Source organism: Halobacillus sp. B23F22_5, assembly GCF_043497085.1.
GTDB lineage: Bacteria > Bacillota > Bacilli > Bacillales > Halobacillaceae > Thalassobacillus.
Genome location: NZ_JBIEKI010000003.1, coordinates 57,672 through 115,342 on the forward strand (window position 1 = coordinate 57,672; position 57,671 = coordinate 115,342).

Here is a 57,671-nt window from a genome sequence, read left to right on the forward strand (position 1 = left end):
TAAAATTTTCTTCATGATAGGTAAGTTTCAGCGTCATCTTCTCTGAGTTCGGATAATAGCCGGCTGAATCTGTCGCCTTGATGGTGATACTCTTATGAGGAAGGTTCATCTGTTCTGCTTCTGTTTCGGAAATTCCAGTCCTACCCAAAGTCAAATCACAAAATTTAATAATAGATGAACCGACTACGCCTTTAAAAGCTTTTGGACGTTCAGCCATATTCAATCCGGCTATGCCACCTTGTTTGTTGGCATGGGTTCCTAACGGAATATAGTCATCTATTTTCTTGATACGGTTGTATTGTGTGGCACAATCACCAGCTGCGTATATATCCTTTATGTTTGTCTCCATATAAGCATTGACCTGGATCGCATCTTTAATTGTCAAGTAGATGCCCGTCCCGCGTAGAAAAGAAGTATTAGGAGCTACACCTACAGCAACCAGGACAAGATCGGTATCATAAGTTCCTTTATCTGTAACTACTTTTTCTACCCTTTCTTTTCCTTCAAAGCCTTCAACATTTTCTTCTAGATTCAAGGCGATGCCTTGTTTTTCTGCTTCTTCATGAATTAAAGCTGCCATATCTTCATCAAAGATCTTAGCAAGCTGGCTGCCTCGTTCGATAATTCTTACTTTTTTATCAAGCTGTACAAAGCTTTCTGCCATTTCCAGTCCGATATACCCTCCGCCAATGATCGTCACATTATTGATTTCTTTGTTCATATAATCCATAATCCGATGTGCATCTGGAATTGTTTTCAACTGAAACACCCCCGGAAGTTCCACACCTTCCCACGGCGGACACACCGGGCTTGCACCAGTAGCTACTAATAAACGATCGTAGTTTTCCTGGAATGAACCACCCGTTTCCAGATTGGTTCCATAGACCACTTTTTGTTCACAGTCGACTCGCGTAACTTCATGTCTGGTCCGTGCATCGATTCCATATTTCTCCCGGAAAGCTTCTGGTGTCCTGGCAATCAAATTGTCTGTTGATTCTACCTCGCCGCTTATCGCATATGGTAAACCACACTGTCCGTACGAATAAATATCGCCCTGCTCAAGCGTGACAATTTCATGGTTTTCACTATTACGGACAATCTGCATTGCTGCACTCATTCCGGCCGCATCCCCGCCTATGATGACGTATTTCATTATGCAAGCCCTCCTTTTTACGATTAAAAATTAGCTAGTTTAATTAGTTCCTGCTGAAAAATTTCTGGTACACGATCACTGGAAGCTGCTGATACTGAGATCCTTTCCTCTGTTATCGGGTGGAGAAAAGAAATCTTCGCTGCATGCAGCGCCTGTCGCTCATATCCATCATTATTCTTTCCGTATAGTTTATCGCCCACTACTGGGTGACCTTGATGATTCATATGTACACGAATCTGGTGCGTTCTTCCCGTTTGAAGCTTCAGCTTGACAACACTGACATGGTGCTTTTTATCGTATCTGACCACCTGATACTCGGTCACTGCCTTTTGACCACCTGGTGAAACTCGCCTTCTGCTGGGGTGATGACGGTCTTTTCCAATTGGCAAATCGATGATCCCCTGTTCCTTTTTAATCTGCCCATGTACCATGGCAAGATACGTACGGCTGATTTTTCTTTGTTCCAAATGCCGATCTAAAACCGCACCTGCCAACGCATGTTTAGCAAACAGAACAGCTCCTGAAGTTTCTCTATCCAGGCGGTGAATATGTCTTACTTTAGTCTCTACCCCATTTTCCTGAAAATAAAAAGCTACCCCATTGGCAAGCGTACCAGTCTGTCCCGCTTCATTGGGATGGGTATCGACACCAGCAGGTTTATTGACCACAAGCAGATGATCATCTTCATATACTATTTGCATGTCTAATTTGTCGGGAATAATCCCAAACTCCTCTCTTTGGAATAGACGAACCTGAAGACGATCTTGAACTTTTAACTGAGTAGACCAGGGAAGCTGCTCTCCGTTTACCGTGGCATCCTTATTCATACGAAACTGATGCAACAGTTTTTTTGGTGTCTTCCAGACATGCTTCAATAGAGACTCGATCGTTTCCCCTTGCCATTTTTTAGGAATTACGATTTCCAACCATTCTCCTTGCTTTTTCATCTCCATATCGCACCAACTTTCTAAGAAATTATTTTTCGGACTATTTTCCCAATTAATGCTAATTTGGTTTATTTGCTTTTTTTATTGGAAAAGTAACTTATGTAAAATAAAATTAGGAGGTATTTGTGATGAGTCATGAAAAGTATTCAAGTGTCATCGAAGTCTTACATGAATGTATGGAAGCTTGTAACCATTGCTACACATCCTGTCTTCAGGAAGACAATGTAAAAGCAATGGCAGAATGTATTCGCTTAGATCGTGAATGTGCTGATATTTGTGCATTATTCGAACAGGCTCTGACCCGTGATACGCCTTATGTGCAGGAGTTTGCCCAACTTTGTGCAAAAGCATGCCGTGACTGCGGTGACGAATGCGCTAAACATGACCATGATCATTGCCAGAAATGCGCAGAAGCTTGCCGTAAATGTGCAGACGAATGTGAAAAGTTAGTTTCATAATACATGAAAAAAGCTGTCACGGAAAAGGTTAACGAGCTTTTCCAGTGACAGCTTTTTTTATTCATTTAGAAGAAAAGAGACTGGCGAACCATTGGAAAATGGCATCTTTCCAGGAAGAGTTCTCTTCTTCTCCATCCTCATCCTTTCTTTCATCAACCGGTTCCCCGCTTGCTTTAGTTACTTGTTTTAACTCTTCTGTTGTCAGAATTCCATTGTCTGCTTCAATCAGTAAATATCCTTTTCTAGTCACTTTTTCTGTAATTTCCGTTCCCTTTTTCTTTGTATAAGAAAGGGATTCTTCCAGTTCATACTCTATCCCATTTTTTTCATAAGTAGTTCCCGCCGGGATCTTTGCTGACTCATAATTTTCAAATCCATAATCAAATAGGGCACCAGCTTCCGTGTAAGATTGTTCTGCATTCTTTGCCCTCAGTACGACAGCAATCAATTCCATACCCCCACGTTCAGCTGTACCAACCAGTGTATGTCCGGACTTCGTAACCCAGCCGGTCTTTACCCCGGTGGCATCGTCGTATCGCCACAGCAGGCGATTGTGGTTGATGATGGTGGTCTCCCATTCTTCCCCTTTCCATTCTAATTCTTTTGTTCCCACGATTTCTTTAAAAGTTTCATTTTGCATGGCGTATTGGGTGATTTTTGCCATATCTCTTGCCGTTACATAATGATCTTCATCAAATAACCCATGCGGATTTTTAAAATTGGAATTTTCTGTACCTGCTTTTTCTTCAGCAAAAGTATTCATTACCTGGGCAAAGTTCTCGACACTTCCGCCCAAATGTTCAGCAATTGCAATTCCCGCATCATTACCTGAGTTCATCAGCAAGCCTTGGACCAATTTCTTAAGTGGGACTTCCTCCCCTTCCTTTAAGTATACTCTGGTGCCATCCACATTCCTTGCTCTCTCACTGACGAGGACTTTCTCGTCCAATTCCCCCTGTTCGATGGCGATGATGCCGGTGAGAATCTTTGTTATGCTTGCAGGATACATTTTATTATCACTATTCTTATCGAATAATACTTGGCCGCTTTTTCCATCCATTAAAATAGCAGCTTCACTTTCTGTTGCAGGCTCTTTATCCTCTGCTGCTAATCCCTCCTGCAAGGGCAAGGTAAACAATAGCACAAAAATCATGACAGGAATCCATATCCGGTTCATTATCATTTCCTCCAGCTTTCGTCATATTCTGACACTTCTCTTTCCTGATTATATACGATGAAGGTTGAGTTGAAAAAGGAAGATGCAGGAAGCGAGGTTCAACGTAAAACAAAATCATATTTTCTGCATAAAATCTCCACAAAAATTAAATATAATTTCTCTATGTGATTTTTTTAAAAAGGAGATGCTTATGATTAAAAAACTATTACTTATAACGAGCCTCAGTATAGGCCTAATCCTTACTGGCTGTAACCAAACTGAGGAAGGAAGCCAAACAGAAGAAAATACACAGATCGACAAGACAGAACAAACAGATACACAAAAAAGTAAGTCTAACACACAATCTAATGATGATATGGCTGAATTTCTCCAGCCTTTTGATGGTTCTGTCAATCATGTCCATGGTATCGGCTATATGAATCCTGAAACTGGGGTAGCATTTGCCTCCCATACTGGACTCAAATTTTATAAAGATGGGAAATGGCAGGAAACAAAAGGCCAATATAATGATTACATGGGATTCACTGCGGTTGAGGGTGGTTTTTATACTTCCGGACATCCAGGTAAAGATTCGGACTTGCCCAATCCTTTAGGGCTCAAGAAAAGCTTTGATGGTGGCCAAAGTATGGAGAATTTAGGATTCGAAGGAGAAAGCGATTTTCATACGATGGGAGTCGGTTATAAAAATCATGCCATCTACCTTATGAACATGGAGCCGAATTCCAAGCTTGAGGCAGGGTTCTATCGCAGTTTAGATGATGGAGAAACGTGGGAGTCCGTAGCTGCTGACGGATTAAGCACCAGCCCTTTCGCTATTGCTGTCCATCCAACGGATGAAAATATTATTGCTGCTTCCACCCAGAACGGTGTTTATCTAAGTGAAAATGGCGGGAAGTCTTTTGAGCCGTTGAAAGAAAACACCCAGGGCACAGCACTATATTTTGAAGAAGATACGTTATATTACGCCACTTATTCCAATGAACCAACTATGGAAGCCGTAAGTTTAGAGGATCGTTCCACGGAAACGATCTCCTTGCCTGATATCGGACAGCAAGCAATCTTGTACATTGCGAAAAACCCGGCTTCTGATGAGGAGTTCACGATTCTTTCCAGCAATGGGGAGACAGACAATGCCTATAGAACTACCGATAAAGGTTCAAATTGGCAGCAAATCATCGACAAGGGAAAGCCGCTTTCCAAGTAATAAAATTGTTATAAAAAAATACGTTTCTCCTTATACCTGTAGAGGTAAAGCTATTATATAGCAAATCATAAGGAGGTATTTTAGATGGCAACAAAAATCAACCCAGAGGTAGCAGACGAGAAACGCAACCAGGCTGATGTCGAAGTACTCGATGTACGGACCGATGAGGAAGTCGAAGCAGGCATGATTCCAGATGCCATTCACATTCCTCTCGACCAAATTGAAAATAAAACGGACGAGCTAGATGAAGATAAAGAATATATTACTGTCTGTGCTTCTGGAAGACGCAGTGACCAAGCCGCAGATATTTTGAATGAACAAGGCTACCAGGCTCAAACGCTGGATGGCGGCATGCACGAATGGAACGGAGAAGTCACGCAATAAAGAGATTGTAAAAGCTGGCGATTAGCCAGCTTTTGCTGTTTCTGACGGAGTAAAGGGATACATAAGCTTGCCTTTTTTGAAAATTTGGGATTCATCTGTAAGCATCGCTCACTCATATAATCCCAATTGTCTAGTTACTTCAACTACAATCGGTATACTCAAAATAAAAGGGGGATAATAGTTGCATGAATAATAAACAAACAGAAACTATTAAACGAAGGTATAACCGTATTTCCAGCGTATTCGATGTAATGGACCGGATGATACGTGACAAATGGCGGGAAGAACTGCTCCAGCACGCACATGGCAAAGTGCTTGAAGTTGGTGTTGGTACAGGTTCTAATCTGAAATTTTATCCCGAACATGTAGAAGTTACTGGTATTGATTTCAGTCCAGACATGCTGGAAAAAGCTAGAAACAAAGCAAGAAAGTTGCCCCAATCTTTTGATTTGATCGAAATGGATGCGCAACAAATGGAGTTTCCGGACAATACGTTTGATACAGTTGTGTCTACATGCGTTTTTTGTTCAGTCCCTGATCCGGTTCAAGGCTTAAAAGAAATTCGCCGGGTCACCAAAAATGAGGGTAAAGTTATTATGCTTGAACATATGCGGAGTGATAATGAAATCGTCGGGAAAGCAATGGATATCTTAAACCCGATTGGCCTGAATATCGTGGGAGCAAACATCAACCGTAAAACGATGGAAAATATTGAACAGGCAGGCATGAAAGTAGAAAACGAGGAATTCCTGATGTCTTCTATTATGAGAAGACTAATTCTCTCTCCTAATAAACAATAAAAGTGGAGTAACTGGAGTACAGGCACACAGTGACAGCGTAGAAACAAAAGTCAACAGTGAACAGCACATGGAAATGATGAAAGAAATGCGAGATATGATGCAGGAAACTAATGCTCAAGTCAATTATGGCCAAGTAAAGAAAGCGATAGAAGAAGTAAACTCGGACATGACAAACAAAGAAATCAAGAAAATGATGGCGTCTATGCATGGTACGCATGCAGCCAAACCAAGCGCCAACTTTGAGCCAATGAAATAGAAGAAACAACCTCTTTAGAATATAAAATTTCTTTAGGGGTTGATTATTTTTCAGGTCTTATATTTACCATTAATAAAGGTTATTAAAAAGACTGTCCCATCAAAATTTGTGGGACAGTCTTTTATCCTTTATTCAGTTCTCATAGTTATTGTGGATGATTTTCATACTTTCCACCGAGTTCAAAAGGAGAATAAACTCCCTGGTAATCAACGATCGTTACCATACCGCGCTCCGCATGATTGTTATCATGACAATGAAACAGCCATTCCCCTTTGTTATTCGCTTTAAAATAAACCGTATATTCTTCACCAGGCTTTACATGGATCAGGTCTTTGACGATAGGGTTGTCTAAAGCCGTTCCATTTTTAGATACGACCTGGAACCGGTGGCCATGTAAGTGCATAGGGTGGTTCATTCTGCCAGAATTCGTAATGTTCACTTTTACGATATCACCATCTTTAACTTTGAGGGGAGGGGTTTCCGGGAACACTTCATTATTGATTTGGAAGGCCATTCCCTGGCCCATATTCATTCCCATACTTAAATCCATATTGTACGTGACATCAGGATCAGGTGTCTCTTCAAATATCAATTCTTCACTTCCATAGGTAACACCAGTTGCTATTTCAGAGCTTGAAGCAATGTTTATCTGGTTAGATGGATGATCAGCATTTTCTTTTGTCACCACGGGTATTCTCATATCTTCTGCATTTTCAACATTTGTTTTTTGTGCAATGACTTCTGATTCACTATTTTGTTTCGTATATTCGACATCTATTCGCTCTCCTGGCGCAATTTCCAATACATTTGAAGAACCTTTCTTTCCATTTACCTTTTCTGCATCATTGGCGATTACCTTCATCGAACCCTTTGGAAAAACTAACTGGTGCTGTTGGAAACCTGCATTCACGAAACGGAGCCGCGCTGTCTCTCCTTTTTTCATCACAAGTGGCTCAATGCCTTTTCCAGATTTTCCATTAACGGTGAAAGTATCATACATTTGCTGTGTATCAGCTTCTCCATTGCCGGACATGGCCCCCATCATCATACCGCCCATATTGGACATATCTCGCTTTTCTTGATTAACCGCCCATTCATCAAGGATGTAAAATTCATCGCGATCATATTCTTTTTCTTTTTTCTCAACCACCAGGGAGCCATACAACCCTTTATCTACCTGGGTGGAACTGTGCTGGTGGGAGTGATACCAATAAGTGCCTGCGTCATCAGCAATATATTCATAGGTAAAGGTTTGCCTGGCTGGACAGCATTCTGAGTAAGACCCGGAACACCATCCATTTTATTTGGCAGCAGGACGCCATGCCAGTGAATAGTAACCGGGACATCCAGTTCATTTTTCAGATTGATGCGTACGAAGTCTCCCTCCGTCACACGTAAAGGTTCCCCGGGCACTGTTCCATTATATGTCCATGCGCTCACTGTTTCACCATTTCCTAACTCCCATTCTGTCTCCTGAGCTGTCAGGTCGAAAGATTTTACGGCTCGATCTCCAGCCTCCTGGTTGCCTACATCTAAAATACTAATCCCTTCCTCTTCCAAAACACCTTCAGGTAAAGACTGGCTGCTGTTGTTTTTATAATAAGGGGAATTAAAAAATAGAACGACCCCGATGCCTAATAATATAAGAATACTGACCGATCCAATAATTTTCCTGTTCATTTTGCTTCACCTCATCATATTTTTCTGACTGTACAATTAGTACCCGAAAACATTGCAGATATCGTGCAGACTATGTAAATAAAATATGAAAGGCTGTGCAAGAATATCTCTCACACAGCCTCTCTTATTAAGCTTTTAATAGTTTTGCATTGATTGCCACAATAACGGTGCTGAGACTCATCAGTATCGCTCCAACTGCGGGGCTCAACAATAAGCCCATGAACGCCAGTGCACCCGCCGCAAGTGGTATGGCAATAATGTTATAACCAGCTGCCCACCATAAATTCTGTACCATTTTCCGGTACGTCTTCTTCGATAGGTCCATAATACTTACCACGTCTTGTGGGTTGCTTTTTACTAATACCACATCAGCTGTTTCCATTGCCACATCAGTACCGCTCCCGATAGCAATTCCTAAATCAGCTGTAGCAAGAGCAGGAGCATCGTTGACGCCATCTCCTGTCATGGCAACCTTCCATCCTTTCTGCTGAATTTCTTTGACCTGGTCAGATTTGTTATGCGGAAGTACTTCTGCATAGACTTCTTCAATTCCTACCTGTTCTGCCACCCAATCTGCGACCTTTTGATTATCACCTGTCAGCATAATCGGGTGGATATTCATTGCTTTCAATTCAGATATGGCGTCTTTGGCAGAATCCCGGACCATATCTGCTAACGCAATCATACCTATCAATTCATCTTCGACCACTACGAATACTACCGTTTTTCCCTTTTCAGAAAGGGAATTGAATTGTTCCTTATCATAGTCAAACGAACGCTCATTAACGTAAGCGGGACTGACGACAAGGACTTCTTTTCCTTCTACCGTTCCTTTCAACCCTTTCCCTGTCATCGATTCAAAGTCAGATACTTGTTTCAACTTCAATTCTTTTTCTTGGGCTTTGTGAATAACTCCCTCTGCAAGTGGATGCTCGGAGTTCTGTTCTGCACTGGCAGCCCATAGCAGCACATCATCTTCGCTATGAGAACCTTCAGGAATAATGTCCGTAACCCCGAACTCCCCTTTTGTCAGGGTACCGGTTTTATCAAAGACAACAGCATTCAAATTACGGGCACCTTCAAAGTTAGTACGATTTCTTATTAATAGACCTTTTCTTGCAGAAATAGAAGTGGATACGGCTACCACCAATGGAGCTGCTAAACCAAGCGCGTGCGGGCAAGTAATAACCATAACCGTTACCATCCGCTCTAACGCCACATCGAATGCGTAGCCCAATGCCATCCAGATGAACAAGGTACCGAACCCTGAAGCTAATGCGATATAAAATAACCACTTAGCTGCACGGTTAGCAAGATCCTGGGCTTTGGACTTCGATTCCTGGGCTTCTTTTACTAAGGTAATGACCTGAGAAAGATAGGTGTCATCTCCTGTCTTCTGCACTTCGATTTTCAGGGAACCTTCCTGGTTGACTGCCCCTCCGATAACCTCTTCATCGACATTTTTTTCAACAGGCATAGATTCTCCGGTCAGCATCGATTCATCAATAGCTGATTTCCCTTCGGTAATGACACCATCTACCGGGATTTTTTCACCTGGTTTTACTAAAACGATATCACCAGTGCTCAACTCAGAAACAGCCACATCTTCAGTTTCACCATTTTCTTTGATACGGTGCGCTTCATTCGGCATCAGCTTGACCAATTCTTCCAAAGCATTGGAAGCTCCCATGATGGACCGCATTTCGATCCAATGGCCTAACAGCATGATATCGATTAACGTGGCAAGCTCCCAGAAGAAATTCTTTCCGCTCCATCCGAATACGACGAGTGAACTGTAGCCATAAGCGACGAATATCGCTAACCCGATCAAAGTCATCATACCAGGGTTTTTCTGCTTCAGTTCACTGATACCACCGGTAAGGAATGGCCAGCCACCATAGAAAAATACAATAGTAGAAAGACCGAATAAGATCCATTGATCAAATGGAAATCTCCAATCTACTCCAAGGAAGCTTTGAATCATTGGAGATAATATTAATATCGGCACGGTCAATAATAACGAAATGTAAAATCGTTTCTTAAAATCGGCTACCATGTCTCCGTGGTCGTGATCGTGATGATCATGGCCACCACCATGTCCTTCATGGTCCTCATGTTGATCATGTTCTTCTTGGCCATCATGATGCTCCTGGCCATCGTGATGTTCATGATTAACATGCTCTTCGTGATGCTGATGAGGCTCCTGATTTTTTTCTTGCTGCTTTTCTTTATCAGCCATCATGATGCTCCTTTCACTTGGATTATTGTTCTAATTTACGCTTCAAGCGGTCGTATTCTTCTTCAGAAATTTCTCCTCTTGCTAATCTTTCTTTCAACGTATCGAGAGACTTATTACTCGAGGTATGGTCCTGTTTATTATTGGAACCTGGTTTCATCATCCAGACCACTATGGCAATAATAGCAATGATGATCAGAATCCAAATAAATCCGAAACCAAAAAAACCTCCCATCCCTCCGTTCATTCCGCCGCCATTCATCATAAATATCTCCACTCCTTTTTTCATGTTCACATTATACCCATTCCACGGTAGGTATTATCCTAATCATAAATATATATGAAAACAGACAGTCGAATAAATTCAACTGTCTGCCATTTTGAATAAAGAAAGAAGAGGAATTACCCTTCCTTCTTATTTAAAAATTATTCATCATACCTCTACCGGCATTACCCGGTCCGTTCGGGCCGTTTTGGCCATGGCAATCCTGGTACATGTCTTCTAATTGTGAATCATTGAAGTCTGGATGCATTTTTTTCATAAAAGGAAGCATTTCTTCAAAGCTTCCCTGCCAGAATCCTTGCCCTGGTCCTTGTCCTGGTCCATCCCCATGAGCCAAAACGACATTTCCAAGCCCTAGTACTAAAGCTATAGCTGTTATCCCTGCCAACAATTTCCGCTTCACAACCATCCCTCCTTTCTTACGTTCACTTTATCCTGTAATTATGGAGAAATCATTGAGAAGACGTGACAAATTTATTAACTTTTCGAGGGGTGTATCCATTTATAGCCGACACCCCATACCGTTTGGAAATAATCATCGATCGGAAACCCTGACTGTCTTATTTTTTCCCGCATATTCCGTACGTGGGAATCGATGGTTCTTCCTTCCGTATCAGAGTCAAATCCCCATATCAGTTCAATCAACTGATGACGGTCATAAACACGGTTCGGATGTTTCATCATATAACCAATGATCGCAAATTCTTTCGGCGTCAATTTGATAGGCTTTCCCTGATAAGTAAGTTGATGATTGTCTCCATCCCATTTTAGCCCATTAATGTCTACACTGTTTTCTTTCCCGGTTCTCCTTAATAAGGCTTCCATTCTGGCAGTCAGTTCATCTGCATCAAACGGCTTGGTAATATAGTCATCTGCCCCAAGCTTCAATCCTTTGACGATATCCTCCTTTTGCTCCCGTGCTGTCACCATAATGATGGGCACTTCAGAGATTTCCCTGATTGATTGGCAAACTTCCCAGCCGCTCATTCCGGGCATCATGATATCCAATAGGATGATATCAAACGAAGTTTTCCTCACCTTTTCCACCGCTTCTTCTCCAGAGACAGCCTGTTCACATTGAAAGCCTTCAGGTGCCAGATACAGCCGGAGCAGATCAAGCATCCGTTGTTCATCGTCTACTAATAATGCCTTAGCCATTATTTTTCCCTCCTGGCAGTTCCATCATAAAAGTCGTTCCTTCCCCAAGGCTGCTCTTTACATTTATCTTACCGTCATGCAGCCGGATGATTTCTTTTACAATCGCCAAACCTAATCCAGATCCACCACTTGCTCTGGAACGAGATTTGTCTACACGGTACAGCCTGTCAAAGATAAATGGTAATTCCTCAGCAGGAATGCCGCTCCCTTCATCACTTACATTCACCACGGCTGCCCCCTGTTGCATTTCAGATGATATGCGTATTGTTGCTCCAGCTGGCGAATGTTTTAAAGCATTATCCAACAAGTTGAGCATGATTTGTTGAAAACGTTCCGGATCCACGAATGCTTCAACATTCATGGGGCAGTTCAAGTCAAGCTTCACCTTTTTTTCTTCAAAGACTGGATGCAGCCGTTTCACTACCTTTTCTAAAGACTCACACAATTTCACTTGCTCTGGTACGATAGAAAATTGATTTTGATCCATTTTAGCTAAAGCAAATAGATTTTTGACCAGTAATGTCAATTGTTCAGACTCTTCCTTTAAAATATCCAAGTAATGTCCACGTTCTTCCGTGGATAAACTGCTACGGCCGGCAATATCTGCGTATCCTTTGATATAAGTAAGCGGAGTCCGCAATTCATGGGCAATATTCGCTAAAAAATCATTACGATCCCGTTTCAAATGCTCTAATTCGCTGGCTAATGTCTGGATAGCGTTGGCAAGCTCACCTAGTTCATCTTTACGGCTGGTTGCTTCAAGTGAAATGTCAGTTTGGCCTGTACTCATCCTCTCGGTTACTTGTTTCATATGGATCAAAGGCAAGGTTAGGAAGCGTGTTAAAATAAATATTGTAATAATTGTCAACAAAACCGTAAGCAAGCCGATGATGACGAATTGTCTGGTAAGCTCATTTACAACGCTTTGAACAGCGTCAGAAGGAGAAAACATATAAACGTGACCTACTAATTCTCCCTCTATGACTATAGGAGACACCGTTGCAATATAAGGAGCAGTTCTCCATCTATCTTCAATGACCTTGCCAGCATGGCTGATATTTATAGAGTTTTCATGATCAATCAGTTGAATGATTTCATTTGTAGCTTCCGTTGATTTAGAAAGGACTTCTCCATTTTTTCCTGTAATGATGACATCAGTGGCAGCTTCTGTTTCCATTAAAGCTACATGATTCAGGGTGATGTCATCGAAACTTTTTTCCAGCACGTCTCTATGGCTGCTGCCTCGGGCAAGCAACCCATCTAATACCTCATCCACCTGGTTGGAAACGAGGTTAGTATAAAGTACAGAAAAAAGCAGCACCTCTACAATCATAATGAACACAAAAAATATCAATGCTACTTTTAATGAGAGTTTATTCAACATAATAACAGCCTCTATTCTTTATTCTACCAATACGTAAGCGTATCAAAAATTCCTACAATTATTAGTAGTATACCAGCAATACGCTGTACTATTGTACCGACACGACGGCCTTTTCTTAACAGGTTACCACTTAAACCGAAATAGGCAATCACCCCGATGAAAATCAACAGAGGTATGGATGTGCCGACACCGAAAACGGTCGGCATAATGGCACCATAAGGTGTGGCTACTACAATCGGCATCAATGTAAAGAAAAACAACACGAACATGGTCGGACAAAAAGCCAATGTAAAGCCGGCACCCAGAAAGAAGCTGCCCCATGGTGACTGCTGATTCGTTAAACGCTGTGGTATTTTAAATAAGGTCACCGTCTTATTGAATTTTATCCAACCTAATAAATAAATGCCGATCATCACTAATAAAGGGCCTATCGCTTTTCTCATCCATGGAAACATCGCCTGCAAGTCCTGGAATATATCCCTTCCGAGCCACCAGAAGATAAATCCCAGCCCAGAGAAAACGATGATTTTCCCAATTATGAACATTCCAATAGAACCCCATGGTATTTTTTCACGGAGTGATTGATTACCATATATGGTCATTGCACCTATATTGCTTGTCAATTGGCATGGAGCAGCTGCACCTACAAGTCCAAGCACTAACGCATATAATAACGGCCACTCCTTTACACTGTATGACAATTGGATAACCGGTTCCATCACTACCCTGCTGATCCAGTTCAATATCTCATACATTACCGGCACCCCCTTATTATGACATTTTCAGCTTAGTAGTTAAATTTGCAGAAACCATGCATTTTCCTATAAAAGTTTTATGAAGATAGTTGCAAAAAAAAGATGCCCAGTAAATGATAAGGACATCATTGAAAACCTATATTCAATTATAGGGCCGAAAAGTCGAAGACTTGATTTTGAGATACTTCGGGTCCGTTGCCGAGTCAGGAGTAAGGGCGGCTGGGAAACGATTCGCTTTCCAGCTTCATCGCCTAGACACTCGCGACATAAGCAGTCCATCAACGGGAAGAAAGACCCCTTCCCTTTTGCTGTTCTGCTTATGCGTGTCGTGTCTCCCAAGGCGATTACGCATTCATTTCTTTCCTGTGGGGGAGCTGGCAAGCCTCCTCGGTCGTTTCACGACCTGTGGGGTCTCGCCTAGCCCCTTCTCCCACGGGAGTCTCACCGTTTCCCCGCCACCCTATCCTTTTTTGTGATGAACGAACCCTACTTTGTAAGAACATCTTCCACATTCACTGCATGACAAAGCTCAATGAATCAGGAAGCAAGCCCTCTTTGTAGCTGTTACTATGGTTGAATGATTCTACCTACCCATGTTTCCGTTCTTTTATAAACGCAAGGAGGTCCGGGAAATTGCGAGACTCCTCGAAAATGCTACGCATTTCCTTCGTGCGGTGTTTATTCAAGAAGCTTATTCAAAGTCCTATGGGATGAACATGATCGGTGAGATCCCGCAAGGCGAAGCCTGAGGAAGCTCACCACATGCCCACGGAAAGCGATCCGTTTTCCAAGCCACCATAATTTGCTACCTAAAGTCTCGAAACTGAGTCTTCAAGTAAAGGGAGCTTTAACTGTAAAATTAACACTGAGATTTAAAAGTTCTGTAAATTAAAATTGACACCATTCTTTTACACTCTGATTGCTGGAGCCAGTTTTCTATTAATTTTAATGTGAGGCTGCTTTTCTTCTGACATTTTCTTTTACAAATAACAAGCCTAACTCATGAGGATCGTTCTCATACATAGCACGTTGGGTAAATCGGATTTCTCCTCTTCTATCCCGGACTTCAATTTTACATAGTGCCCGATTCACCTGCAGAGCGTAATAAAACTCCTCTTCATTGGTCACTTTTCTTTGGTTTATGCGCTCAATCTGATCTCCTACCTCTACCCCCATCTGGGCGGCCGGGCTATTTTTAATCACCCCAAGCACCTTCAAGCCATCATCATTGGCAGAAAAGTAAGTACGCTTATTATCACTGAAATGATGGAGCATATGGACAAACGCTTTACCGGCTACTGCAACTCCAACTGCCACGAAAGTCAGCCACTCCCACCAATAACTTGCAAGAATAAGACCGGATACCATTAAGGCTACTAAAAACAAACCACCACCTAACTTCTTAGCAGCTGCTACAGGGTGCTGGCCTTTAGTCTTTACTTCAAAGCCTGTCATCAATGGTACCAGCATCAATCCATAACCATTTCCAGCTATGTCAAGTAACGGCCACCATGGCATAAACGATGTGATAGCCCCACCTGGAATCAATACAAAAAAGGGAATCAAGCCAAGCTTTTTCAAGCGATGTTGGCCTATCCATTTCCCTCGTGAGCCTGCTACTAATTCAGGAAAGGTCTCTTTATGACTTAACCAGAGCATCCAAAAAGCTTCTACAAATAAAAGCACTGCCAGAATCACACCGACACCGGTGAGTGAAACAGCCCCAAACATCTCTTGCCATCTATCAGGCATGATAGTAAGAGATAAGCTTGGTAATAAAAAAAGAAGACCATAACTGACAGCAAGCGTATAAGCTGCAGATAATAAACTCAAGCGCATCGTTAAGCTCACCAGCAAAATCACCGTGCTAATTAATAGAATTACTGGATAAGGTATGACGATTCCAGCCCCGACCATTACAACCGACAAGATTCCTCCAGCCACAAAACCAATCTTCCAGGTGCCCTTCAGCTCGGAAAATATATCAAAGACACGGATACCGAACATGCTTCTTTCTTTCGTTATTCTCTTCATAGAAATGATAATTCCGAATATAAAAAACCAGTAGAGGAGCGGTTGCATTAATAATCTTCCTAATACATTCGTTAACTCTTGCAGCCAGACTTCCACGTTCCATACCTCCTTATGTACATTAGAAAAACTTGGCTTATCGCCAAGTACTAATGGCGAAAGCCTTAGTATTTTCTTATACTTTAACCATTTATCAAAGTTAAACTTTCTTAAAGTGCAAAAAAATATCCGCAGTCAGTGACTACGGATATAATTCGCTATCCATTTGTTAAATCCTGCTTTTCTACTGGAATAAAACATCCAGAGCTTTCTCCATCTGTTTATCATTCTTGCCGTCACGGATCAGTTCCACAATTTTAGCTTCAATCGAACCGCCTGTTTCCTGATCGATGACACCTGTTGCTTCAAGACCTTCCTCTTTTTGGAAATTCTTTACCGCTTTCTCTGTACTCTTATCAAAATAACCATCCGTACGTTCCAGTTCATAGCCGAGCCCTTTAAGCATCAATTGGACATTCTTTATTTTTTCACTATTTTGATCGTATTTCAGTGGCTTCTCTATTTCAACTGGATTCGTATAGAAGTATGCAGGCTGCTTTACTTCAATGGTCGGTTTAACGCCTTTATCGTGAATCCAATTTCCATCAGGGGTCAGCCATTTATACAAGGTGATTTTGATCGTACTGCCATCCCCCATTGGGATCGCCTGTTGCACCGTGCCTTTACCAAAAGTAGTTTCACCGACGAGTTCATACCCGCCTGCTTCTTTCATAGCAGCAGCCAATATTTCCGATGCTGACGCGCTGCCTTCATCCATAAGTACTGTCACTGGATAATTTTTCTTTTTATCTGTTTTGGAGAAATAACGTTCTTTTTCCCCATTCTTATCTTCGACTTGTACATATGGCACATCGTCCGGGATAAAGTTCTTCAAAATTTCCTGTACATCCGTAAATAAACCGCCAGGGTTTCCTCGAACATCGATGATTAAACCTTCCATCCCTTTATCTTCTAACTCATTCAAAGCTTTTTTGAACTCATCAGAGGTCTTCTCTGAAAAAGAAGTGATTTCAATTACTCCTGCCTTTTTTCCATCTACTTCTTTTATTTCGGAATGCACTGTTTCTAAAGGAATATCGTCACGTACGATTTCTATCGTAAGCGGATCGGAGACACCTGGTCGATCAATTTTCAGACTTACCTCTGTGCCTTTTTCTCCTCTGATTTTCAAAACAGTTTCATATAAGTCCAGTCCTTCAACACTTTCTCCATCTACAGCAAGAATCTGGTCATTCGGTTTCAAGCCGGCTTCTTCAGCTGGTGAGCCTTTTATAGGCCCCACGATCGTCACTTTGCCATCAACCATGCTGACTTCCGCCCCAATTCCTTCAAAAGAAGATTCAATGGATTGATCGAACTGCTTCATTGTTTCTTTATCCATATATACACTATATGGATCATCCAGGGTTTCGAGCATACCTTGAATCGCACCTTCAATAAGCTGCTGTTTTTCCACATCCTGCACATAATTTTCCTGGATGATATTGTAGGCCTGCTCCACTTTCTTCATGTCTGCTGAAGCGTTGCTATTCTTTCCATTAGAAGCCGCAAATTTTTCTAATATACTTTGCCGTTCGCTTTCGCTTAAGTCAGCAAAGCTTTCTGCTTTTTGATCTGTTTGCTCACTATTGTTCGTGGGCTCGCCCGGTTCTGATTGAGCGAGTTTGATTCCAAAATATGAACCGGCAGCTCCAAGCAGCAAAGCTGCCACCAGCAGAATGACGACATGACTTTTTTTCAAATTCATCATTTTCACCCTCTATCGTTAGGATTCCATGGGGTTGCTCGTAATTGCAGAAAAAGGCATCACACCGAATTGTGCGATGCCTTTTCTATTATAGTTTATGAACTGCATGTCCTGGTAATACCAATTACTTACTTCAGGTATGGCATTGGGTTTATGCCACCTTTATGGCTCCACTGACCATTGTGTACTTCAAAGTGTAAATGGCTTCCGAAGGACTGACCAGTATTACCCATGGCACCAATATTCTGACCAGCACCTACAGATTGGCCAAGAGAGACAGCACGGCTGGACATATGCGCATACAAGGTAGTCTTATTATACTGCGGATGGTAGATATATACAACATTACCGTAACTGCTAGAGTAGGAAGAACGGGTAACTGTGCCAGCCGCAGCTGCACTGATTGGTGTGCCTGTACCATTTGCAATATCAATTCCTAAATGGTTGCCTAAGCTGCGCATCCCATAACCGGAGCTTAAACGGCCTGATGCCGGCCAGCTGAAGATTCCGCTGCCACCTGAGCTATTGCTTGAACTGGTAGAAGCCTGTTTTGGCTGACTCTTTTCCTGCTGGGCTTGCAACGCCTCCAAACGCTCACGCTCTTTACGTGCGGCAGCTTCTTTTTCACGCTGCTTCTTCAGTCGTGCCTGACGCTCTATTTCTTTTTGACGGGCAATTTCTTTTTCAATTTGGCTTTTCTTTTGGCCTGCTTGCTGCATGGCTTTTTCAATTGCAGCAGCCTGATCTCTTAATACCTTTTCTTCTTCTTCCAGTGACATTTTATGTTCATGAAGTGATTCATGCTGCTTTTCCAGTTTCTTTAATAGCTCTTTCTTTTCTTTCTTCTGACTATCAAGTTGGGCTTTCAAATCTTCCAGTTGCTTTTTCTGTGCTTGAAGCTGCTTCATCTTTTCTTCTACTTGTTTTTTCTTCTCTTCCAGTTCCTTCTTTTCAGCAATATGGGTATCCATGATGTTTTTATCCTGGTCCATGATAGTAGTTACTGCAGTAGCCCTGTCCAGGAAATCACCGAAGTCCTGCGCACCTAGAAGCACCTCTAAGTAACTTACATTACCTCCGTTGCTTTGAAGGGATTTCAGACGGTCCGTCAATACTTCTTCACGCTTTGCAATACGTTCCTTCAACGCTTTGATTTCTTCTTTTAATTGAGCGATTTCTTCTTCTGTCTTTTTGATTTCAGCTTGCTTGGCGTCCAACTTTTCTTGGGTATCATCAAGTTTCCGATCCAAAGCAGCAATCTTCTCCTCTGTGTCTGCCTGCTTTGAAAGGTTTTTTTCTATCTTACTTTCTGTCTCACTTTTTTCACTTCTGACAGAATCTTTATCGGAGTTAATATCTCCCTTTTCCTGTTCTAATTGGTTCAGCTCTTTCTTGATTTCTTCCAGTTCACTGTTGGCAAATACTTCCCCTGTAGAGAAAAAGGTAGTTGCTGTCACCATTACTGTAGTCAAGACAGTGAAAAACTTCTTCATCTCGTAGTTCCTCCCCATATTTCAACTCTCCGTATTACGTTTTTCTATCTATTACAACGGGTAAATGATTATTGTTATACTTTCAAGAACTTACGTACACTCATGACACTTCCCCAGATTCCAATGAAGACTCCGATGCCCAGGATCAATAGAGAAAGCTGCCATGCAAATGGATCGAAAGGAAGCAGCTGGATAAACTCGAATTGGATTTTATCTCTCAGGTTGTAATATAAGTAATAATAACCTGATACCACTGCCGCGATCGGGATGATTGCCCCGAGAACTCCCAGAAGCATGCCTTCAATGAAAAATGGCCAGCGAATGAACCCGTTTGTCGCTCCTACGAGCTTCATAATGCCTATTTCCTTTTTACGGGCAATAATAGTAATTTTAATCGTATTAGAAATCAGGAATATTGCCGTCAATACGAGAGCAATAATCAAAGCAAAACCGATTGTCCGTGCATATTCATTGAACTGAAGAAGTCTTTGGACGATTTCTTCACCATAGTTGACTTCCGAAACACCTTCGATGCTTCTGATTTTATCCGCTACCGCCATGGTATTGGCAGGATCTGATGGTTTCACCACAAAAGCGTCTTTCAATGGGTTGCTTTGGTCAAACAGTTCAAAGGCTTTACCTTCATCGCCCATACTTTCAATAAGACGTTCCAATTCTTGCTCTTTAGAAGAAAACTTGACACTTCCCACGTCCGAAATCGAATTTAACTCTTTTTCGACGCGGCTGATATCTTTATCTTCCTGAAGTGTCCGATCGAGCAATACTTTAATTTCTACATCTTTTTCAACTTCCTGTGTGATTTGATGTAAATTCAACATCAGTGCAAGGAATACACCGACAAGTAGCAGGGTAGTAGTTACTGCTCCCACTGAAGAAACAGTCATCCAGCCATTACGCCAAACACTCTTGCTGCCTTCACGAAAATGTCTGCCCATTGTTCTAAGCTTCATAGCCGTAATCACCTCGATGTTCGTCACGCGCTACCAATCCATCTTCAATGGCTATGACACGTTTTCTCATTTTATCGACGATATCTTTACTATGAGTTGCCATCACAACGGTAGTCCCGGATGCATTAATTTCTTCTAAGATGCTCATGATTTCCCAAGAGGTTTCAGGATCGAGATTTCCTGTCGGTTCATCTGCGATCAGCAGCTTCGGATGATTGACGATGGCACGGGCAATCGAGACCCGCTGCTGTTCCCCACCCGACAACTCGTCCGGAATAAAGCGTGCCTTGTTTTTCAGTCGAACCTGGTCTAATACATCCATGACTCGCTTTCGAATATTCTTTGGCGACTCTTCAATCACCTCAAGAGCGAAAGCGATGTTTTCATAGACTGATAGTCTTGGAAGCAGACGGAAATCCTGATAAACCACGCCGATTTGACGGCGAAGTTTAGGAATTTTCCTTTCTTTTAGTTTAGAAAGATTTATATCGTTCACTAATACGGTTCCTTTAGTCGGTTTCTCTTCACGGAACATCAATCGTGTAAATGTCGATTTCCCAGCCCCGCTTGGACCTACAACATATACAAACTCGCCTTGAGCTATATGTACATCTATGCCATTTAAAGCCGTAACCCCATTTGGATACGTCTTATAAACAGACTGCATTTCTATCATATAAAAATCACCTTTATTTTCCTTTGTTGTAATTTTCATGGTGCTTAAACAATAATTTACCAAATCTGAACTCTGCTGGATAACCATAAATATTATAACATCAACATTCGCCTTTTTATGACACAAAATTATTACATTTTCATTTCAATATGACTTTTTATTTAACAAAATTGCAATATAAATCAAGATTCGACAAATAAATCAAGAGGAATTTCCTGTTAAAAAACATAAAAAAGCTTGAGCAACATGCTCAAGCTTTTTGCTAAGTATTACCTTTTCTTATTACTTTTGGGTTGCCAACCATCCGGCAATCATATCGGCATCTTCACCAGTAGCTTGCTCGGCAGGCATAGAGCCTTTACCATTCTTGATGATATCACGGATTTCATCTTCAGAATACTTGGATCCAATCTCTTTAAGAGAAGGTCCTGCACCACCGGATAGATCACCGCCATGGCAGCTTGCACAGCTTTCCTTGTAAGCTTGTTCAGCAGCTGCAGTATCAACTTCACCGCCACCACCGTTTTCTTCCGTGCCGGCATCGCCGCCGCCATTTTCTTCAGCACCTTCATCTCCGCCGCCACCACATGCTCCGAGAACTAGCGCTGAACCGAAAAGTACAGCCATTAACGCTTTCTTCATTATTACTCCCCCAATCGAAGTAGTTTATGATAGCGAATACACCATCAAGGATATTATAACCAATTCAGGAAGTTTTAAAACCCTTCCCTAGCACCTCTGTGGCATTCATTGCCACAACAAATGCCTCTGGGTCAATCATTTTAACAGTTTGTGTCAATTTGATGAATTCGTTCTGTTGGACCACACACATGATAACTTTTCGGTTTTGGTCTGTATATCCGCCAGAACCTTCAAGCACTGTGACTCCACGATCAATTTCATTCAAAATCGCTGCTCGTACTTCTTCGACATTCTCAGATATAATCATGACATTTTTAGAAGTATTCAAGCCAACTTGTACAAAGTCGATGGTCCTGCTGGTAGCAAACAAACCAATCAATGCATATAAACCCTCTTCGACAGAGAAAACAATGGCTGAAGTAGTAACAATCATACCATCAAGCATTGCTAAGCTTATTCCCAACGGCAGGTGAGTATATTTATGAATAATTTGAGCTGCTAAATCAATTCCTCCGGTCGAGGCTCTTCCACGAAAAACGATGCCAAGACCCAGCCCCACGCCCATGCCTCCGAAGATAGCTCCCAATAAAGGATTTGGCGTAGCTGGTGACAAGCCGCTTGTCAGGTAAACGAAAAACGGTAGAATAAGTGTTCCGACAAAAGATTTCAGTCCAAAGTTTTTACCAAGTATAATTACCCCTGTAATGAATAACGGTACGTTCAATAACCCTTGCACCAGGCCTGGCTCCCAGCCGAAGACCCCCTTTGTGATCGTACTAATACCGGCGACTCCGCCGGATGCAATATTATTAGGAAGTAAAAAGACGTTAAAAGCTAAAGCCACGAAAAAAGACCCGAGTATTACAAAGCTATATTCCAAAAAATGCCGCAGCATTTCCGGCATAGGTTCCCTGCGGTATCGTTTTGCCATCATCATCATTACTCTCCACCTCATGTATGTTCATTCTGCGCAGTAATAATCCTTCTATTCTCTATTATCTATCGCTCACGAGATAGGAGTATAACACTGGAATCAAAAGCTGTAAACGACAGCAAAATAACGTATTAACACGGTAAAGCGCATAAAAGCAACTGGACAAAAAACAAAGCTGGAGGGCATCCCTCCAGCAAGATTGATTTTACATTTTTAGTGATTCTTCATCTACGATTTTTTTCAATAGTTCCATGACATCCTCGTGCATATCTTCCCTGTTCAAGGCCATTTCGATAGTCGTTCGGATAAAACCGAATTGATCACCCACGTCAAAACGCTTGCCTTCAAATTCATATGCGTAAACACCTTGGAAGCTGTTCAAGCGCCCAATCGCATCTGTCAATTGTATTTCACCGCCAGCTCCTTCCCCCTGGTCTGCCAGCAAATCCAGTATTTCCGGAGTAAGGATATATCGCCCCATAATAGCAAGGTTAGAGGGCGCCTCTCCAGCTGGAGGCTTTTCAATAAAACTCTCCACTTCGTAGCTCCTGCCATCCTGTGATTTCGGTGAAATGATACCATAACGGGAAGTTTCTTCTTCTGGTACTTGTTTAACGCCGATAATAGATGATTCTTTTTGTTCGTATTGTTCGATCAACTGCTTCAAACAAGGGGTTTCTCCTTGGACAATATCATCGCCAAGGAGCACCGCAAACGGTTCATTGCTGATGAATTTTCTGGCACACCAAACCGCGTGACCGAGTCCCTTCGGTTCTTTTTGCCTGATATAATGGATATCCACCGCTCCCGGCTCTTTCACTTTCTCGAGGAGATCCATTTTTCCCCGTTTATAAAGACTTTCTTCCAGCTCAAAGGCATGATCAAAATGATCTTCGATTGCCCGCTTACCTTTTCCAGTCACAATGATGATATCTTCAATACCTGATGCAATGGCTTCTTCGACAATATATTGAATGGTTGGTTTATCTACTATCGGAAGCATTTCTTTAGGCATCGCTTTCGTGGCCGGTAAAAAACGGGTACCAAGGCCCGCAGCTGGTATAATCGCTTTTTTCACCTTCATAAAATATCGCCTCATCCCAACAAATGATTTCTTTCAGCATAGCAAATGACCGTACATTTAACTACTGATTAACTTTGTACCAACGACTCTTTCCCGCTCTTAGTGGTAATAAGACTAACGACCACATAACCAGCCAGTGAAAGAATGATTGGCATGACAACCGTGTGTAATCCAAATAGGTTTGGAAGGTAAAGATGAAATAATATATAGGAAAGAATTCCGATTAACATCGAAGCCAAAGCGCCGTGTTTATTCCCTTTTTTCCAGTAAAGTCCCATAATAACTGGCCAGATGAATGCTGCCTCCAAACCTCCGAAAGCGAATAAGTTCAACCATATCAATAAATCCGGAGGATCAAGTGCCATTAAAAATACGAGTATTCCAAGCACAGCAGTAATAGTAAAACTAAGCTTCTTCACCTTTTTATGTGTAGCTTTCGGTTCGACATAATTCAGATAAACATCTTTGACCACCGCTGAACTGACGACCAGCAGCAACGAATCCACCGTGGACATGATTGCCGCCATCGGAGCAGCAAGCACCACACCTGCAAGCCAGGCTGGCAGGACTTCAAGGGCAATCAACGGCATGACCTTATCTCCAACCTCAATACCCGGCAGAATAGGACGTGCAAATACCCCGATTAGATGCATATTGAGCATGATGAAACCTACCACGATGGTACCAATGATCAAAGCCCGGTGCATAGCTCTGGAATTTTTATAGGACATCGCACGAACGGTAACATGGGGAAGACCGACCACTCCCACACCTACTAATATCCAAAAAGACGATACATAACTTGCTGAAAGGTTCCCCTCAGCGCCAAATGGGGTAATCAAATTGTGGTTTTCCGCTTGAAGATCCGTCATGATACTATCGATACCGCCCCCTGCTATGATGGTAGCAATCAACAGGACAAGCGTACCGACCAGCATGACAATTCCCTGGACAGTATCGGTCAATGCTACTGCTCGAAACCCACCGAGAATGACATAAATCAATACAGAAACCGCAAAAATGAATAATGCCGATATATAGCTCAAACCAGTTAAAGATTCAATCAACCTGGCACCACCAACCCACTGTGCGGCCATAGCTGAGAACAAAAAGAGAATGATACTGAAAGCTGAAACCAGGACCACCCATTTACTCTGGTACCGTCCTTTCAAAAAATCAATCAAGGTTACAGCGTGATACCTGCGGCTCATAATTGCAAATTTTTTACCAAGAACCATCAATACAAAATAGCCTGTTACTACTTGGGACATGGCCAGCAGTACCCAGCCAAGTCCTTCTGTATAGGCCACTCCAGGACCACCGATGAAGCTGCTGGCACTTCCGTATGTCGCAATCATGGTCATCGCAAGAATTAAACCACCCAGCTGCCGTCCCCCAAGAAAATATTCCGCTAAAAACGAAGAATCGGTCGTCCTTACATATTTACTTGCCCAAAAACCAATCACAAAAATCAGTATAAGAAAAAATACAAGAGGGATCATCACCGACCAATTCATGATTCCTCTCCCTCCTCTTCCTCAAACGGGACTTCGACAAACCATAGTTTAACCACAACCGTAACAAGTACTACCATTACGACAAAACCTAATACGCAACTATAGAAAAACCAGGCTGGAAGCCCAAATATGTACTGGTATGAAGATGGGGATTTACCTCCTAAGCCATATGCAAACCCGAACCACCAGATGAAATTGAAAACTGCAAGCGCAACACCAATCCATGCTTCCCGGTGGGCTATCCGAAAGTGTTCTTTATCTTTTGACATCATAAGTCCCTCCTCTCTTTCAAAATACTTCCTATATTGTAAGTGGAAATGATAGATTTTTCATCATTAACACGCTAAAAACTTTCTTAAACGCTATTAAATATGCGAGTAATTTCCCAACTACCCCTAAACAAAACCAATAGAAAGACCTCGCTCTTATAATTTGAGCGAGGTCTTAGGTGATTAATTCATTTGCGAGCGAAGGTACGCGTTGATGAATGGGTCAAGATCGCCGTCCATCACACCTTGCGTATTACCGATATCAAGGTTGGTCCGATGGTCTTTGACCATAGAATACGGGTGGAAGACATAGGAGCGGATTTGGCTTCCCCAGCCGATTTCTTTCTGCTCCCCGCGGATTTCATCCAGTTCTTGCTGCTGCTTTTCAATTTCAAGCTGATAAAGCTTCGCCTTCAGCATTTTCATTGCCTGTTCCCTGTTTTTAATCTGAGAACGCTCCGACTGACAGGTCACGACTGTGTTGGTCGGTGTATGCGTGATACGAACCGCCGAGTCCGTCGTATTAACGTGCTGACCGCCGGCACCACTGGAACGGTAGGTATCGATTTTCAAGTCTTCTGTCCGGACATCGATTTCCACCTGATCATCGAATTCCGGCATTACTTCACAAGATACAAAGGAAGTATGGCGGCGCCCTGAGGAATCAAAGGGGGAAATACGCACGAGACGGTGTACTCCCTTTTCCGCTTTCAAATAGCCATATGCATTATGACCTTTGATCATCAAAGTGACACTCTTTACACCGGCTTCGTCGCCAGGTAAATAGTCCATCGTTTCCACTTTGAAGCCTTTTCGTTCTGCCCAGCGGGTATACATGCGTAAAAGCATGCTTGCCCAGTCCTGAGATTCTGTACCGCCAGCACCAGGGTGCAATTCTAAAATGGCATTATTTTTGTCGTAGGGTTCACTTAACAGCATGTTGAGTTCAAACTGGTTCAAGTCTTTATTAAGCTGCTTGACCTCTGCTTCCAGCTCTACTGCAAGCTCTTCATCATTTTCCTCTTTAACCAGCTCATAGGAGACTTCCAGGTTTTCATGCGTTTCTTCATGATCCTCAAGTGTATGGACCATTTCTTTCAGGCCGTTGACCTCATTAATTACTTTTTGGGCATTGTTCTGGTCATCCCAAAAATTCGGAGCAGTCATTTCTTCTTCAAGTTCTGCAATACGTGCCTTCTTTTGATCGGCGTCAAAGAGACCCCCTGAAGTCCGCTAATCGCTTAGCCATATTGTCCAATTCATGACGAATTTCCGCCATATCCATAACAATCACCTCTTATTAAAATTCTTACTTGGAACAATGGAAGACACTCTCCCTGATGAGAGAGTGTCCGTTCATTATCTGCCGTGGCAGTTCTTATATTTCTTGCCGCTACCGCACGGGCACGGATCGTTTCGCCCGACATCTTCTTTTTTCACGTAAGGCTTGCGTGTTTTCTTTTCTTCACTTTGCTCGCTGCCAGATACCGCCTTTGCCCCCTGGGCGACCTCCTGACGTTGGAGGTTGTTGCGGACCTCGGCCTTCATGACGTAGCGGGAGACTTCTTCTTCAATGTTTTGTACCATTTGTTCAAACATAGAAAAGCCTTCCATCTGATACTCACGAAGTGGATCTGTTTGTCCATAAGCACGTAAATGGATACCCTGACGAAGCTGGTCCATCTGATCGATGTGGTCCATCCACTTCTGGTCGACGGTACGAAGTAAAATGACACGCTCAAACTCGCGCATTTGGCCTTCTTCCATTTCCGTTTCCTTCTCATCGTATCGCCGCTTCACTTTTTCCATCAGGAGTTCAACCATTTCTTCCGGTTCTTTTCCTTTCAGTTCACTTTCGGTGACATCTCCCTCATGGACCAGATTCGCACGCATATAAGAAACGATGGAATCAAGTTCCCAATTTTCATCCAGTTCATCAGTTGTATAAGCCTGGACGGTCCGTTCAAGGGTGGAATGAATCATTTCTTCGATAATGCTGCGGAGGTTTTCAGAATCAAGCACTTCAAAACGCTGCTTGTAAATAACCTCACGCTGCTGTCGTAATACATCATCATAAGAAAGTACGGTTTTACGTGCATCAAAGTTATTTCCTTCCACGCGTTTTTGAGCTGATTCAACCGCACGGGATACCATCTTGCTTTCAATCGGCTGGCTATCATCCATGCCTAAACGATCCATCATGTTACGCATGTTATCTGATCCGAAACGGCGCATCAGTTCATCTTCCATGGAAAGATAGAATAATGACATACCAGGATCTCCCTGACGTCCGGAACGTCCACGGAGCTGGTTATCAATACGGCGGGATTCATGTCGCTCGGTACCAATGACCGCTAAGCCCCCTCGCTCAACTACACCCTCCCCGAGCTTGATGTCAGTTCCGCGGCCCGCCATGTTGGTTGCAATTGTAACGGCGCCTTTCTGACCGGCATTTTCAATGATTTCCGCTTCCCGGAAATGGTTTTTTGCATTCAAAACATTATGAGGTACGCCTGCTTTCTTCAAGTAACGGGAAATCAACTCTGACGTTTCAACAGCAACCGTACCGACAAGGACTGGCTGCCCTTTATCATAGCGCTGTTTGATTTCTTCCACGACTGCCTTGAACTTTCCTTCCATCGTTTTATAAACGAGATCCGCTTTATCGTCACGAATGATCGGCTTGTTCGTTGGAATAGCAATGACTCGCATATTATAAATGTTCAGGAATTCCTCTTCTTCTGTTTTCGCTGTACCAGTCATACCTGCCAATTTATCGTACATACGGAAGAAGTTCTGGAATGTGATGGAAGCGAGCGTCATACTTTCATTCTGGATTTCCAATCCTTCTTTCGCTTCTATCGCCTGATGGAGTCCATCGCTGTAGCGACGCCCCTTCATCAGACGCCCGGTGAACTGATCGACGATAACCACATCTCCATCCTCCACGACATAATCCGTATCCCGGTGCATTGCCGCATGAGCTTTCAAGGCCTGGTTGATATGGTGGATCAGTGACACATTGGAAAGATCGAACAAGTTCTCAATCGCAAAATACCGCTCTGCTTTATTGATCCCTTCCTCTGTCAGTTGTACGCCTTTTGTTTTTTCTTCATACGTATAGTCTTCCTCTTTTTCAAGCAGGCGGACAAAGGCATTCGCTTTCACATAAAGATCGGCAGACTTTTGAGCGGTACCTGAAATAATCAATGGTGTACGGGCTTCATCAATTAAAATCGAGTCGACCTCGTCAATGATAGCAAATGGCAGGGAACGCTGGACCATTTGTTCCTTGTACAGGACCATGTTGTCCCTCAGATAATCAAAACCGAATTCGTTATTTGTTCCGTAAGTGATGTCGGCATCATAGGCCTCGCGCTTTTCTTCTTTCATCATTCCGTTCAAGTTCAAGCCAACTGTCAATCCCAGGAATTCATAAAGCTTGCCCATTTCACCCGCATCACGGCTGGCCAAATAATCGTTGACCGTGATGATATGAACGCCCTTGCCACTCAATGCATTTAAGTAAGCTGGCATTGTCGAAGCAAGCGTTTTACCTTCCCCGGTTTTCATCTCGGCGATATTCCCTTCATGCAGGGCAATCGCACCAAGCAGCTGGACGTTGAAAGGGCGCATCCCAAGTACACGCTTGGCCCCTTCACGGACGACTGCATACGCTTCAGGCAATAGCTTGTCCAGACTCTCGCCATCCTGATAGCGTTGTTTGAATTCATCTGTTTTATTTCGCAGACCATCGTCTGATAGTTTTTCCATCTCAGGCTCCAACGCTTCAATTTCCTCGGCTTGCTTTTGCAGCCGGTTGATTTGGCGCTGGTTGCCGTCACCAAATATTTTCTTTAAGGTTCCAAGCATTGCAACCGCTCCTCTATTAAATTGGTAGTTATCCGGTTGTATAGTTTAATCACACTTTATAATAACACTTCCATGAGTTGCCTGACAACAAACTCCCTTGTTTAGCTGACTGCAAACGAACAAGAGCAACTCGGGGATGAGCTGCTCTTGTTATGGAGACGTAGGAGGACTTTCGAGGAAACATGCGTGGCAGTCATTCAGCATCTGGTGTCGAACGGAATGTTGTGCTTGTCATTGACAATGAATGTTCTCGTACAAGCAGTCGATGTTCGAACCCCAGCTGTCTTCGATCCAAATCATAGATTCGCTTATTCGCAGCCGCAATAATCTCCACAAGCTGGGCAATTGTCTTCTCTTGCTGCTTGAGTTTATGGTATAGCTCCTGGTACTCCTGATTCACATAAGTAGTCAATATGGGTACGCCTCCCTGGAAGGTAATTATTGCTGCCTACTTTGTTATACCACGTGATAATTTTTATCGCTAATTTCACTTTTGCCAAAACGGACGGCGGTTTTTGTAAAAAACGCCTATTTTCCCAGTGAAAATTCTCCTTTCTAGCCAAATCGGCACTAGATTATGCGAAAACACATCTATTTTAAAAAACTTACACTTTTTTAAAAGGCATGTTAAACGTTGTTGTGATTTTCCATAAATAAACTTTTTCAATTGGGCCGAAAAGTCGAAGACTTGATTTCGAGATATTGTGTGGGAGGGGGGGCTTTGGGGAACGACTCGCTTTCCATGGGAGTACGGTGAGCTTCCTCGGGCTAAAGCCCTGCGGGATCTCACCATGTACTTTAATCCCATAGGAGTCTCGCCGTTCCCCTATGCCCCTTGCCTAGAAAGTTCTCGAAATCATACTTGTGGGGAAAAACATCTTTGAAAAGACTTCTGCCACTTCTTTATATCATTTATAAATGCTTAAGGATAAAGTTTTTAGTTGTACATTCTTTCTCTTTTTAAAGGGCCCGTTTGGTACAAAACTGGCTGGATGGGAAGGGAAACGGCGAGAATCCCGCGGGAGAAGGGGCTAGGCGAGATCCCACAGGCGCAGCCCGAGGAAGCTTGCCAGGTCCCCCGCAGGAAAGAAATGAATGCGTAATCGCCTTGGGAGACACGACACGCATAAGCAGAACAGCAAAAGGGAAGTGGTTCTTCTTCCCGTTGATGAACTGCTTATGTCGCGAGTGTCTAGGCGATGAAGCTGGAAAGCGAGTCGTTTTACGAACCATCCCATTACTCTTATGGTAACGGGCCCCACTATCTCGAAACTGATTCTTCAGCAAAAGAGCTATAATATCGACACTGAGAGTTAAAAGAGTCTTTTAAAAAAGCAATTGAAAAGGCGACCCTTCACAGGGCCGCCTTAGTTTGTTGATTTCGTAATCAGCTAGGTTCGATCAATCCATATTTACCGTCACGACGACGATAAACTACGTTTGTTTCATTCGTTTCCGCATTAGTGTAAACGTAAAAGTTATGACCTAACATATCCATTTGCAGTACTGCTTCTTCGGAGTCCATCGGCTTCAGATCAAAACGTTTTTGTTTTACGATTTCGATATCTTCATCCTCACTGGCTCCATTTTGATACTCCTGTGCTTCTTTTTCCAGTTCCGCAAATACGTATTTCGGAGCACCTTCCTGGCGGAACTTACGGTTCACTTTTGTTTTATGCTTTCTGATTTGTCGTTCCAGTTTATCAACCACAAGGTCGATGGCAGCGTACAGATCAGTGTGTCTTTCCTCTGCACGTAGAAGCAGATCCTTCATTGGAATCGTTACCTCGATTTCCTGCTCATCATTATAGACACTTAAATTTACATGGACCTCGGAAGTTACCGGTTCATCGAAGTAGCGCTCTAGCTTTCCTACTTTCTTCTCCACGTAATCTTTAATAGCCTCGGTCACTTCTAGGTTTTCACCACGAATGTTGTATTTCATATAGAAGTGTCCTCCTTTCATCCTTATGTGATTATTATTCTATCATACCCTGGCATATTCCTGCACAAACTTTCGAAATTTTCCGAATTAATTGTGTCGGAATTTGTTGGAAATTGCAGAAATATAAGTGAGGGTCTACTTATATCATACCCGATTTTAACTATGATTAAGGTAGATAAATTGTGAACATCTTCAAAGAAAGCCGTTTATTCCAAGTGCTTTTCCGTTGACTTTTCTATTTGGTTGTATATACAAGAAAACCTGCTTCTGTACATGAAGCAGGTGATTCCACTATTTTTTTTGGTCTAAGAACATACCGTCATAGCCTTTTACGCTCTGATAAGGATTGGAGTATTTCCTGGTAGATGTCTCCTGTTTCTTATGAAGGCGCATATCCGTCTTCAAATGTTCGAATTTTTTTTCCAAGCGCTCTTGTATATGCACTTCCATCAACAAAATTTCCTGCAATAATCTCTTCTCTTCTTCATTGACCGGGTCTTTTAATAGATGAATGATATCCCCACGCCTATTAATCAAGTTGGTCACTTCGTCTAATATTTGCTGGCGGTCAGTGGAAGAAAAAGGTGTCTGTAATCGTTCATTCAGACTTACTGTCATTTGATGAAATTCAGTGATATGCCCCACTATGCATTGCCGCCTTTACCAAACTGGTCCTGCCTTGTCTTGCGGATGACCTCTTTCCACGTATCACGCAATTCACCTACCAATTCACTTGCTTCTCCTAATATGGTTGTATCATTTTTCAGATTAGCATCCAGCAGACGGCGATTGATATAGTCATATAGGGGCATGATCTCTTTTGAAATAGACACTTCAGGGTCAAGGGTCACCATCAGTTCCTGAATGATTTTCTGAGCCTTTTGGATATTGATATTCTTCTGTTCAAAGTCTTTACTGTCCATCGCTTTTCCTGCTAACTTGATGAATTTCAAGCATCCATTGTAGAGCATTAATGTCAGTTCCCCAGGGGAAGCTGTTTCAACTGAATTCGTCTGGTAAGCTTGTATCGACATAATTACACTCCTTCATTAAAATCCTCCACCAAATTGTTGCATCAAATAATTAGATTGGGAATTCATTTTCTGAATTGCTTTTTCCATCTGGGTAAATTGGGACCAGTAGCGATCTTCTATTTGAATCAACCGGTCCTGAAAAGCATTCATCCGTTCGTTGATATTCTTCAACTGTCTCCCAAGTACAAAATTATTATCCAGACTGGTAGACTTTCCTGCTTTCTTTTCAATAGCTTCCACAGTGCGATCCAAAGTATCCTCCAGTCTCCGGACAATACCTTTTCCAGTTCCTTCCTCATCAGCCGCGAACAGCTGATGGACTGAATCAGGATTTTCCCTCAGCGCAGCTCGCAGCTTGTCTTCATCGATCAGCAGATTACCGCCATCACGGTAATTAGGGGAAGTAGTGATGCCAATTTGAGCCAGGTGATTATACTCGCCCGCTCCTTCCACCGTGTTATACCAGTTGTTACGCATTTCAGACAATGCACCACGTATAGCGGCATCACCACTAAGCATCCCTTTCTTCGCTTTTTCTTCCCATAATTCGATTTCTTTCTCTTCCATGCTTTCCCGCTGTTGTTCGGTCAATGGTTTAAAGTCACGGTTTCTTCGTTCCCCGACTTTTTCATTCAAACTTTCGATAATGCCATTATATTTATCAACGAACTTCGTGATTTTCTCTAATGATGCCTCAGTATTACTGGTTACATTGATTTTAGCTTGGCCGTGTGTGATGTTATTGAAATTAAACGTAACCCCATTTAAGGTGTAACTATTTTCGAATGATTCGATTCCCAAAGCACCGTTATAGGTGAATACAGCGTTATCTCCTCCGCGTTCTGCTTTATCCCAAGTCCCATCAGCTTGTTGAATACCATTTTTAATATCTAATAGGTCAACAAAGAAACTACTATTGGTAGAGGAATCAAACCCAATTTCAGCTCCTAAATAAACAGAGGGGTCTTGATTGAAATCACCTGTTTCCGTGCGCTCGAGTACTACTTTGTCCGCCTGTGAATCATAGAAAGCCCGGACGCCATTATCAGCTTCAGTTATTTTCTTTAAAATATCATTCAATGATTCGTTCCCTGAAACCGTAAAAGTTTGCTGTACAGGAGTTCCGTCCTCTTTAAAAGTAAAAAACTCATACTCTGTTTCCACGGTCGGATCGGTACTGAAATCAAACCCTGCACTATTCTTCAAATTAGGCGCAGCAGTTTTTAGCGGGGCGTCAGGGTCGAATGTCGTTCCCACAGAGGTTATTCCATTTTGGCTGATGTTGATAGCCGACGATGCCAGTTGTTCCACTTCTACATTATAACTTCCTGATGAAGCACTCGCCGTAGCCGTCGCGGAGACCGCTCCTTCCTGTGAAGAAGTAGTAGTTTTCGAGTTGAATGTACGCTGAAGCTTCATATCCAGTGTCAGATTATCAAGCTCTAGTAACTGTTTGTTAACATCCCGATAGGCATCCCGCTGCCATGTCAGCCACGTTTTATCCTGTTCCATTTTATCAAGCGGCATCCGTTCCGCTTTCATGAGATCTTTGACAATGCCGTCGATGTCCATTCCGGAAGCTAAACCACCTATACGCATATCCATTGCACCACCTTATATTTTATGATCGACGATGAAGCCAAGGGATTCAGCCATTGCCGCGTAAATATCAAGCAGACGTTTGGGTGGCATTTCCTTCACTACTTCTTTCGTCTTCGTATCAATCAAGGTTACATAGTATTCATCCAGTTTATCGTGGAACTCGAATTTCAAAGATGTATTTGCCGGTTCAAGAAATTCATTAAGCCCCTCGACTATTTCTTCTGTTTTATGTTTATCTAAATTCTTATGAGGTTCTTCATGAATTACTTTTGTAGCTTTCGTATTTTCTTCTACAGTTATATCATCCTGAACTGAAGTTGAACGTGAATGATGACTGGACTGTTGCAGGAGTTGAGAACTTGAAAAGACTTTTTCCACGTTCACAACCATCCCACTCCTTTATTCAATTTATATTTTATATCGGTTGAAACCAAAAGGAGTTGAAGTTATTCAATTAGAAAAAGGCTTGTCGCCAAGTAATAATGGTGAAAGCCGTAGTATTTTCTTATACTTTAATCTTTTAACAAAGTAAAACTTTCTTAAAGTGCAACAAAAAAGAACCTCCCCCCTGTACACTCCATTTACTGGAGGTGCTGGGGCAGAGGTTTCTCTTTAAAAATCTGGGAGATAGCTATGCCTGAAAGTATGAAAATAGAGCCTAGAATGATGGTAGGGGTCAGTTGTTCATTTAATAATACTGCTCCAAAAAACATGCCAAAGACCGGGACTAACAAAGTTGATAGAGTTGCCGTCACCATATCAATGTTGTTCAATATAATAAACCAGAGTGTAAAGCATAGGGCTGATGCCAGTACACCAGTAAATAATACATAATAGATACTTTTCGGAGTGAGATGAAGCGGTTCTCCCCATTCCATGATGAAGGCAGCGAGCGACAGACCGATAGAACCGAATAACATCTGATAGGCGGAAACCTGGAGGTTGGTGATATTTTTCAACTTTTTTCTATAGTAGACATTGGAGGCTCCCCATGAAATCGCGGCAAGGATAATCAATACTTCCCCTGTTAAAACTGTCATGTTCTGATCGATAAGTACGTCCCACCCCAATATAGTTATAAGACCGATCATTCCTAAAGTAAGTCCTGCCGCTTTCATTTTCTGTATTTTTTCACCTAAAAATTTGGCAGCGAGCAAACTGCTCCATATCGGCATGGAATAAAGCAGAACGGATGATTTGCCAGCATCTACAAACCGGAGTCCATACATCACCAGTAAAAACACCACCGTCGTTTGCAACAGACCAATGATAGCCAAATGGCGCCATTGATCTTTTGGCGGTGGCCCCACTTTGAATATCAATAACACTAAAAACATCGTCATTGTCCCTGTACCGAAACGAAGCGCAGAAAAAGTAAAAGGCCCCATGAAATCAAGTGATGCTTTCATGAGTGCCCAGGCATAGCCCCATATGATTGTAATCGACAGAATTAAGAATCCCAAAAACCCCTTTTTCTTATGTAAGGAAGATATTTCTGAGGCCAATATATTCCCCCCTTAACCTATTCCTTTGTTTTACCACCGTTCTTAAGGAAATCCATCCAGTCTGCCGGAGCTTGCATGGCTTCCTGATTCTCTTCAGTAATCTTCTCATAGACTTCCTGCCGGTGAATATCAATATGCTTCGGTGCAGCTATACCAATTTTCACTTGATCGCCTTCTACGGCGATCACTTTCACTTCAATTTCATCACCAATTTTCAGCGATTCATTTATTTTTCGATTCAGCACCAGCATGCTGTACGGCCTCCTTTCTAAAAGAAGCGAGCAAATGTTTCGTGTGGTAGGAGGTATCATTCAATATCACTTGTTTTCCTATATTTTTATTATAGTTCACTACTAGTGGAGCCTGAAGGTTCACCGTAGTTTTCGAGAATGGATCTCTTAAGGTAACCACTGATAGAATTATAACATCTTCAGGAGATACTATCTTCAATAGCTTTTGTGTCTGTAATTCAATTTCAAACTCATAATTGGGTAAGAACAAGTATGGATTCGTGACAATCAAGGCAACTTCTGGACGATGAACTGATTGCAGGACTTGATAGACCCCTTCATCTTCCATTTTCAAGAGCACAAACGCTTTTTCCTGTTCAAAACCGGGCAGTCCGGCCGGAAAGTCAATAATTTCTTTTCTTCCTATAGTCAATTCCCCAAAAAACTTCGTTACTATCTTCATATGTATTCACCCTTATATTTCAGTTTCAAATCGATAACCTTTATAAGTTAAATTCTCAAAGTCAATGTTCAATGAAGCATATTTATCCATCGAAACATCCACCTTACCAGGCTTGTAATCGTGTCGTACTTTTTGCGGTACTGCTTCAATCACCGGCGTGTTACGCGTTATATTAATTTCAGGACGCTGAGCTTGATAATTCAATTCAACCAGATCATAAGCCGGCATCCCCCCAGGCTGATAATCAAAGTTCCAAACCGCATTACGGGCTGCCTGATCGGGTATGGGATTGCCTCCCTGTTCTATCCGCATCAGTTCATCCCCTTCCCGCGATGTTGTTGCAATACCTTCCAACAATGTTTTCCTGGCGTGCTCAGCGGTCTCCCTTGTTCTGACCTGTGAACTTTTCAAACCAAGGTTATGCCAGGCATTGGACTGGTCAATCGTCAGTTTCCCTGGGCGCTGCCTGATCGACATATCTGCTTTTGGCTGCTGGATACTCTGCTGGGCTTTCGGCTGCCCGATGGACTGTCTGGCCGGCTGGATTTCTATGTTGATTGCTGCACGTTGACTGGAAAGTCTGATTTGAGGAAAATTCACCTTCTCACCTCTTATTAGAAAAACTCGGCTTGTCGCCAAGTACTTATGGCGAAAGCCTTAGTATTTTCTTATCCTTTAATCCTTTAACAAAGTTAAACTTTCCTATAGTATAAAAAAAGCTACCTGAAGTCAGATAGCTTATCGTAGAAAGTCCATCAATGTTGGCTGGATGATACGAGCACCTACTCCAAGGGCAGCACGGTGCACACTTTCCTGCGTTTTGAGCTCTGTAATAACCTTTTCGATATCAGCGTCCTCATTTTCAGAAAGAATCCTGGTAGCCGTAATTTCCTGCTGCGACAGACGATCTTCTACCAGCTCCACGCGATTCATCCTTGCTCCTAAATCCGCGCGTTCATCCACAATGTTATTAATATGGCCATCAATAGTATCCAAGTACCCATTTAACTTGCTTTCATCGTTCCCGTTCAAAGCATTTTCGAGCCCTTGAAGATCTGCAAACAATTGACCGGAAAAGACCTTGGTTGGATCGATATTGGCTTTTAAGGAGTTGCCTTTGGAAATTTCTATCATCACTTCTCCGGAATTATTACTTACCTTAAAGGGGCTGGGAGCTGCTCCAGGCGGATTCTCTTCTGACACATTAACCGGAGCATTCAGGGTATCATTGCCATTGAAAATATATTTATTGTTTACTTTTGTATTGGCAATATCAATCATATGGTCCTTCAGCTGGCCAATTTCTTTAGCGATATTTTCCCTTTGGCCCTGGTCGTAAGTACCATTGCTCGCCTGGACGGTCAATTCGCGTACACGCTGCATTGCTTGGGTCGCCTTATCCATCGCACTGTCCGAGTTTTCCATCCAATTATGCATCTCACCGAGATTACGCTGAAACTGTTGGACTTCGTTCAACTGCGTACGATAATTCATTCCCTTCATCGCAACAACCGGGTCATCGGAAGGCCGATTGATTTTTTTCCCCGTTGAAAGCTGCTCCTGGTATTTACCCATCCGTTCGTAACTGTTGCTAAGATGCCTTAGCATATTGTTGCTTAACATTCCTTGTGTCACCCGCATCAATCATTCACCTACCTTCCTACTAATCCCATCTGATTGATGACCCTATCCAGCATCTCATCCACTGCTGTCATATTTCTGGCAGAAGCATTATAGGCGTGCTGAAACTTGATCATATTGGTCATTTCTTCGTCAAGGGAGACTGCACTGACAGACTGTCGGCGCTGTTCCACAGATTCTTTGAGGGTGCTTGCATTATTTTGGAGACGCTGGTATTCCTGGGATTCGACGCCCATTTTTCCGATGACTCCCTCGTAGTAACTTTTCAAACTTGTCGCTTCGCCAAGGTCAGCCAATTCAGCATCCTTCACACCGGCTAAAGCAAGAGCGTTCGAGCCATCTCCAGCATATGGCTGTCCCTTTGCCGCAGCAGCAATATTGTCTGTGTCCTCTTTAATATCAGTATGAATATCCAATCGGCCAGCCAGTCCTGCATTCATCGTACCTTCTTCTGGAAGCTGGGAGCTCCCATCTGTGAAGAACGGTTGAGAACTGACTAAAGGGTTTTCATCATTTGTATTATTCTCAATATCTTTTAATGTGGCTCCATCCTGGTGGACTTGGTTAAATTCTGTCGCAAAAGCGTAAGCCATTTTATCTAAATCCGCCAGCATATCAAGATACATACCGCGCGATTCTCCCTTACTATTCTGATAACCATGAGCCTCTTTAAGTGCGAGTAATTTTCCCTGGGAATGATATGTATCCAGATTTTTCGTATCCCCACCGCCATCCTTAGGAGACAATGAAAAACCTGTACCCACACTTCTACCCTCAACATCTTTAATCTCAGCATTCAAGTGGTAGACCCGTGACTCCCCTTGCCCCGGCTTGCCATTCACGAGCATATCTTTTTCCGTTCCGTTCACTAATTGAATAGTCGCTTGACCCATCGCCATTGCATCCGGCTTGCCATTACTCATTTCATAATTAACCTCAATGTCCACCAATTGTGATAAATCATCAATTAAGCGGTCGCGTTCGTCATACAAATCATTTGGCAGATAACCGTGGGGTTCGACATTCCCTATCTGCTGGTTGAGCTGGTCGATTTGAGTAAGCAGTGAATTGGCATCTTTGACTGTTACATCTATTTCGTTTTCTAAATCCTTTTGAATACCTTCTAAGGAGCGAGACAAATAATTGAAAGTTTCCGTGACGGCTATCCCGCGCTGGCGTACGACAGATCTTGCCCCCGCATCTTCCGGGTTGGTCGCTAAGTCTTGTAATGATTGCCAAAAACGGTCCATCGTTTTAGAAAGCCCCTGTTCACTCGGCTCATTCATGACTTCTTCCATCTTGCTAATAGAGTCAGCCTTTGACTCCCAGTATCCAGCCTTATTTGCCTCTCCTCGAAACTGAATATCTAAAAATTGTTCACGCACACGCTCGATGGAGCCCGCCTGCACACCGCTTCCAACTTGTCCCGGGATTTCCGGACGGTTTCTCGAAGCTGGCGGATATGGCGCAGTCTGTTCAAAGTTGACTCGCTGGCGTGTGTAGCCAGGTGTATTAGCATTTGCAATGTTGTGCCCGGTCGTATGTAAAGCGGACTGCTGGGTGAACAATCCGCGTTTAGCTACCTCTAAGCCATGGAATGTCGACATGTAAAATAGACTCCTCTCTTACGCTTTCGAATCAAAAACAGACCTTTTTTCTTTGGTAGAAACTCCGGTTTGTTTGTTGTAATTCATATTGTTAAGGCTTGGCTGCAGCATATCCAGCGATAAATGAATAAATTGCAGTGATTGCTTCGTCAATTCAGCGTTGAGCTGTTCCTGCTGTTTCAATTCGGAGACAAGAAAGACCAGCTCTTCAAATAACGATTGCAACAAGTTTTTTTCTTTACTGTCCTCCAGAAACCCAAGCAGTTCTGATAAGGTTGGAGCCTCTAATACTATACCTTGCTTGCGACACCAGTCTGTAACAGTATCCATGCGTTCGTTCTCTATTTTAGTAATCGCCTGGATATGTTTCCGCTCTTTGGTCAATAATTGCTGAAGACTCCCTGTCTCCCCTTGTTTTAACAGCTCTGTTTTTTCGCGGGACAAATATAATAGACTTTCATGCAATTGCTTCAACTTTTTCATTTGTTCATTGACTTTAGTGATGGACACCATTGGTCCCCCTTACTTACGGCTGTTCCAGAATTGGATCATTTTTTGTGCAGTTTTCTCCGCGTTTATTTTATATTCACCTTGATCAACCGCTTGTTTGATTTCCGCTACTTTTTTCTCACGTGCTGCATCAGGCCTGGCATTTTCCTGCAGGTTCTTTGCCTGATGGGATATTTCTACCTTATCTTCCTGCTGTAAAGCTTTCTTGATTTCTGTCTGTTTGTTCAACTGCTTTTGATAAGGGTTCAAATTGGTATGATTCGGACCATTGATTTTCATTCCCATTCACCTCACTCATTATTGCTTCCGACACTCATTCTACTCTATTTATCGGTTAATCAAAGCCATTATTTAATATTACTTTTTACCCCTTTTCAAACTGTAATAGGTCCTGGATTCAGGAGGGGATTCCGGAACAGCTTTCTCGTCAGCCCGCTGCCACACCTCATACAACGAGGTTCTGCAGTCTTCACACAGCCTCCCCTGCTGCAAAGGTACCCCACACCTGTCACAGTTATAGTGCAGGTTCGGGAAATGGGCCGTCAGCAATCTTTTTTCTTTCACAAACTGCATGATACGCTCATTTGCTACCCCAGTAGCTTCCACCACTGCCGTCACAGTCGCCTGGCGGTTCTCGCGTTTGCGAATGTAATCATAAACCATTTGAAAGTCTTTTTCTTCTTCCTGGAAACAATCGGAACAAATGGAACGAAACGATTTAACAAAAACCGCTCCGCATCTTGGACAATTCCTCAACTCCCCAGTCATAACACTTTCCCCCCAAAAAATCTTCTACTTATTATATCGTCACCTCCCGTCTAATTGATAACTTTCAACCACTTCTAATTAAAGTCAAGGAGAAAACTTTCGGTGTCCCGTTTGCTTTTAACAATTTAGCTGCATGCCTCAAGGTCATTCCAGTCGTATATATATCATCCACTAAAAGAACAGCCTGGTGGACTGGCTTTGCCAGCAGAAATGGATTGACCGTTTCCATCCGCTCCTGCCGTGATTTTTTCGATTGCTTTTCACCATGAAGGCGGGTCAGTGCCAGTTCCCTGGGAGCCTGAATGAATCCTGCTAACGCGTCTGCCTGGTTGAACCCTCTTTCTTCCATCCTCTCGTCGCTTAACGGGATCGGGACAACAACCACATCTTCTCCCATGAAGTGCTCTTGAAATTCATCTTGAATAGCTTCACGAAACAAATCTGCCAAAATATAATCGCCACGGTACTTCCAACGTGCCATAATATCTTTCATTTGCTCATTATAGTGGAAGATAGAAATGTTTTGATCAAGGACACCGCTCCACATATCGTCTTCCTCCCACCGTGTACAATCAGGACAGAGTCCGGACTTCCCCATGGGACGAGAACAGGATAAACACTTCGCTCCGGTAATTTTTTCCCACTGCACCTCGCAGGCGTTACACACAACATGTTTCTTGGGGAGCGAAAATAGATTGGACCAAGTCACTTGATGTAATATCACACAGGAACAATTCAGGCAACGCACATCACTTCCCCCTTCCTAACCGGTTCATCTTAAGGATGGTTTCCACTGCCTTTACCATGGCATCGGTTTTACCCTGATGAAAAAAGATGACTTCACCGTCGGGGTCTCTCGAGCTTCGCCCTGCCCGCCCCGCTATCTGGATTAAGGCAGCCTGGTCGAATACCACATGGCCACTGTCTAAAACGATGACATCCACAGAGGGAAAAGTAACACCTCGCTCCAATATCGTCGTTGTCACTAACACGTCATATTCGTTTTTGCGGAATTGGTTCACTTTTTCTTGACGATCTGAATCTGACGCATGTACGCAAGTGACTCTCTTGTATTGCTGTGCAAGGATTTTTTCTATCTTTTCAGCATTAGGGATGGTGGGAACAAAGATGAGGAGTTGGCGGTCCGGTCTTTTACGACGCCCCAGCCAGTCCCAAACCTTTGGTGAAAGCATGTCTTTTTTGAGTGATTTTTTAAAGTCGAAGGCAGCAGTAAAGCGGGGAACAGGAAGCGGGTGGCCATGAAAGCGTCGTGGCACAAATATAACTGGTAGTTTCTTTCGGTTGATTTCCCGTTCATGCTTCGGTCGGGGAGTAGCGGTCAAATAGATGAAGGAGGCTTGATCTTTAGCAGCTCTTTCAGTCGCATAAGGCAAAGATGCATCAGCATGATAAGGAAAGGCATCGATCTCATCGATGATCATCACATCAAATGCTCGCCCGTAGCGCAACAGTTGATGGGTTGTCGCAATAATAAACTGGGCATTACCTTGTTTATCGGGGCTGTCCCCATATAGTGCCTGGATCGATACATCGGGAAAGGCAGATACAAAACGGGGAAGCAGCTCTTTAACGACATCCGCGCGGGGAGTCGCCAGGCAGACTCTTTTACCTTGAGAGAATGCAAGACTCAGGCCAGGGAATAGCATTTCTGTTTTTCCAGCACCACAAACAGCCCAGACCAGCAAACGCTGATTTTCTTCTTGTATCGCTTCAATGATACGATCTGCCGCCTGTTGTTGAAAGGTTGTGAGCTCACTGGTCCACTGACAGGCATGAGGGTACCGATCCCAACTCACAGGGCTCCGCCAGGCATATAAATGTTCTTGTTCCGACACACGCCCCATAACGATGCATTTACGGCAATAGACCACATTACCCGGTAGCCTTGCAAATAAATAGCTTTTTTGATTGCCGCACCGGCGGCATCGATGCCCCCATGTGTGCTTTTCAATAGCAGGAATTTCGTCTAGCAAACCTAAGGAAATCAGTTCATTTAATTGTTGTTTGTTTAAAGAGATTTCTGTTTTTAATAGAAGCTTTCCAGTTAAATAGGTGTCAAGAGAAGGGTTAATAAATGAAGGGAGGACTGGTGGCTGTTTAAGAGGTGAGGGAATCCAGGAGAAGTCATTGGAAAAATAATTACGGAAGGCAAGGGTTAGATTATTCAATTCTTCATCGCTCCAATTAGGAAGAGGGAGGGGAAGCTCCCTCCCTTTATTTTTTATACCAGCCGAGTCCCAGTGCACCTTCACCAAGATGAGTTCCGATAACTGGTCCGAAATAGCTGATGGTTACCTCTACATTCGGAAAACGTTCCTCCAATTCGTGTTTGATTAGTTCTGCATCATCCAGGCAATTTGCATGGATAACAGTGGCTTTGATGGCATCTCCACTTGCTGCATCCTCTTCAAACAAGGATAGAATCCGCTTGACCGCTTTTTTTCTTGTCCGGATCTTTTCGAACGGGACAATCTTTGTATCGACAAAATGGAGGACAGGCTTAACCTGCAGCAAACTGCCGACTATTTTCTGTGCTCCTGTAAGGCGCCCGCCTCGATAGAGGTTAGTCAGATCATCGACCATGAAATAAGCACGAATCGTCTGCTTCATTTCCTTAAGGCGTGCCAGAATTTGTTCAGGGGTTGCCCCATTGTCTGCCAGTTCAGCTGCCTCCAGTACATAAAAACCCTGCATCATCGCACTTAATTCGCTATCAAAAGGGTGAACCTCAATCCCTTCTACCATGTCACCGGCAGTAATAGTCCCCTGATAAGTTCCACTTATTCCACTGGAAAGATGGATGGCCACAACTGCATCATATTCCCGGGCAAGCTCTTCCAGCTTCTCTGTCACAAGCCCGACCGATGGCTGGGATGTTTTAGGCAGCTCCTCACTGTTACGCATCATTTCATAAAAATCGCCTGCCTGGATATCGACTTCTTCCCGGTATGATTCCTCATTAATTATCACGTTTAAAGGAACCATATGTATATTATGCTTATTACGTATATCTTCAGGTATGTATGCCGTACTATCAGTCAACACCGCTGTTTTCATCAGGCATCGTACTCCTTGTCATTATTTATAAATCATATCTTCCTTCATTTTACATGAAGGCCGGCCTTTTTTCATCAGCAGGGGTAGCAAATGAAGAAATATTTTAATATAGAGGAAAAAACAAAAGCGCAAGCGCCTTGCTAGTAATGACGTTCGACTAAAACCGGCACGTCCTGTGCCAACGTCGAACTGACCTGCATCCCGCAGGCCTCCGACAAGCTTAAGACAAGCCTCTCCGTAACGTTCTTTGTCACAGAGAGGCTTGACTTAAGACCTCGCGGGGGTAGGCGCTGGAGCTGGATGACACCCACTACTGAAAGTTATCCACAAAAAGAAAATTTTATAATTTCATAGCCAAATAAAAAGACCCCGGACAAGAAGTCCAGGGTCTGACTGAAGTTATAATACTTCTACCCAGCCATTTTTAATAGCGGTAACAACTGCCTGGGTACGATCGTTGACGTTCATTTTTTGCAGGATATTGCTGACATGGTTTTTAACCGTCTTTTCACTGATATAAAGTGATTCAGCTACACCACGATTACTCTTTCCATCTGCCAACAGTTGAAGCACTTCACATTCCCGGCGCGTCAACAAGTGAAGCGGCTTACGGTATTCAATAGTCTGGAAGGATTGGCCGTTTTCTGCTGTTTCAGATAGACGGCGGTATTCGGCAACCAGGTTATGTGTAACTTTCGGATGAAGGTAAGAGCCGCCTTCGCTGACTACCTTTATCGCTTCTATCAATGCATCGGAGTCCATTTCCTTCAATAGGTAACCTTGTGCCCCCGTTTTTAAGGCATGCGTGACGTAATTCTCATCATCGTGAATGGAAAGAACGATTACTTTCAATTCCGGATAGCGGCTGATCAGCTCCGCAGTCGCTTCCACACCGTTCATATTGGGCATATTAATGTCCATAAGTACAACGTCCGGATCATGCTGTTCAACTAAATCTACCGCAGTATCCCCGTCATCCCCTTCTGCCACTACTTCAAAGCTTACTTCAAAATCTAAAATACGCTTTACACCTTCGCGAAAAAGTTTATGGTCATCAATCAATACGATTTTTGTTGTCATCGTCCTTTTCCTCCCCATCTCATAATTTCTGGGTTAACTCCGTGACTTATTTCCCTAATCTCCCCTATAAAAAACTTCAATTTGAAACATCAGCAGATATATAAGTCTATATTCCTATTTGATTACTTATTATAAATGATTTTTTATTTTTTAGGTAGTGTTACCTAAAATTACCTCTCGGTGGGAATTTGGATGATTACTACGGTACCTTGTCCAAGCTTGGAATCGATGGTCAGCTCCCCTTCAAGCATATCAACCCTTTCCCTCATTCCGACAAGGCCGAATGACTTATCCTTTTTTACATTAGTATCAAAACCTTTGCCATTATCTTTTATCACTAAAATGGCTGCTTTCGGCTTTAACTCTACTTTCACCTGGATTTCTGTAGCTTCCGCATGCTTCACGGCATTTTGTACTGCTTCCTGAACCAGACGGAATAATGCAACCTCGTACTTGCTGTCTAGCCGTCTTTCTTTACCCAGATTCGTAAATTGAACTTGCAAATCGTTATTGTATTCTTCTACCGTATTCAAATATTTCTTTAAAGTAGGGATGATTCCAAGATCATCCAACGCCATCGGCCTCAAATCATAAATGATACGGCGGACTTCATACAAAGCAGAGCGTACCATTTGTTTGACACTCTTGATTTCCGCCAAGGCTTCCTCTACACCCCGTTCGCGGAATGTCCGGTCCACAAGGTCGGATCGAATCATGACATTGGCCAGCATTTGAGCCGGACCATCATGAATCTCCCGAGAGAGCTTCCGGCGCTCTTCTTCCTGCGCCTCAATAATCTGCAAGCCAAATTCCTGTTTCTCTTTCGCATCTTCGAGAGCTTCTGATACTTGTCTGAAGTCTTCATTCAAATAATTGAGGACAACAGAAATCTTACTTACCAGCCCCTCAGCCCGCTGGACAGTGGAATCTAAGTTTTTCAGCCTGCGCTCTAAATCGTCACGGCGTTCTCTCAGCTGCTTTTCCTTTTCCCTTTTAACAGAAAGGTCCATTTGCAGTTTATGGGTTTTTTCATATACTTCACGTATTTCCTCTTCAGAATATTGATTGAAATATTTACTTACTTCTGAAAGGCGCATACGGGAGAAACGCACTTGTTGTTCAAGTTTGTCACCTTCATCTATGAGAGAAATGACCTGTCTTTTTGTCTCTTGCAGCTCTTTGTGAAGTTTTTCAAACTCATTGCGGGACTCTTCTCCTATATGAAAAATCTCGTCCTTGCTGTTCGTGACATTTTCAATCATTTCTTCGATGACTTGATCAAGTGCTTTTTCCTCAATTCTTGTCTCTTTCATCATAGGACTCCTCCATCAATATTCACATACTCATTCGAATTTCCTAAGTACTTTTGTGGGGGTGTTGCAATAAAAAATAATTCTTTTTATATTCCAGATAATTATTTGCCGGCATATAGAAACCGCTATATAATTAAGTTCTTAGGAGGTTTTTTATAATATGTTGGAAAGCTATTATACCGTAAAAACAGAGGGTTCAGAAGAAATAACCATCCAAAAGTCACGGTTTATCGGATACATACGTCGTTGTGAAACAGAAGAAGCAGCTCAGGCCTTCATTCAGGAGATAAAGAAAAAACACCACGATGCCAACCATAACTGTTCAGCCTACATGATTGGTGAAAATGACCTGATTCAGAAAGCAAACGATGACGGTGAACCAAGTGGCACTGCTGGAGTACCGATGCTTGAAGTGTTGAAGAAAAAAGGTCTGAAAGACACCGCGGTGGTTGTCACCCGGTACTTCGGAGGCACAAAGCTTGGAGCAGGCGGCCTGATCCGGGCTTATTCCTCTACAACTTCTGCCGCTATCAGGGCAACTGGTATCGTCAAACGTCAATTGATGCAGGAAATGAGAGTTACTGTCGACTATAAATTGCTTGGGAAACTCGAAAACACGCTTCGTAATTCGAATTACTTATTAAAAGAGATTAAATATCTGGAAAATGTGGAATTTATTATATATGTAGAAAGTGGCCAAGAAGACTCCTTCTCTCAATGGATCGTAGATTTGACCAGTGACCAGGCAACAATCGAACAAGGCGAGAGGAGTTATATGGAAAAAGATGTACCTGATGAATAATCACCCTTCCCCCTTCCTTGGCTCACTCCCTAAATGAAAAGCTCTGTTAAATCACACTATTGATTTTGAACTTAAGCTCCCTTTACTTGAAGACACAGTTTCGAGAGAAACTGTGTCCGTTACGGTTGTGAGCGTTTGGAGGTCCGGGAAATCACTCGCTTTCCATGGGCATGTGGTGAGCTTCCTCAGGCTTCGCCTTCCGGGATCTCACCGATCATGTTCATCCCATAGGAGTCTCGCAATTTCCCGGACCTCCTTCCGTTAAGTGAGCAAAACGGAAACTTCGGTATGCCATCCTTCAAGCATAGGGAGAGCTACTCATGAAAATGTGCTTATAACATGCATCATAGGTTTATATGGCTTATGGAAGACATCTTCATTTAAGGCAGGGATTCGTTTCTCTCATCCTTCGGATGGGGTGGTTGGGAAACTGCGAGACTCCCGCGGGAGAAGGAGTTAGGCGAGATCCCACAGGGCGATAGCCCGAGGAAGCTCGCCAGATCCCCCGCAGGAAAGCGAGTAGTTTCCAAGCCACCCCTAACGCTTTTATGGTAAAGAACCTTGAAACTGAGTCTTCCATAATACGGCCTTTTAGTGGAATAAGCCTCTAATGAAAAGTCAACAATTACGTTAAACAGAGCCAAATGAAAAGGAGAATCCCTATCATGAATAGAAAACTGAAAATCAGCCTGCTGGTCGTGTTATTTCTACTGGTAGCAGGAATAGGGACAGCCGGAGGATATGCTTTGTATTTGTCTCACAAAGCACAACAGGCAGTTTCTGACTCACAGCAGGGGCTCGGTCGAGGAGAAAAATCGGCGATGCGGGATTCAGCAGTAAACCCCTTTGATGATAATTTCTCCGTTTTGTTTGTTGGGGTCGACGATAGTGAAGAACGGGAAAAAGAAGGAAAAGCACTATCTGATGCGCTCATCCTTGCCACATTCAACGAAGAAAATAACTCAGTAAAAATGGTTAGCATTCCCCGCGACTCCTACGTTAATATCCCAGAGGTAGGGTATAAAGACAAAATCACCCATGCCCATGCTTTCGGTGGAATTGACGCTACAATCGAAGCAGTTGAGGGCATGTTCCACATCCCAGTTGACTATTATGTCCGTTTGAATTTCAATTCTTTTGTTGAGGTCGTAGATGCTCTTGGCGGAATCGAGTACGATGTACCATTTGAAATTAAAGAACAGAACAGTGATGACCAGCTAGAAGCTATCCACCTGAAGTCTGGACTCCAGGAATTGAACGGAGAAGAAGCCTTAGCTTTAGCACGAACAAGAAAATATGATAGCGACTTAGCAAGAGGGCAAAGACAAATGGAACTTATTCAGGCCATTGTCCAAAAGGCTAAAAAAGCAGAGGCGATAAATGACTACGGCAATCTCATCGACTCAATAAAAGGTAATTTCACGACAAATATGGCCTTTAACGAGTTATTATCTTTTAAGGATTACTTTCTCAATGAAAATGGACTGCAATACGATGAGATGCAACTAGAAGGAAAAGGTATTTGGATCAATAATGGCTGGTACTATGAGGTTAAAGAAACCCGTTTAGTTACAATCCGGGAGAATTTGAAGAATCACTTGGATATTGAAATGAATCACAACTACGATAGCGAGTTTACAGCAGAAGAAACTACACCTTATCATTAAAACATTTTTACAATTAAACTTGTCTTATTATTAGACAAAATATTTCCCTGGAAATGGGCAATAAATAAGACATACTGTCAAAATTGAAAGAAACAGCACTCGCCAATAATGAGTGCTGTTTTAGTTTTTATCAGATTGGCCAAAACCAACCTTTATAACCCTGCATGGTATTTGCGTGCATAGCATAAAACACTTAGAATGGGGAAATGCTACTTTTTTAGGAGGAGTTATTAACATATGAATAAAATGAGAGAAAGACGGACTCTTGAACGTTCCCTAAAACCTCATTGGGTTTGGGCCATTGCCTTTGGTTCAGCTATAGGCTGGGGTGCATTTGTCCTGCCGACGGATTGGATATCCCAGGCTGGACCTATGGGAGTTGTCATAGGAATCCTGCTCGGCGCAATTTTAATGATGGTAATAGGGGTGAGTTACGGTTTTCTTATTGAAAAATTTCCTGTCACCGGTGGGGAATTCGCCTATGCATATATCGGATTCGGTCGAACGAGTGCATTCATCGCAGGATGGTTTCTTACATTAGGTTATATGTGCGTTGTTGCTTTGAACGCATCTGCATTAGCATTATTAAGTAAATTTTTGTTTCCTGGAATTGTAAATCGAGGCTACTTATATACGGTGGCCGGCTACGAAGTGTACATTGTACAAATTTTAGTAGCCAGTGTCGCTTTGATAGCTTTCGCTTTCTTGAACATTAAGGGAGCCAGTTTTTCTGGTCGCTCCCAATTCATTTTCAGTATGGTCTTAGTAGGTGGTATTGTCTTGCTTGGTATCGGTGCGATAGTAAGTAGCGGACCAAGTCTTACTAATACGCTTCCAGCTTTCGAACCAAGCCAGTCAGCCATTGCTTCTATTCTTACAATCCTTGCACTGGCACCATTCGCTTATGTCGGTTTCGATAATATTCCTCAAGCAGCCGAAGAATTCAAATTTGAATCTAAAAAAGCTTTCGGATTAATTATCTGGTCGTTATTGGCTGCAGGGCTTGCCTATGCCGCAATGATTTTAATTACCGCCAGTACAATGCCGTGGCAAGAACTTCTTGTGCAAACAGAAAACTCTGTATGGGGTACCGGAGATGCTATTGAAAGTTATATGGGCAGAATAGGCGTCTTTATTATCGCCATCGCTGTTTCAATGGGGATATTCACTGGATTGAACGGCTTCTACATTTCTTCCAGTCGTTTAACATTCGCTATGGGAAGAGCTCGGATTCTTCCTAATATGTTCCGGACACTTCATTCGGAGCATAATACTCCATATGTGGGAATCCTGTTTACCATGGTTGTGTGCCTAATCGCTCCGTGGTTCGGACGTGAAGCCTTGCTTTGGGTAGTTGATATGTCATCTACCGGAGTAGCCATCGCTTACTTTTTCACCACCGCAACAGCTTATAAGTATTTTCGTTGGTCAGACAACCAGTCTGCTAACGGAAAGATTGCAGCTACGGCTTCACCTGTAAAGAAGCTGCTTTCCCTGGTAGGAATGGTCAGTTCGCTGTCCTTTTTAGGCCTATTATTACTACCATTCTCACCGGCGGCTCTAGGAAAAGAATCTTATATTGCTCTTGGGGTATGGGTGTTAATCGGTGTCATCTTTTATCTGACGAATATAGGTCGACAAAAGAAAATCGGAGAACAAGAATTGAATTACCTTATTTTGGGAAAAGAAAAAATATAAGCATAAACACAAATCGAGCAGGGATATTTACCTGCTCGATTTTTCATTTCTCAAACCTTCTGCATTTTTGTTTACTTGTCCCAGCTTCCAAGCTGTTAAGTCTTCGAGTGGTACTCCAAGTGTATCTGCAAACTTTTTCATGATAATTAATGAAGGATTTTTTTGGATTCCTCTTTCAATATTACTGATATAAGATTTAGAAACTCCAGAGCGACTTGCTAATACACTCAGTGACATTCCCCGCTCTTCGCGTAACTCTCTTATTCGCTCTCCAATCATAATGATCCCTCACCTCTCCTTCTTTTGTTCTTTAAAAAGAACTAAAAATTAAAAAATAAAGAAATATATACGTTCATTATAACGAATTACACTATAAGTATAATTAAAAAATTATGAAATGGAAAAGTCCATATTAATTTTAATCGTTTATTTACTCTTTAAATACTCTTTTATACGTCTCTTTACTGCTATTTTCTAACTAATTCAAAACAAGCGTTCCGCAAGATGCAGAACGCTTGTTTTTACACAAAGTTCTTTTTTTCTAATAAATCATAAAACGTTTCTCGGTCTCGATTATCTAATGCTTGATCAATCATTCTGTTAAAGTTAAGCTGCTCTAATTGTTCAAATAGGCCTTCTAATGCTTCATCATTTTCATTTTGTTTATCAACAGATTGAGACTTCTCTTTTAAGTAAGGATCTACAATGGAGTTTAAATGGGTAAGGAAGTCAGGTAATTGCAGCAGGTCGGTGACAGCCACATAGATCATCTTCTTACCACGCTGAAATACAAAAATATCGAAAACATTGTGCACCTTTTGTTTTTTGCGATCAATAATTATTTCTTTAGCCTCTAACGGAACGAAGTGGTAAAGCTCTTCATCTACATATAGAGAAAAATACTGGTAGGCCAGAACAACACGGACAAAGCGTTCATCCTCTTTGACATAATAGGGCTTCAACATTTTAATCGATAACATATCTGACCACCCTCTCATTTAATCTGAATATTCAGTATTTTATATATATTATGACGCATTCTGCGGGATATGAAAAGGAAAGATAACTGGAAAATAAAAAAACAAGCTATGTTAGTACCTTACACACATAGCCTGTCCTGTTATTTTTTATTTTGCTGTTTTAACTTCCATTCATTGAATTCCAAGAATTCACGAAATTGTTCCTTTGTTATACCTGAGTCCATTGCAGTCTGAACCAGTTCAAGCCAATCATCATCTAAGGATGAAGTCTCCTTGGATTCCTTACCTTCTATCAATTGATTGACGGAAACACCTAAAACTCTGCCGACTTTTTCTAAAAATTGAATAGATGGATTCGTTTGACGGCTCCGCTCAATTGAACTTAAATATGACTTTGCTACTCCTGCTTTTTCTGCAAGTTCCGACATCGACAGACCTTTTGATTTACGTAATTCTTTAATACGTTCCCCAATCAAGCTTCTCACCTACTTTCACTGCGATTATACCACAGCGGAAATAAGCGCTTCTACATCATTTCAGAAAAATCGTACTAATTGGCTTATCCTGTGACTTTTTACACGCAGCTTTCAAAAAGAGTTCAACTTCCGCTTTCGTTAATCCTAAAGCCCGGGCTTGCTCCATCAGCAACAACCATTCCACATCCAACCGACCGTTTAGCTGATTCTTTTTCATGAATGATCCCTCCATCACTCATCACCCAAGGCAACCCGGCGGTCATAGCCCCTAAATATGTAATTGTTTGTATGTGATGGCCTTAGACCCGTGGCTTTGCGTCCTTATCTTTAGATAAGTTTGCCTTTTCAGAAGCGATTTTTTTAAACATTCTGATATTTCATATTGTACTATAGTCCAGCAGGTTTTTCTAGTAAAATATAATCATATCATTGGGTAATAGTAACTATTTTTTATTTTTCATCAGGAAACATATTAAACAAATAAACGTTTTCCGTTTCTTCCGAAGAAAGTTGATAGGATTCTATATCTACATTTTCAAAATGTGTTCCATTCTCTTGAACAAAACTGATAGTGGTAATGAGAGTATCTTCGTCATTTGGAGGGGAGGGGTCAGGGTTAACAATTTCAATTACCCATTCATAGTCAAACCGTTCAATACATGCTTGTTGGAAAGCGATAGGCTGTTCATCAAAATAAATTTCTTTTATTTTACAGATGTTTCTTTTATGTTGTTGCATTTTTGCCCCTTCTTTCCGATAGTGGGAGATAGTATTATATTCCCTTCCTGGTTATAAAAAAACTTAATTAATAAAAAGGGACAAAGCCCACCTGAATACGGAAGGCTTGCCCCTGCTCTTATTATTTTGGTAAATATTTTTCTACGGCTTCTTTCAATCTTACGAGCCTTTGCTTACTTTCTTCCTTACTGGATGATTTTACTCCATAATAAAATTTGATCTTAGGTTCCGTGCCTGATGGACGTAAACAGAACCAGCAATCGTCCTCCAATACAAATTTCAGCACATTGGCGGCCGGAAGTGTAATTTCTTCTTGTTCTCCAGTATCAAGCTTTTGTCGGCGGGATTTGGCATAATCTTCAACGGCAAGGACCTTTAAGCCACCCGCTTCTGTCAGCTTTTCTTCACGGAAAGTATCCATGATTACCTGGATTTTTTCGGCTCCTTGCTTGCCATCAAGTTTGATAGATTGCAAATCTTCCATGTAGTAACCATGGCGTTGATAGAGAGTATCCAAAGCCTGAAGCAGGGTTTTCCCTTTTGTCTTCCAAAACAGCGCCAATTCTGTGGCAAGGACAGCTGCCTGGACGGCATCCTTATCGCGGGCAAAATCCTTGGCAAGGAAGCCATAGCTTTCCTCGTAACCGAATAAAAACTCATGTTCACCTGTACGTTCGTATTCACGGATTTTTTCCCCAATGAACTTGAAACCTGTCAGAGTATCCAACGTTTCAATATTATAGTAAGAAGCGATAGCCCGACCGAATTCAGAAGTGACAATCGTCTTGATCATAATGCCATTATCAGGAAGATCGAGGTGCTGGGATAACAGGTAGTCCAGCATCAAAGCTCCAAGCTGATTGCCCGTTAATACCTGGTATTCACCATTATCATCCGGGACAGCCACTCCTAGCCGATCAGCATCCGGATCTGTTCCGATTAATATATCGGCTCCAACTTCTTTCCCTTGTGCAATAGCCATTTCGAATGCCTGGTGTTCTTCCGGATTCGGAGAAGCAACTGTAGAAAATTCCGGATCGGCTTCGGCCTGCTCGGCGACGACATGGATGTTTTTAAAGCCGGCTTGTTCCAACCCTTTTCTGACCAATACATTAGCTGTGCCATGCAATGGGGTGAAAACTACCTGGAAATCGTCACCTGCATCATGGGTAATATGCGGATTCAGGTTGACGCTTCGAAGCTCCTTCAAATAAGCCTCATCTACTTTTTCATCAATCCATTCCAGCAAGCCCTCGGCTTCCAGTTTCGCCTGGTCAGCCGCTTCTACTTCCAATTCATTATCTATTTGATTGACCATCTCAATTACGGCCCCTGCTTCAGCAGGCGGCAACTGACCGCCATCCTCATTATAAACCTTGAAGCCATTATATTCAGGCGGGTTATGGCTGGCTGTAATGACAATGCCGCCGGCCGTATAGAGATAACGGACAGCATAGGACAATACAGGGGTTGGACGGAGGGAAGTAAACACATATGTTTTGATACCATGATTCCCCAGTACCTTAGCGGTTTCTACGGCAAATTCCTGTGACATATGACGGTTGTCATAGGCAATAACAATACCATTCTGCTTCCACGCTTCGCCACGCTTTTCTATGTATCTCGCAAGTCCTTCCGCAGCCCTGCGGATGGTATAGATGTTCATACGGTTGGTTCCAGGTCCCAGTTTTCCTCGCATACCACCTGTACCGAATTCTAAGTTCTTGTAAAAAGCATCTTCTAAGGATTGTTCATCCGATTGAATTTCTGTAAGTTTATCGCGTAATTCTTTTTCTAACAGGTCAAAATCATTCCATCGTTGATAAGAAGTCTGCCAGGTCATAGGATCATCCTTTTTGTTAGAATAATATACTCTTGCTCATTATATCAGACACACAACAATTTTTTATGACATTTAATGTCGAATTGTACTAAAAATTATAGCTTATTCTGACGAAAAGACAAGAAATCCCCAAGGCCGTTGAACGTCCCCAGGGAATTTTTTATTTATTCGACCATGAAACGACCATTTTCGCTTTCCCTTCGATTTCAAACGGATCCATTGTCGTGGGGAGGATGAAATGGCTGCCTTTTTTAATCGCATGTCGCTGATCACCGATTTTGACCATCCCTTTTCCTTCAATTACGCTGACAAGGATATATTGATCAAATCGAAATTCCGGGGACCGGCCATCCAGTTCCCACAGCACGACACCAAAATAATCTGCTTCGACTAAGCTTTCTTCTTTAAGCCCTTTATCTTTGCGCGACTTACGTTCTAGTTCTGGATCTTGATGAGGAACGGTGGTCACTTCCAATGATTCTTTGAGATGAAGGTCTCGTTTTTTTCCATCATCACCTGCACGGTCATAATCATAGACACGGTAAGTGATGTCCGAACTCTGCTGGGTTTCAAGAATTTGTACGCCTGCTCCGATTGCATGAATGGTACCACTAGGAACATAGAAGAAATCCCCTGGATGAACTTTGACTCTGCGCAACAGCTGATCCCATTCCCCGTGTTCCACCATAGACTCTAACTCTTCCTGGGATGTCGCATGATGACCAAATACGATTTCAGCGCCTTCCTCGCAATCGATGACATACCAGCATTCCGTTTTTCCATATGCTTCATCTTCTTTATCTTGCGCATAAGTATCGTCAGGATGGACTTGTACAGATAAATCTTTTTTAGCATCGAGAATTTTAACTAATAGGGGAAATTCATTCCCCTCCTGGTTACCGAACAACTCCCGGTGCTCATTCCAGGCTTCTGTCAATGTCTTTCCTTCCAAGGGCCCGTTCATTATCTCATTCGGTCCATTGGAATGAGCCGAAATCCCCCAACATTCACCTGTATGCTCCGATGGGATTTCATAGTTGAAGATTTCACGCAGCTGCGTGCCCCCCCATATCCTTTCTTTGAATACCGGTTTTAGAAAAATCGGTTCGTTGTACATGAATCATGCTCCTTCGATTAAGTATTCCTATCCGTTTCTAAAATTGTACTATATCAAGAATAGGATAGCTATCGTTTCGCTACATGGAAAAAGCTTGCTATACCGGTATATCATCCGGTAAGCAAGCTTACTTTTTATGATGAAAGTGCGTCTGTCAGTGGTGGTACGATTTGTTTCTTGCGGGAAACGACACCTTCTAAGACTGCTTTATTCTCAGACAATGTAACGTCAAAAGCTTTTTCTACAGCAGCCGACTTATCACCCATCACTACTGCCGTCGAATCGTTCGTCAAAATATCTGTAACGACGAACACAAACAAATCCAGGCCTTTTTCATCGATCGCTTTTTGCATTTCTGCTTCAATCTCAGCCTGGTTGGCAAGTACTTCACTTGTATCAACCGTGTTAACTTGGGCTACTTCAACGTTTGAACCGCTCATGTCGAAGTTCTTGGCATCGAGGCTGATCAGCTCTGCCATTGTTTTATCGCTGATATCAGCTCCTGCTTTCAACATTTCCAGCCCGTACTTTTCTGCATCAATACCTGCGATTTTCTCTAGTTCTTTCGCTGCTGCAACATCTTCATCTGTACATGTCGGTGATTTGAATAGTAAGGAGTCAGAGATAATCGCTGATACCATAAGTCCAGCCATTTGCTTGCTGATCTCAACGTTATGTTCTTTATATAATTTGTTCAGGATTGTAGCGGTACAACCGACCGGTTCGGCACGGTAGTAAAGAGGACCCTGTGTTTCAAAGTTTGCAATACGATGATGGTCGATGACTTCCATTACCTGAACTTCATCAATATCATCAACGCTTTGCTGCCGTTCGTTATGGTCGACAAGGATGACCTGCTCTACTTCGTCAGACGCCTTTTCGATCAGACGTGGTGCTTCTACACCGAATTGCTCCAGCGCGAATTGCGTCTCGCCATTCACCTCACCCAAACGGACCGGCTCGACGTCCTCCCCAATTTTAGACTTTAAATCAGCATAGACAAGCGCTGATGTAATCGTGTCGGTATCCGGATTCTTATGTCCGAAAATTAACTTTTTAGCCATGATAAAACTCCTTTTTTGGTGATATATGTCGCTATTATAACATTCATTTTCTCCAGAAGGGAGAGAAAAGCTGAAAACGAATCACCCCGGAGCATCCATAGTTTGGAGGGATCCGGGGTGTGCTTCATTATTATTTTTTAGCTGGTTTTATAAACTCTTGTTTCATAGGGTTTTAGTGTGAAGTTCTGAAGTATGTTAGGTGCTTCATAATTGCTGATTAATAGCTCGCTATTTTGTACACCATTGAATTCTTCAGGGATATAAAAATCTACTTCATCTGCTGTGAAATTGTTGATGACCAGGAGTCTTTCATCGTCCAGCTCACGGATATATGCAAAGATGTACTCATCCTCTTCCAATAAAGGACGGTAATCACCATATACGATAATGTCGTGTTGTTTGCGAAGAGTAATCAACTGCTTATAATAATGAAAGATGGAATCTTCGTTCTTCAAATTTGCTTCAGCATTAATCGTTTTATAATTTGGATTAACTGGAAGCCAAGGTTCTCCATCTGTAAAACCTGCGTGTTTACTGGTGTCCCACTGTACAGGAGTGCGGGCATTATCTCTTGACTTTACATGGATGGCCTTCAACAATTCATCAGGATTTTCACCGGCTGCTACTCTCTCATGATACATGTTCAAGGTTTCAATATCCTGATAGTCTTCGATACTATCAAAATGAACATTCGTCATCCCGAGCTCTTCCCCCTGGTAAATATACGGCGTACCTCTCATCATATGCAGAGCGGTGGCAAGCATTTTAGCTGAAATTTCGCGATAGGCTTCGGAGTCATTACCGAAACGGGATACGACTCTTGGCTGATCATGGTTGTTCCAGTAAAGACTATTCCAGGCTTCATCTGATAAGCGTGTCTGCCATTTTTTGAAAATCTTTTTCAACTCCACTAAAGACCAGGGACGCGGATCCCATTTCCCGCCTGGACCTGCATCAAGGTCCATATGTTCAAAATGGAACACCATATTCAATTCTTCCCTGTCCTCCCGTGTATAGAGCTCCGCCTGTTCCGGAGTCACCCCTGGCATTTCACCGACAGTCATAATGTCGTATTCAGCCAATACTTCCCGGTTCATTTCATACAAGTAGTCGTGGATTTTCGGTCCGTTCATGAAGTACTTGGCACCGGAGGCGTAAGTCTTCCCTTCCACTGCTTCTCCATCTGCATAGCTCGGATCTTTGGAAATGAAATTGATCACATCCATGCGGAAACCGTCGATTCCTTTATCGAGCCACCATTTGATCATGCTGAACACCTCGGAACGGAGTTTTGGATTCTCCCAGTTCAGGTCAGGCTGTTTCTTGGAAAACAAGTGC

At 42.6% G+C, this 57,671-nt stretch carries 59 protein-coding genes, 2 pseudogenes and 1 riboswitch (2 of these 62 cut by a window edge); of the genes and pseudogenes, 8 read left to right on the forward strand and 53 right to left on the reverse strand.

Translation table 11 applies throughout. The annotated features are described in order from the left end of the window. Positions 1-1,153, reverse strand: partial view of a CoA-disulfide reductase gene (locus tag ACGTN9_RS05710; protein WP_499591394.1) — the 5' portion only. It extends 179 nt beyond the left edge of the window; only the first 1,153 of its 1,332 coding nucleotides appear in the window; it begins with the start codon at positions 1,151-1,153; its stop codon lies off the left edge, out of view. 23 nt (positions 1,154-1,176) lie between these two features. Next, the gene (locus ACGTN9_RS05715; protein WP_499591395.1) at positions 1,177-2,106 is read right to left on the reverse strand and encodes an RluA family pseudouridine synthase; all 930 of its coding nucleotides are present in this window, start codon (positions 2,104-2,106) and stop codon (positions 1,177-1,179) included. Positions 2,107-2,228: 122 nt separating this feature from the next. On the opposite strand from ACGTN9_RS05715, the gene ACGTN9_RS05720 reads away from it, so the two are divergent. Next, complete coding sequence (locus ACGTN9_RS05720) at positions 2,229-2,558, forward strand: four-helix bundle copper-binding protein (RefSeq protein WP_499591396.1); 330 nt, start codon at positions 2,229-2,231, stop codon at positions 2,556-2,558. Between the two features lie 61 nt (positions 2,559-2,619). On the opposite strand, the gene ACGTN9_RS05725 is transcribed toward ACGTN9_RS05720, so the two are convergent. After that, positions 2,620-3,735, reverse strand: a complete 1,116-nt coding sequence (locus tag ACGTN9_RS05725; protein WP_499591397.1) for a D-alanyl-D-alanine carboxypeptidase family protein — start codon at positions 3,733-3,735, stop codon at positions 2,620-2,622. Between the two features lie 190 nt (positions 3,736-3,925). Here ACGTN9_RS05725 and ACGTN9_RS05730 point away from each other — a divergent pair, with 190 nt between their 5' ends. From ACGTN9_RS05730 to ACGTN9_RS05745, 4 genes are all read left to right on the forward strand, one after another. Next, positions 3,926-4,939: a F510_1955 family glycosylhydrolase gene (locus ACGTN9_RS05730; protein WP_499591398.1), complete on the forward strand. Its 1,014-nt coding sequence runs from the start codon at positions 3,926-3,928 to the stop codon at positions 4,937-4,939. 84 nt (positions 4,940-5,023) lie between these two features. Continuing rightward, positions 5,024-5,323 (forward strand): rhodanese-like domain-containing protein, encoded by a 300-nt coding sequence (locus ACGTN9_RS05735; RefSeq protein WP_499591399.1) that lies wholly within the window; start codon positions 5,024-5,026, stop codon positions 5,321-5,323. 185 nt (positions 5,324-5,508) lie between these two features. Beyond that, a complete protein-coding gene (locus tag ACGTN9_RS05740; RefSeq protein WP_499591400.1) occupies positions 5,509-6,123 on the forward strand; it encodes a class I SAM-dependent methyltransferase in 615 nt (204 codons plus the stop codon). Between the two features lie 67 nt (positions 6,124-6,190). Further along, entirely contained in the window at positions 6,191-6,379 is a 189-nt protein-coding gene (locus ACGTN9_RS05745) for a hypothetical protein (RefSeq protein ID WP_499591401.1), read from the forward strand. A 145-nt stretch (positions 6,380-6,524) separates the two neighbouring features. On the opposite strand, the gene ACGTN9_RS05750 is transcribed toward ACGTN9_RS05745, so the two are convergent. From ACGTN9_RS05750 to ACGTN9_RS05950, 41 genes and pseudogenes are all read right to left on the reverse strand, one after another. Continuing rightward, on the reverse strand, positions 6,525-7,529 hold the full coding sequence (locus ACGTN9_RS05750; RefSeq protein ID WP_499591639.1) for a multicopper oxidase family protein: 1,005 nt from the start codon (positions 7,527-7,529) through the stop codon (positions 6,525-6,527). Positions 7,530-7,571: 42 nt separating this feature from the next. Beyond that, positions 7,572-8,059, reverse strand: a pseudogene (locus ACGTN9_RS05755) (multicopper oxidase domain-containing protein); the annotation flags it as partial. A gap of 127 nt (positions 8,060-8,186) precedes the next feature. Beyond that, on the reverse strand, positions 8,187-10,298 hold the full coding sequence (locus ACGTN9_RS05760; protein ID WP_499591402.1) for a heavy metal translocating P-type ATPase: 2,112 nt from the start codon (positions 10,296-10,298) through the stop codon (positions 8,187-8,189). A gap of 22 nt (positions 10,299-10,320) precedes the next feature. Next, the gene (locus ACGTN9_RS05765; RefSeq protein WP_499591403.1) at positions 10,321-10,584 is read right to left on the reverse strand and encodes an SHOCT domain-containing protein; all 264 of its coding nucleotides are present in this window, start codon (positions 10,582-10,584) and stop codon (positions 10,321-10,323) included. Positions 10,585-10,714: 130 nt separating this feature from the next. Continuing rightward, positions 10,715-10,981, reverse strand: a complete 267-nt coding sequence (locus ACGTN9_RS05770; RefSeq protein WP_499591404.1) for an FAD/FMN-containing dehydrogenase — start codon at positions 10,979-10,981, stop codon at positions 10,715-10,717. Between the two features lie 74 nt (positions 10,982-11,055). Then, positions 11,056-11,736, reverse strand: a complete 681-nt coding sequence (locus ACGTN9_RS05775) for a response regulator transcription factor (RefSeq protein WP_499591405.1) — start codon at positions 11,734-11,736, stop codon at positions 11,056-11,058. Then, on the reverse strand, positions 11,729-13,120 hold the full coding sequence (locus tag ACGTN9_RS05780) for a sensor histidine kinase (protein WP_499591406.1): 1,392 nt from the start codon (positions 13,118-13,120) through the stop codon (positions 11,729-11,731). Before ACGTN9_RS05780 ends, ACGTN9_RS05775 begins: the two co-directional genes overlap by 8 nt. A 23-nt stretch (positions 13,121-13,143) precedes the next feature. Further along, positions 13,144-13,875 (reverse strand): urease accessory protein UreH domain-containing protein, encoded by a 732-nt coding sequence (locus tag ACGTN9_RS05785; RefSeq protein ID WP_499591407.1) that lies wholly within the window; start codon positions 13,873-13,875, stop codon positions 13,144-13,146. Positions 13,876-14,820: 945 nt separating this feature from the next. Continuing rightward, complete coding sequence (locus ACGTN9_RS05790; RefSeq protein ID WP_499591408.1) at positions 14,821-16,005, reverse strand: PDZ domain-containing protein; 1,185 nt, start codon at positions 16,003-16,005, stop codon at positions 14,821-14,823. A gap of 184 nt (positions 16,006-16,189) precedes the next feature. Further along, entirely contained in the window at positions 16,190-17,713 is a 1,524-nt protein-coding gene (locus ACGTN9_RS05795; RefSeq protein ID WP_499591409.1) for a S41 family peptidase, read from the reverse strand. A gap of 128 nt (positions 17,714-17,841) precedes the next feature. Continuing rightward, positions 17,842-19,206: a murein hydrolase activator EnvC family protein gene (locus tag ACGTN9_RS05800; RefSeq protein ID WP_499591410.1), complete on the reverse strand. Its 1,365-nt coding sequence runs from the start codon at positions 19,204-19,206 to the stop codon at positions 17,842-17,844. Between the two features lie 74 nt (positions 19,207-19,280). Beyond that, positions 19,281-20,177: a permease-like cell division protein FtsX gene (gene ftsX / locus ACGTN9_RS05805; RefSeq protein ID WP_499591411.1), complete on the reverse strand. Its 897-nt coding sequence runs from the start codon at positions 20,175-20,177 to the stop codon at positions 19,281-19,283. Then, a complete protein-coding gene (gene ftsE / locus ACGTN9_RS05810) occupies positions 20,167-20,853 on the reverse strand; it encodes a cell division ATP-binding protein FtsE (RefSeq protein WP_499591412.1) in 687 nt (228 codons plus the stop codon). The genes ftsX and ftsE overlap by 11 nt, the downstream gene beginning before the upstream one ends. Before the next feature lie 282 nt (positions 20,854-21,135). Continuing rightward, positions 21,136-21,495, reverse strand: a complete 360-nt coding sequence (gene cccB / locus ACGTN9_RS05815; RefSeq protein WP_499591413.1) for a cytochrome c551 — start codon at positions 21,493-21,495, stop codon at positions 21,136-21,138. 64 nt (positions 21,496-21,559) lie between these two features. After that, positions 21,560-22,426, reverse strand: coding sequence for a YitT family protein (locus tag ACGTN9_RS05820; protein ID WP_499591640.1), 867 nt, complete (start codon positions 22,424-22,426; stop codon positions 21,560-21,562). Between the two features lie 208 nt (positions 22,427-22,634). Then, the gene (galU, locus tag ACGTN9_RS05825) at positions 22,635-23,513 is read right to left on the reverse strand and encodes a UTP--glucose-1-phosphate uridylyltransferase GalU (RefSeq protein WP_499591414.1); all 879 of its coding nucleotides are present in this window, start codon (positions 23,511-23,513) and stop codon (positions 22,635-22,637) included. A 68-nt stretch (positions 23,514-23,581) separates the two neighbouring features. Next, positions 23,582-25,030, reverse strand: a complete 1,449-nt coding sequence (panF, locus tag ACGTN9_RS05830; protein WP_499591415.1) for a sodium/pantothenate symporter — start codon at positions 25,028-25,030, stop codon at positions 23,582-23,584. Next, entirely contained in the window at positions 25,027-25,299 is a 273-nt protein-coding gene (locus ACGTN9_RS05835) for a DUF997 family protein (protein WP_499591416.1), read from the reverse strand. The genes panF and ACGTN9_RS05835 overlap by 4 nt, the downstream gene beginning before the upstream one ends. 183 nt (positions 25,300-25,482) lie before the next feature. Next, positions 25,483-26,584, reverse strand: a protein-coding gene (prfB, locus tag ACGTN9_RS05840; RefSeq protein WP_499591417.1) for a peptide chain release factor 2 whose coding sequence is annotated in 2 segments (ribosomal slippage) — positions 25,483-26,511 and positions 26,513-26,584 — 1,101 coding nt in all. Because the reading frame shifts where the segments join, the coding sequence is not laid out codon by codon here. A gap of 74 nt (positions 26,585-26,658) precedes the next feature. After that, positions 26,659-29,172: a preprotein translocase subunit SecA gene (gene secA, locus ACGTN9_RS05845; RefSeq protein WP_499591418.1), complete on the reverse strand. Its 2,514-nt coding sequence runs from the start codon at positions 29,170-29,172 to the stop codon at positions 26,659-26,661. Between the two features lie 193 nt (positions 29,173-29,365). Next, the gene (locus tag ACGTN9_RS05850; RefSeq protein WP_499591419.1) at positions 29,366-29,584 is read right to left on the reverse strand and encodes a hypothetical protein; all 219 of its coding nucleotides are present in this window, start codon (positions 29,582-29,584) and stop codon (positions 29,366-29,368) included. Positions 29,585-30,559: 975 nt separating this feature from the next. Beyond that, a complete protein-coding gene (hpf, locus tag ACGTN9_RS05855; protein WP_499591420.1) occupies positions 30,560-31,117 on the reverse strand; it encodes a ribosome hibernation-promoting factor, HPF/YfiA family in 558 nt (185 codons plus the stop codon). A 291-nt stretch (positions 31,118-31,408) separates the two neighbouring features. Beyond that, positions 31,409-31,762, reverse strand: coding sequence for a flagellar protein FliT (gene fliT, locus ACGTN9_RS05860; protein WP_499591421.1), 354 nt, complete (start codon positions 31,760-31,762; stop codon positions 31,409-31,411). Beyond that, a complete protein-coding gene (gene fliS / locus ACGTN9_RS05865; protein ID WP_499591422.1) occupies positions 31,762-32,151 on the reverse strand; it encodes a flagellar export chaperone FliS in 390 nt (129 codons plus the stop codon). The genes fliT and fliS overlap by 1 nt, the downstream gene beginning before the upstream one ends. Positions 32,152-32,166: 15 nt before the next feature. After that, positions 32,167-33,756, reverse strand: coding sequence for a flagellar hook-associated protein 2 (locus ACGTN9_RS05870; protein WP_499591423.1), 1,590 nt, complete (start codon positions 33,754-33,756; stop codon positions 32,167-32,169). Between the two features lie 9 nt (positions 33,757-33,765). Continuing rightward, complete coding sequence (flaG, locus tag ACGTN9_RS05875) at positions 33,766-34,137, reverse strand: flagellar protein FlaG (RefSeq protein ID WP_499591424.1); 372 nt, start codon at positions 34,135-34,137, stop codon at positions 33,766-33,768. Between the two features lie 197 nt (positions 34,138-34,334). Further along, complete coding sequence (locus tag ACGTN9_RS05880; protein WP_499591425.1) at positions 34,335-35,258, reverse strand: DMT family transporter; 924 nt, start codon at positions 35,256-35,258, stop codon at positions 34,335-34,337. Between the two features lie 17 nt (positions 35,259-35,275). Then, complete coding sequence (gene csrA / locus ACGTN9_RS05885; RefSeq protein WP_499591426.1) at positions 35,276-35,509, reverse strand: carbon storage regulator CsrA; 234 nt, start codon at positions 35,507-35,509, stop codon at positions 35,276-35,278. Beyond that, positions 35,481-35,951, reverse strand: a complete 471-nt coding sequence (fliW, locus tag ACGTN9_RS05890) for a flagellar assembly protein FliW (RefSeq protein WP_499591427.1) — start codon at positions 35,949-35,951, stop codon at positions 35,481-35,483. The genes csrA and fliW overlap by 29 nt, the downstream gene beginning before the upstream one ends. 12 nt (positions 35,952-35,963) lie before the next feature. Then, entirely contained in the window at positions 35,964-36,551 is a 588-nt protein-coding gene (locus tag ACGTN9_RS05895) for a DUF6470 family protein (RefSeq protein ID WP_499591428.1), read from the reverse strand. A gap of 138 nt (positions 36,552-36,689) precedes the next feature. After that, on the reverse strand, positions 36,690-37,592 hold the full coding sequence (gene flgL / locus ACGTN9_RS05900) for a flagellar hook-associated protein FlgL (RefSeq protein WP_499591429.1): 903 nt from the start codon (positions 37,590-37,592) through the stop codon (positions 36,690-36,692). A gap of 11 nt (positions 37,593-37,603) precedes the next feature. After that, the gene (gene flgK, locus ACGTN9_RS05905; RefSeq protein WP_499591430.1) at positions 37,604-39,199 is read right to left on the reverse strand and encodes a flagellar hook-associated protein FlgK; all 1,596 of its coding nucleotides are present in this window, start codon (positions 39,197-39,199) and stop codon (positions 37,604-37,606) included. 18 nt (positions 39,200-39,217) lie between these two features. Then, positions 39,218-39,709 (reverse strand): flagellar protein FlgN, encoded by a 492-nt coding sequence (locus tag ACGTN9_RS05910; RefSeq protein ID WP_499591431.1) that lies wholly within the window; start codon positions 39,707-39,709, stop codon positions 39,218-39,220. 12 nt (positions 39,710-39,721) lie between these two features. Next, entirely contained in the window at positions 39,722-39,988 is a 267-nt protein-coding gene (flgM, locus tag ACGTN9_RS05915; protein ID WP_499591432.1) for a flagellar biosynthesis anti-sigma factor FlgM, read from the reverse strand. 78 nt (positions 39,989-40,066) lie between these two features. After that, entirely contained in the window at positions 40,067-40,477 is a 411-nt protein-coding gene (locus ACGTN9_RS05920; RefSeq protein WP_499591433.1) for a TIGR03826 family flagellar region protein, read from the reverse strand. Positions 40,478-40,541: 64 nt separating this feature from the next. Next, complete coding sequence (locus tag ACGTN9_RS05925; protein ID WP_499591434.1) at positions 40,542-41,024, reverse strand: ComF family protein; 483 nt, start codon at positions 41,022-41,024, stop codon at positions 40,542-40,544. A 202-nt stretch (positions 41,025-41,226) separates the two neighbouring features. Continuing rightward, a complete protein-coding gene (locus tag ACGTN9_RS05930) occupies positions 41,227-42,294 on the reverse strand; it encodes an ATP-dependent helicase ComFA (RefSeq protein ID WP_499591641.1) in 1,068 nt (355 codons plus the stop codon). A gap of 75 nt (positions 42,295-42,369) precedes the next feature. Further along, positions 42,370-42,750, reverse strand: a pseudogene (locus tag ACGTN9_RS05935) (hypothetical protein); the annotation flags it as partial. Beyond that, the gene (locus ACGTN9_RS05940) at positions 42,713-43,555 is read right to left on the reverse strand and encodes a DegV family protein (RefSeq protein ID WP_499591435.1); all 843 of its coding nucleotides are present in this window, start codon (positions 43,553-43,555) and stop codon (positions 42,713-42,715) included. The pseudogene ACGTN9_RS05935 and the gene ACGTN9_RS05940, both read right to left, overlap by 38 nt. A 399-nt stretch (positions 43,556-43,954) precedes the next feature. Next, positions 43,955-44,635, reverse strand: coding sequence for a response regulator (locus ACGTN9_RS05945; RefSeq protein WP_093043782.1), 681 nt, complete (start codon positions 44,633-44,635; stop codon positions 43,955-43,957). Positions 44,636-44,805: 170 nt separating this feature from the next. After that, a complete protein-coding gene (locus tag ACGTN9_RS05950; RefSeq protein WP_499591436.1) occupies positions 44,806-45,948 on the reverse strand; it encodes a sensor histidine kinase in 1,143 nt (380 codons plus the stop codon). 160 nt (positions 45,949-46,108) lie between these two features. On the opposite strand from ACGTN9_RS05950, the gene ACGTN9_RS05955 reads away from it, so the two are divergent. The 3 genes from ACGTN9_RS05955 (at position 46,109) to ACGTN9_RS05965 (ending at position 50,115) form a co-directional block, all read left to right on the forward strand. Continuing rightward, positions 46,109-46,750 (forward strand): YigZ family protein, encoded by a 642-nt coding sequence (locus tag ACGTN9_RS05955; protein ID WP_499591437.1) that lies wholly within the window; start codon positions 46,109-46,111, stop codon positions 46,748-46,750. Positions 46,751-47,415: 665 nt separating this feature from the next. Next, a complete protein-coding gene (locus ACGTN9_RS05960) occupies positions 47,416-48,417 on the forward strand; it encodes an LCP family protein (protein WP_499591438.1) in 1,002 nt (333 codons plus the stop codon). A gap of 246 nt (positions 48,418-48,663) precedes the next feature. Beyond that, positions 48,664-50,115, forward strand: a complete 1,452-nt coding sequence (locus tag ACGTN9_RS05965) for an APC family permease (protein WP_499591642.1) — start codon at positions 48,664-48,666, stop codon at positions 50,113-50,115. Between the two features lie 27 nt (positions 50,116-50,142). On the opposite strand, the gene ACGTN9_RS05970 is transcribed toward ACGTN9_RS05965, so the two are convergent. From ACGTN9_RS05970 to ACGTN9_RS06010, 9 genes are all read right to left on the reverse strand, one after another. Next, positions 50,143-50,394 carry a helix-turn-helix domain-containing protein gene (locus ACGTN9_RS05970; RefSeq protein ID WP_499591439.1) on the reverse strand — a complete coding sequence of 84 codons (252 nt, stop codon included), beginning with the start codon at positions 50,392-50,394 and terminating at the stop codon, positions 50,143-50,145. Positions 50,395-50,636: 242 nt separating this feature from the next. Beyond that, positions 50,637-51,095: an IDEAL domain-containing protein gene (locus ACGTN9_RS05975; protein WP_499591440.1), complete on the reverse strand. Its 459-nt coding sequence runs from the start codon at positions 51,093-51,095 to the stop codon at positions 50,637-50,639. Between the two features lie 140 nt (positions 51,096-51,235). Further along, a complete protein-coding gene (locus ACGTN9_RS05980) occupies positions 51,236-51,571 on the reverse strand; it encodes a helix-turn-helix domain-containing protein (protein ID WP_499591441.1) in 336 nt (111 codons plus the stop codon). Between the two features lie 55 nt (positions 51,572-51,626). Continuing rightward, a complete protein-coding gene (gene sinI / locus ACGTN9_RS05985) occupies positions 51,627-51,788 on the reverse strand; it encodes a DNA-binding anti-repressor SinI (protein WP_499591442.1) in 162 nt (53 codons plus the stop codon). A gap of 26 nt (positions 51,789-51,814) precedes the next feature. Then, positions 51,815-51,923: riboswitch (cyclic di-GMP riboswitch) on the reverse strand. Between the two features lie 98 nt (positions 51,924-52,021). Further along, positions 52,022-52,309, reverse strand: a complete 288-nt coding sequence (locus ACGTN9_RS05990) for a hypothetical protein (RefSeq protein ID WP_499591443.1) — start codon at positions 52,307-52,309, stop codon at positions 52,022-52,024. 121 nt (positions 52,310-52,430) lie between these two features. Continuing rightward, positions 52,431-54,152 carry a phospho-sugar mutase gene (locus ACGTN9_RS05995; RefSeq protein WP_499591444.1) on the reverse strand — a complete coding sequence of 574 codons (1,722 nt, stop codon included), beginning with the start codon at positions 54,150-54,152 and terminating at the stop codon, positions 52,431-52,433. A gap of 160 nt (positions 54,153-54,312) precedes the next feature. Further along, a complete protein-coding gene (gene manA, locus ACGTN9_RS06000; protein WP_499591445.1) occupies positions 54,313-55,269 on the reverse strand; it encodes a mannose-6-phosphate isomerase, class I in 957 nt (318 codons plus the stop codon). Between the two features lie 134 nt (positions 55,270-55,403). Next, positions 55,404-56,333, reverse strand: a complete 930-nt coding sequence (locus ACGTN9_RS06005; protein ID WP_499591446.1) for a manganese-dependent inorganic pyrophosphatase — start codon at positions 56,331-56,333, stop codon at positions 55,404-55,406. Positions 56,334-56,470: 137 nt separating this feature from the next. Further along, on the reverse strand, positions 56,471-57,671 hold the 3' portion of the coding sequence (locus ACGTN9_RS06010; RefSeq protein WP_499591447.1) for a glycoside hydrolase family 13 protein. 479 nt of this gene lie beyond the right edge of the window; the window shows 1,201 of its 1,680 coding nt (coding positions 480-1,680); its start codon lies off the right edge, out of view; the stop codon is at positions 56,471-56,473.

Bases quoted from the DNA above. Each gene is read 5' to 3' on its own strand.
- hpf (WP_499591420.1), bottom strand. From the start codon at position 31,117: ATGAAATACAACATTCGTGGTGAAAACCTAGAAGTGACCGAGGCTATT.
- ACGTN9_RS05765 (WP_499591403.1), bottom strand. From the start codon at position 10,584: ATGAAAAAAGGAGTGGAGATATTTATGATGAATGGCGGCGGAATGAAC.
- ACGTN9_RS05940 (WP_499591435.1), bottom strand. From the start codon at position 43,555: ATGAAAACAGCGGTGTTGACTGATAGTACGGCATACATACCTGAAGAT.
- galU (WP_499591414.1), bottom strand. From the start codon at position 23,513: ATGAAGGTGAAAAAAGCGATTATACCAGCTGCGGGCCTTGGTACCCGT.
- ACGTN9_RS05990 (WP_499591443.1), bottom strand. From the start codon at position 52,309: ATGCAACAACATAAAAGAAACATCTGTAAAATAAAAGAAATTTATTTT.
- ACGTN9_RS05725 (WP_499591397.1), bottom strand. From the start codon at position 3,735: ATGAACCGGATATGGATTCCTGTCATGATTTTTGTGCTATTGTTTACC.
- ACGTN9_RS05785 (WP_499591407.1), bottom strand. From the start codon at position 13,875: ATGTATGAGATATTGAACTGGATCAGCAGGGTAGTGATGGAACCGGTT.
- ACGTN9_RS05780 (WP_499591406.1), bottom strand. From the start codon at position 13,120: ATGTTGAATAAACTCTCATTAAAAGTAGCATTGATATTTTTTGTGTTC.
- ACGTN9_RS05920 (WP_499591433.1), bottom strand. From the start codon at position 40,477: ATGACTGGGGAGTTGAGGAATTGTCCAAGATGCGGAGCGGTTTTTGTT.
- flgM (WP_499591432.1), bottom strand. From the start codon at position 39,988: ATGAAAATCAATGGTCCGAATCATACCAATTTGAACCCTTATCAAAAG.
- ACGTN9_RS05795 (WP_499591409.1), bottom strand. From the start codon at position 17,713: ATGAATTTGAAAAAAAGTCATGTCGTCATTCTGCTGGTGGCAGCTTTG.
- ACGTN9_RS05760 (WP_499591402.1), bottom strand. From the start codon at position 10,298: ATGGCTGATAAAGAAAAGCAGCAAGAAAAAAATCAGGAGCCTCATCAG.
- ACGTN9_RS05730 (WP_499591398.1), top strand. From the start codon at position 3,926: ATGATTAAAAAACTATTACTTATAACGAGCCTCAGTATAGGCCTAATC.
- flgK (WP_499591430.1), bottom strand. From the start codon at position 39,199: ATGTCGACATTCCATGGCTTAGAGGTAGCTAAACGCGGATTGTTCACC.
- ftsX (WP_499591411.1), bottom strand. From the start codon at position 20,177: ATGAAGCTTAGAACAATGGGCAGACATTTTCGTGAAGGCAGCAAGAGT.
- ACGTN9_RS05870 (WP_499591423.1), bottom strand. From the start codon at position 33,756: ATGGATATGCGTATAGGTGGTTTAGCTTCCGGAATGGACATCGACGGC.
- ACGTN9_RS05975 (WP_499591440.1), bottom strand. From the start codon at position 51,095: ATGTTATCGATTAAAATGTTGAAGCCCTATTATGTCAAAGAGGATGAA.
- ACGTN9_RS05720 (WP_499591396.1), top strand. From the start codon at position 2,229: ATGAGTCATGAAAAGTATTCAAGTGTCATCGAAGTCTTACATGAATGT.
- sinI (WP_499591442.1), bottom strand. From the start codon at position 51,788: ATGAAAAAGAATCAGCTAAACGGTCGGTTGGATGTGGAATGGTTGTTG.
- ACGTN9_RS05955 (WP_499591437.1), top strand. From the start codon at position 46,109: ATGTTGGAAAGCTATTATACCGTAAAAACAGAGGGTTCAGAAGAAATA.
- ACGTN9_RS05775 (WP_499591405.1), bottom strand. From the start codon at position 11,736: ATGGCTAAGGCATTATTAGTAGACGATGAACAACGGATGCTTGATCTG.
- ACGTN9_RS05735 (WP_499591399.1), top strand. From the start codon at position 5,024: ATGGCAACAAAAATCAACCCAGAGGTAGCAGACGAGAAACGCAACCAG.
- ACGTN9_RS05995 (WP_499591444.1), bottom strand. From the start codon at position 54,152: ATGACCTGGCAGACTTCTTATCAACGATGGAATGATTTTGACCTGTTA.
- ACGTN9_RS06005 (WP_499591446.1), bottom strand. From the start codon at position 56,333: ATGGCTAAAAAGTTAATTTTCGGACATAAGAATCCGGATACCGACACG.
- ACGTN9_RS05945 (WP_093043782.1), bottom strand. From the start codon at position 44,635: ATGACAACAAAAATCGTATTGATTGATGACCATAAACTTTTTCGCGAA.
- ftsE (WP_499591412.1), bottom strand. From the start codon at position 20,853: ATGATAGAAATGCAGTCTGTTTATAAGACGTATCCAAATGGGGTTACG.
- ACGTN9_RS05745 (WP_499591401.1), top strand. From the start codon at position 6,191: ATGGAAATGATGAAAGAAATGCGAGATATGATGCAGGAAACTAATGCT.
- fliW (WP_499591427.1), bottom strand. From the start codon at position 35,951: ATGAAGATAGTAACGAAGTTTTTTGGGGAATTGACTATAGGAAGAAAA.
- ACGTN9_RS05820 (WP_499591640.1), bottom strand. From the start codon at position 22,426: ATGGCAAAACGATACCGCAGGGAACCTATGCCGGAAATGCTGCGGCAT.
- ACGTN9_RS05925 (WP_499591434.1), bottom strand. From the start codon at position 41,024: ATGTGGAGCGGTGTCCTTGATCAAAACATTTCTATCTTCCACTATAAT.
- manA (WP_499591445.1), bottom strand. From the start codon at position 55,269: ATGTACAACGAACCGATTTTTCTAAAACCGGTATTCAAAGAAAGGATA.
- ACGTN9_RS05960 (WP_499591438.1), top strand. From the start codon at position 47,416: ATGAATAGAAAACTGAAAATCAGCCTGCTGGTCGTGTTATTTCTACTG.
- ACGTN9_RS05800 (WP_499591410.1), bottom strand. From the start codon at position 19,206: ATGAAGAAGTTTTTCACTGTCTTGACTACAGTAATGGTGACAGCAACT.
- ACGTN9_RS05965 (WP_499591642.1), top strand. From the start codon at position 48,664: ATGAGAGAAAGACGGACTCTTGAACGTTCCCTAAAACCTCATTGGGTT.
- panF (WP_499591415.1), bottom strand. From the start codon at position 25,030: ATGAATTGGTCGGTGATGATCCCTCTTGTATTTTTTCTTATACTGATT.
- cccB (WP_499591413.1), bottom strand. From the start codon at position 21,495: ATGAAGAAAGCGTTAATGGCTGTACTTTTCGGTTCAGCGCTAGTTCTC.
- ACGTN9_RS05740 (WP_499591400.1), top strand. From the start codon at position 5,509: ATGAATAATAAACAAACAGAAACTATTAAACGAAGGTATAACCGTATT.
- ACGTN9_RS05970 (WP_499591439.1), bottom strand. From the start codon at position 50,394: ATGATTGGAGAGCGAATAAGAGAGTTACGCGAAGAGCGGGGAATGTCA.
- flgL (WP_499591429.1), bottom strand. From the start codon at position 37,592: ATGCGGGTGACACAAGGAATGTTAAGCAACAATATGCTAAGGCATCTT.
- csrA (WP_499591426.1), bottom strand. From the start codon at position 35,509: ATGCTGGTGCTGAATCGAAAAATAAATGAATCGCTGAAAATTGGTGAT.
- fliS (WP_499591422.1), bottom strand. From the start codon at position 32,151: ATGTCGATACAAGCTTACCAGACGAATTCAGTTGAAACAGCTTCCCCT.
- ACGTN9_RS05950 (WP_499591436.1), bottom strand. From the start codon at position 45,948: ATGAAAGAGACAAGAATTGAGGAAAAAGCACTTGATCAAGTCATCGAA.
- ACGTN9_RS05835 (WP_499591416.1), bottom strand. From the start codon at position 25,299: ATGTCAAAAGATAAAGAACACTTTCGGATAGCCCACCGGGAAGCATGG.
- secA (WP_499591418.1), bottom strand. From the start codon at position 29,172: ATGCTTGGAACCTTAAAGAAAATATTTGGTGACGGCAACCAGCGCCAA.
- ACGTN9_RS05715 (WP_499591395.1), bottom strand. From the start codon at position 2,106: ATGGAGATGAAAAAGCAAGGAGAATGGTTGGAAATCGTAATTCCTAAA.